This is a genomic window from Kitasatospora sp. NPDC127067, assembly GCF_042724755.1.
In the GTDB taxonomy this organism is placed as follows: Bacteria; Actinomycetota; Actinomycetes; order Streptomycetales; family Streptomycetaceae; genus Kitasatospora; species Kitasatospora lactacystinica.
The window spans coordinates 1-53,113 of sequence record NZ_JBHXEM010000057.1; the positions used below are offsets into that span (position 1 = coordinate 1).

48 protein-coding genes and 2 tRNA genes are annotated in these 53,113 nt (G+C 72.2%); 8 read left to right on the plus strand and 42 right to left on the minus strand.

What is annotated here, in order from left to right:
* Positions 1-38: 38 nt before the first annotated feature.
* From aroQ to ACFWJ4_RS22685, 11 genes are all read right to left on the minus strand, one after another.
* The gene (gene aroQ, locus ACFWJ4_RS22635; RefSeq protein WP_049653999.1) at positions 39-467 is read right to left on the minus strand and encodes a type II 3-dehydroquinate dehydratase; all 429 of its coding nucleotides are present in this window, start codon (positions 465-467) and stop codon (positions 39-41) included.
* An 8-nt stretch (positions 468-475) separates the two neighbouring features.
* Positions 476-1,567: a 3-dehydroquinate synthase gene (gene aroB, locus ACFWJ4_RS22640; RefSeq protein WP_359897446.1), complete on the minus strand. Its 1,092-nt coding sequence runs from the start codon at positions 1,565-1,567 to the stop codon at positions 476-478.
* Positions 1,560-2,081, minus strand: a complete 522-nt coding sequence (locus ACFWJ4_RS22645; RefSeq protein ID WP_380351178.1) for a shikimate kinase — start codon at positions 2,079-2,081, stop codon at positions 1,560-1,562. Before ACFWJ4_RS22645 ends, aroB begins: the two co-directional genes overlap by 8 nt.
* Positions 2,078-3,262, minus strand: coding sequence for a chorismate synthase (gene aroC / locus ACFWJ4_RS22650; RefSeq protein ID WP_380351179.1), 1,185 nt, complete (start codon positions 3,260-3,262; stop codon positions 2,078-2,080). The genes ACFWJ4_RS22645 and aroC overlap by 4 nt, the downstream gene beginning before the upstream one ends.
* A gap of 235 nt (positions 3,263-3,497) precedes the next feature.
* The gene (locus ACFWJ4_RS22655) at positions 3,498-4,328 is read right to left on the minus strand and encodes a shikimate dehydrogenase (RefSeq protein ID WP_380546456.1); all 831 of its coding nucleotides are present in this window, start codon (positions 4,326-4,328) and stop codon (positions 3,498-3,500) included.
* A gap of 42 nt (positions 4,329-4,370) precedes the next feature.
* Complete coding sequence (mltG, locus tag ACFWJ4_RS22660; RefSeq protein ID WP_380546458.1) at positions 4,371-6,311, minus strand: endolytic transglycosylase MltG; 1,941 nt, start codon at positions 6,309-6,311, stop codon at positions 4,371-4,373.
* Between the two features lie 208 nt (positions 6,312-6,519).
* Positions 6,520-7,788, minus strand: a complete 1,269-nt coding sequence (gene mltG / locus ACFWJ4_RS22665; RefSeq protein ID WP_380546460.1) for an endolytic transglycosylase MltG — start codon at positions 7,786-7,788, stop codon at positions 6,520-6,522.
* Between the two features lie 148 nt (positions 7,789-7,936).
* Complete coding sequence (gene ruvX / locus ACFWJ4_RS22670; RefSeq protein ID WP_359897454.1) at positions 7,937-8,416, minus strand: Holliday junction resolvase RuvX; 480 nt, start codon at positions 8,414-8,416, stop codon at positions 7,937-7,939.
* Positions 8,416-11,085, minus strand: a complete 2,670-nt coding sequence (gene alaS / locus ACFWJ4_RS22675) for an alanine--tRNA ligase (RefSeq protein WP_380351189.1) — start codon at positions 11,083-11,085, stop codon at positions 8,416-8,418. The genes ruvX and alaS overlap by 1 nt, the downstream gene beginning before the upstream one ends.
* Positions 11,085-11,537, minus strand: a complete 453-nt coding sequence (locus tag ACFWJ4_RS22680; protein ID WP_380546462.1) for a DUF6167 family protein — start codon at positions 11,535-11,537, stop codon at positions 11,085-11,087. The genes alaS and ACFWJ4_RS22680 overlap by 1 nt, the downstream gene beginning before the upstream one ends.
* 4 nt (positions 11,538-11,541) lie before the next feature.
* Entirely contained in the window at positions 11,542-12,021 is a 480-nt protein-coding gene (locus ACFWJ4_RS22685; RefSeq protein ID WP_359897457.1) for a DUF948 domain-containing protein, read from the minus strand.
* Positions 12,022-12,264: 243 nt separating this feature from the next.
* On the opposite strand from ACFWJ4_RS22685, the gene ACFWJ4_RS22690 reads away from it, so the two are divergent.
* Entirely contained in the window at positions 12,265-14,499 is a 2,235-nt protein-coding gene (locus ACFWJ4_RS22690; protein WP_380546463.1) for an ATP-binding protein, read from the plus strand.
* A gap of 48 nt (positions 14,500-14,547) precedes the next feature.
* Positions 14,548-14,874, plus strand: a complete 327-nt coding sequence (locus ACFWJ4_RS22695; RefSeq protein WP_359897459.1) for a tetratricopeptide repeat protein — start codon at positions 14,548-14,550, stop codon at positions 14,872-14,874.
* Positions 14,875-14,970: 96 nt separating this feature from the next.
* Here ACFWJ4_RS22695 and rpsD read toward each other — a convergent pair whose 3' ends face one another.
* From rpsD to ACFWJ4_RS22730, 7 genes are all read right to left on the minus strand, one after another.
* The gene (rpsD, locus tag ACFWJ4_RS22700; RefSeq protein WP_030240707.1) at positions 14,971-15,585 is read right to left on the minus strand and encodes a 30S ribosomal protein S4; all 615 of its coding nucleotides are present in this window, start codon (positions 15,583-15,585) and stop codon (positions 14,971-14,973) included.
* Positions 15,586-15,894: 309 nt separating this feature from the next.
* Positions 15,895-17,337 (minus strand): replication-associated recombination protein A, encoded by a 1,443-nt coding sequence (locus ACFWJ4_RS22705; RefSeq protein ID WP_380546465.1) that lies wholly within the window; start codon positions 17,335-17,337, stop codon positions 15,895-15,897.
* Between the two features lie 56 nt (positions 17,338-17,393).
* On the minus strand, positions 17,394-18,212 hold the full coding sequence (gene ppk2 / locus ACFWJ4_RS22710; protein ID WP_380546467.1) for a polyphosphate kinase 2: 819 nt from the start codon (positions 18,210-18,212) through the stop codon (positions 17,394-17,396).
* A gap of 170 nt (positions 18,213-18,382) precedes the next feature.
* Positions 18,383-18,889 carry a GNAT family N-acetyltransferase gene (locus ACFWJ4_RS22715; protein WP_380546469.1) on the minus strand — a complete coding sequence of 169 codons (507 nt, stop codon included), beginning with the start codon at positions 18,887-18,889 and terminating at the stop codon, positions 18,383-18,385.
* A 96-nt stretch (positions 18,890-18,985) separates the two neighbouring features.
* Positions 18,986-20,776, minus strand: coding sequence for an aspartate--tRNA ligase (gene aspS, locus ACFWJ4_RS22720; RefSeq protein WP_380546471.1), 1,791 nt, complete (start codon positions 20,774-20,776; stop codon positions 18,986-18,988).
* The gene (hisS, locus tag ACFWJ4_RS22725; protein WP_359897464.1) at positions 20,773-22,035 is read right to left on the minus strand and encodes a histidine--tRNA ligase; all 1,263 of its coding nucleotides are present in this window, start codon (positions 22,033-22,035) and stop codon (positions 20,773-20,775) included. The genes aspS and hisS overlap by 4 nt, the downstream gene beginning before the upstream one ends.
* A gap of 11 nt (positions 22,036-22,046) precedes the next feature.
* Complete coding sequence (locus tag ACFWJ4_RS22730; protein WP_380351198.1) at positions 22,047-22,754, minus strand: MBL fold metallo-hydrolase; 708 nt, start codon at positions 22,752-22,754, stop codon at positions 22,047-22,049.
* Between the two features lie 250 nt (positions 22,755-23,004).
* Between ACFWJ4_RS22730 and ACFWJ4_RS22735 the strand changes: the two genes are divergently transcribed.
* Entirely contained in the window at positions 23,005-23,850 is an 846-nt protein-coding gene (locus tag ACFWJ4_RS22735; RefSeq protein ID WP_380546473.1) for a peptidylprolyl isomerase, read from the plus strand.
* A 265-nt stretch (positions 23,851-24,115) separates the two neighbouring features.
* Complete coding sequence (locus ACFWJ4_RS22740) at positions 24,116-25,345, plus strand: DUF349 domain-containing protein (RefSeq protein WP_380546475.1); 1,230 nt, start codon at positions 24,116-24,118, stop codon at positions 25,343-25,345.
* A 67-nt stretch (positions 25,346-25,412) separates the two neighbouring features.
* On the opposite strand, the gene ACFWJ4_RS22745 is transcribed toward ACFWJ4_RS22740, so the two are convergent.
* The 16 genes from ACFWJ4_RS22745 to pgsA all read right to left on the minus strand — a co-directional run bounded on the left by ACFWJ4_RS22745 (position 25,413) and on the right by pgsA (position 41,275).
* The gene (locus ACFWJ4_RS22745; RefSeq protein ID WP_380351201.1) at positions 25,413-27,923 is read right to left on the minus strand and encodes a RelA/SpoT family protein; all 2,511 of its coding nucleotides are present in this window, start codon (positions 27,921-27,923) and stop codon (positions 25,413-25,415) included.
* Positions 27,924-28,019: 96 nt separating this feature from the next.
* Positions 28,020-28,571 carry an adenine phosphoribosyltransferase gene (locus tag ACFWJ4_RS22750; protein WP_049651822.1) on the minus strand — a complete coding sequence of 184 codons (552 nt, stop codon included), beginning with the start codon at positions 28,569-28,571 and terminating at the stop codon, positions 28,020-28,022.
* 47 nt (positions 28,572-28,618) lie between these two features.
* Positions 28,619-29,707, minus strand: coding sequence for a protein translocase subunit SecF (gene secF / locus ACFWJ4_RS22755; RefSeq protein ID WP_380546477.1), 1,089 nt, complete (start codon positions 29,705-29,707; stop codon positions 28,619-28,621).
* Positions 29,708-29,711: 4 nt separating this feature from the next.
* Positions 29,712-31,493 (minus strand): protein translocase subunit SecD, encoded by a 1,782-nt coding sequence (secD, locus tag ACFWJ4_RS22760; protein WP_380546479.1) that lies wholly within the window; start codon positions 31,491-31,493, stop codon positions 29,712-29,714.
* 147 nt (positions 31,494-31,640) lie between these two features.
* On the minus strand, positions 31,641-32,048 hold the full coding sequence (gene yajC, locus ACFWJ4_RS22765; RefSeq protein ID WP_359897472.1) for a preprotein translocase subunit YajC: 408 nt from the start codon (positions 32,046-32,048) through the stop codon (positions 31,641-31,643).
* A gap of 260 nt (positions 32,049-32,308) precedes the next feature.
* Entirely contained in the window at positions 32,309-33,379 is a 1,071-nt protein-coding gene (ruvB, locus tag ACFWJ4_RS22770; RefSeq protein ID WP_380546504.1) for a Holliday junction branch migration DNA helicase RuvB, read from the minus strand.
* Positions 33,380-33,432: 53 nt separating this feature from the next.
* Complete coding sequence (gene ruvA, locus ACFWJ4_RS22775) at positions 33,433-34,044, minus strand: Holliday junction branch migration protein RuvA (RefSeq protein WP_359897474.1); 612 nt, start codon at positions 34,042-34,044, stop codon at positions 33,433-33,435.
* Positions 34,041-34,592, minus strand: coding sequence for a crossover junction endodeoxyribonuclease RuvC (gene ruvC / locus ACFWJ4_RS22780; RefSeq protein ID WP_359897479.1), 552 nt, complete (start codon positions 34,590-34,592; stop codon positions 34,041-34,043). The genes ruvA and ruvC overlap by 4 nt, the downstream gene beginning before the upstream one ends.
* A gap of 152 nt (positions 34,593-34,744) precedes the next feature.
* Positions 34,745-35,503, minus strand: a complete 759-nt coding sequence (locus ACFWJ4_RS22785; protein WP_049651428.1) for a YebC/PmpR family DNA-binding transcriptional regulator — start codon at positions 35,501-35,503, stop codon at positions 34,745-34,747.
* 98 nt (positions 35,504-35,601) lie between these two features.
* Positions 35,602-36,225, minus strand: coding sequence for a pyridoxal 5'-phosphate synthase glutaminase subunit PdxT (gene pdxT, locus ACFWJ4_RS22790; protein ID WP_359897475.1), 624 nt, complete (start codon positions 36,223-36,225; stop codon positions 35,602-35,604).
* 96 nt (positions 36,226-36,321) lie between these two features.
* Entirely contained in the window at positions 36,322-37,233 is a 912-nt protein-coding gene (gene pdxS, locus ACFWJ4_RS22795; RefSeq protein ID WP_380546481.1) for a pyridoxal 5'-phosphate synthase lyase subunit PdxS, read from the minus strand.
* Positions 37,234-37,362: 129 nt separating this feature from the next.
* Complete coding sequence (locus ACFWJ4_RS22800; RefSeq protein WP_380546483.1) at positions 37,363-37,908, minus strand: hypothetical protein; 546 nt, start codon at positions 37,906-37,908, stop codon at positions 37,363-37,365.
* Between the two features lie 29 nt (positions 37,909-37,937).
* Positions 37,938-38,306 (minus strand): isomerase, encoded by a 369-nt coding sequence (locus tag ACFWJ4_RS22805; RefSeq protein WP_359914511.1) that lies wholly within the window; start codon positions 38,304-38,306, stop codon positions 37,938-37,940.
* A gap of 108 nt (positions 38,307-38,414) precedes the next feature.
* The gene (locus tag ACFWJ4_RS22810; protein ID WP_380546485.1) at positions 38,415-39,596 is read right to left on the minus strand and encodes a glycosyltransferase family 4 protein; all 1,182 of its coding nucleotides are present in this window, start codon (positions 39,594-39,596) and stop codon (positions 38,415-38,417) included.
* Between the two features lie 52 nt (positions 39,597-39,648).
* Complete coding sequence (locus ACFWJ4_RS22815) at positions 39,649-40,611, minus strand: phosphatidylinositol mannoside acyltransferase (RefSeq protein WP_359914505.1); 963 nt, start codon at positions 40,609-40,611, stop codon at positions 39,649-39,651.
* Positions 40,612-40,627: 16 nt separating this feature from the next.
* Entirely contained in the window at positions 40,628-41,275 is a 648-nt protein-coding gene (gene pgsA / locus ACFWJ4_RS22820) for a phosphatidylinositol phosphate synthase (protein ID WP_380546487.1), read from the minus strand.
* A gap of 253 nt (positions 41,276-41,528) precedes the next feature.
* Between pgsA and ACFWJ4_RS22825 the strand changes: the two genes are divergently transcribed.
* Positions 41,529-43,577: an elongation factor G-like protein EF-G2 gene (locus tag ACFWJ4_RS22825; RefSeq protein ID WP_380546489.1), complete on the plus strand. Its 2,049-nt coding sequence runs from the start codon at positions 41,529-41,531 to the stop codon at positions 43,575-43,577.
* 22 nt (positions 43,578-43,599) lie between these two features.
* Here the strand turns inward: ACFWJ4_RS22825 and ACFWJ4_RS22830 are convergent, their stop codons facing one another.
* Positions 43,600-44,025 (minus strand): thiol-disulfide oxidoreductase DCC family protein, encoded by a 426-nt coding sequence (locus tag ACFWJ4_RS22830; protein WP_380546491.1) that lies wholly within the window; start codon positions 44,023-44,025, stop codon positions 43,600-43,602.
* 195 nt (positions 44,026-44,220) lie between these two features.
* Between ACFWJ4_RS22830 and ACFWJ4_RS22835 the strand changes: the two genes are divergently transcribed.
* On the plus strand, positions 44,221-45,867 hold the full coding sequence (locus ACFWJ4_RS22835; protein ID WP_380546493.1) for a hypothetical protein: 1,647 nt from the start codon (positions 44,221-44,223) through the stop codon (positions 45,865-45,867).
* Between the two features lie 69 nt (positions 45,868-45,936).
* Here ACFWJ4_RS22835 and ACFWJ4_RS22840 read toward each other — a convergent pair whose 3' ends face one another.
* From ACFWJ4_RS22840 to ACFWJ4_RS22855, 4 genes are all read right to left on the minus strand, one after another.
* Positions 45,937-46,497, minus strand: a complete 561-nt coding sequence (locus tag ACFWJ4_RS22840; protein ID WP_380546494.1) for an HIT family protein — start codon at positions 46,495-46,497, stop codon at positions 45,937-45,939.
* Between the two features lie 86 nt (positions 46,498-46,583).
* Positions 46,584-48,563 carry a threonine--tRNA ligase gene (thrS, locus tag ACFWJ4_RS22845; protein ID WP_380546496.1) on the minus strand — a complete coding sequence of 660 codons (1,980 nt, stop codon included), beginning with the start codon at positions 48,561-48,563 and terminating at the stop codon, positions 46,584-46,586.
* A gap of 88 nt (positions 48,564-48,651) precedes the next feature.
* Positions 48,652-49,815 (minus strand): hypothetical protein, encoded by a 1,164-nt coding sequence (locus tag ACFWJ4_RS22850; RefSeq protein WP_380546498.1) that lies wholly within the window; start codon positions 49,813-49,815, stop codon positions 48,652-48,654.
* 32 nt (positions 49,816-49,847) lie between these two features.
* Positions 49,848-50,405, minus strand: a complete 558-nt coding sequence (locus tag ACFWJ4_RS22855; protein ID WP_359914486.1) for a DUF4365 domain-containing protein — start codon at positions 50,403-50,405, stop codon at positions 49,848-49,850.
* A 166-nt stretch (positions 50,406-50,571) separates the two neighbouring features.
* Between ACFWJ4_RS22855 and ACFWJ4_RS22860 the strand changes: the two genes are divergently transcribed.
* Positions 50,572-51,339, plus strand: coding sequence for an exonuclease domain-containing protein (locus tag ACFWJ4_RS22860; RefSeq protein ID WP_380546500.1), 768 nt, complete (start codon positions 50,572-50,574; stop codon positions 51,337-51,339).
* 79 nt (positions 51,340-51,418) lie between these two features.
* Here ACFWJ4_RS22860 and ACFWJ4_RS22865 read toward each other — a convergent pair.
* The 3 genes from ACFWJ4_RS22865 to ACFWJ4_RS22875 all read right to left on the minus strand — a co-directional run bounded on the left by ACFWJ4_RS22865 (position 51,419) and on the right by ACFWJ4_RS22875 (position 52,308).
* Positions 51,419-51,490 (minus strand) — tRNA-Val (locus tag ACFWJ4_RS22865).
* Between the two features lie 209 nt (positions 51,491-51,699).
* Positions 51,700-51,771, minus strand: a tRNA-Val gene (locus tag ACFWJ4_RS22870).
* 78 nt (positions 51,772-51,849) lie between these two features.
* Positions 51,850-52,308, minus strand: a complete 459-nt coding sequence (locus tag ACFWJ4_RS22875; RefSeq protein WP_380546502.1) for a TIGR02611 family protein — start codon at positions 52,306-52,308, stop codon at positions 51,850-51,852.
* A gap of 194 nt (positions 52,309-52,502) precedes the next feature.
* Here ACFWJ4_RS22875 and ACFWJ4_RS22880 point away from each other — a divergent pair, with 194 nt between their 5' ends.
* A complete protein-coding gene (locus ACFWJ4_RS22880; RefSeq protein ID WP_030056266.1) occupies positions 52,503-52,916 on the plus strand; it encodes an SsgA family sporulation/cell division regulator in 414 nt (137 codons plus the stop codon).
* Positions 52,917-53,113 lie beyond the last annotated feature (197 nt).

Here is a 53,113-nt window from a genome sequence, read left to right on the forward strand (position 1 = left end):
GGCGGGCACAGTCCGCCGCCGGGCCACCGCCCGTACCCTCAGCGGGTGGTGAGCCGCTCGGCCAGCGCGCGCAGCGCCAGCTCGTAGGAGCCGAGCCCGAAGCCGGCGATGGTGCCGGAGGCCACCGCGGCGATCACCGAGGTGTGCCGGAACGTCTCCCGGGCGTACGGGTTGGAGATGTGCACCTCGATCAGCGGCGCGGTGCGCTGCGCCGCGGCGTCCCGCATCGCGTACGAGTAGTGGGTGAACGCGCCGGGGTTGATCACCACCGGCACCTGCCCGTCGGCCGCCTCGTGCAGCCACTCCACCATCTGCTGCTCGGAGTTGGTCTCGTGCACCTCGACCTCGAAGCCGAACTCCTTGCCCAGCGCGGTGCAGCGCTCGACCAGTCCGGCGTACGAGGTGGCGCCGTAGACGTCCGGCTCCCGGCTGCCCAGCCGGCCCAGGTTGGGGCCGTTGAGCACCATCACCCTGGTCACGCCGAGACCTCCGCGTACGCGGCGACCAGCAGCGACGGGTCGGGGCCCTCCAGCACCGAGGTCTTGCCCAGGCCGTCCAGCACGATGAAGCGGATCAGGTCGCCGCGCGACTTCTTGTCGATCTTCATCGCGTCCAACAGCTTCGGCCAGGCGTCCGCCCGGTAGCTCAGCGGCAGGCCGACCGAGGCCAGCACGGTGCGGTGCCGGTCGGCCGTCTCGTCGTCCAACCGCCCGGCCAGGCGGCCGAGTTCGGCGGCGAAGACCATGCCGATGGAGATCGCGGCGCCGTGCCGCCACTTGTACCGCTCGTTGCGCTCGATGGCGTGGCCGAGGGTGTGGCCGTAGTTGAGGATCTCGCGGCGGCCGGACTCCTTGAGGTCCCCGGAGACCACGTCGGCCTTGACCTGGATGGCCCGGCGGATCAGCTCGACGGTGTGCGGCCCGGCCGGCGTCCTCGCGCCCTCCGGGTCGGCCTCGATCAGGTCGAGGATGGCCGGGTCGGCGATGAAGCCGCACTTGATGACCTCGGCCAGGCCGGAGACGTAGTCGTGCTTGGGCACGGTCTCCAGGGTGCCGAGGTCGGCCAGCACGCCCACCGGCGGGTGGAAGGCGCCGACCATGTTCTTGCCCTCGGCGATGTTGATGCCGGTCTTGCCGCCGACGGCCGCGTCGACCATGCCGAGCAGCGTGGTGGGCATGGAGATCCAGCGCACCCCGCGCAGCCAGGTGGCGGCGACGAAGCCGGCCAGGTCCGTGGTGGCGCCGCCGCCGAGGCCGACGACGACGTCGCTGCGGGTGAAGCCGGTCTGCCCGAGCACCGACCAGCAGTACGCGGCGACCTCGACGCTCTTGGCTTCCTCGGCGTTGGGCACCTGGAGCGCGATGGCCTCGTAGCCCTCGCCGACCAGGTCGTCGCGGATCGCGTCGGCGGTGGCGGCCAGCGCCTCCGGGTGGATGATCGCGACCCGCTTGGCCCGGGCACCGATCAGCGGCGCCAGCTCACCGAGCAGCTGGTGCCCGATCAGCACGTCGTACGGGTCGTGGCCGGCGCTGCCGCCGACGTGGATCCTGACGGTGGTGTCAGTCATGGGGGGTCTTCAGCTCCAGTGCTTCCAGTACGGCGTCCGCGACCTGCTCCGGGCTGCGCCCGGCGGTGTCGACCACGGCGGTGGCCACCTCCAGGTAGAGGGGGCGGCGGGCCTCCATCAGCTCGCGCCAGCGGGCCCGCGGATTGACGGCCAGCAGCGGGCGCGGGGCGTCCAGGCCGACCCGCTTGACGGCGTCGGCGAGCGGCACCTCCAGGAGGACCACCGGCAGCTCGTGCAGCAGCGCGCGGGTGGCCTCGGCCAGCACCGCGCCGCCGCCGAGCGCCAGGACCCCGTCGTGCCCCTCGGCGGCCGCGCGCACGGCCGCCGCCTCCAGCGCGCGGAAGTGCGGCTCGCCCTCGTCGACGAAGATGTCCGGGATGGGCTTTCCGACGGTCGCCTCGATGTCGGCGTCGGTGTCCCGGAAGCCCACGCCCAGGCGCTCGGCCAGGACCCGCCCGACGGTGGACTTGCCACTGCCGGGCGGGCCGACCAGCACCACAACGGGACTGGTCATCGGATGATCAGGTTGTCGAGGTAGCTCTGCACGTTGCGGCGGGTCTCGGAGACGTTGTCGCCGCCGAACTTCTCGTTCACCGCGTCCGCCAGCACCAGCGCGACCATCGCCTCGGCGACGATGCCCGCGGCCGGCACCGCGCAGACGTCCGAGCGCTGGTGGTGCGCCTTGGCCGGCTCGCCGGTGCGCACGTCCAGGGTCTGGAGCGCCCGCGGCACGGTGGCGATCGGCTTCATCGCGGCGCGCACCCGCAGCACCTCACCGGTGGACAGGCCGCCCTCGGTGCCGCCGGAGCGGCCGGAGGTGCGCTTGACGCCCTCGGCGGTCGGGACGATCTCGTCGTGCGCCTTGGAGCCCGGCACCCGGGCCAGCTCGAAGCCGTCGCCGACCTCGACGCCCTTGATCGCCTGGATGCCCATCAGCGCGGCAGCCAGCCGCGCGTCCAGCCGGCGGTCCCAGTGCACGTGCGAGCCGAGGCCCACCGGCACGCCGTACGCCAGCACCTCGACCACGCCGCCCAGGGTGTCGCCGTCCTTGTGGGCCTGGTCGATCTCGGCGACCATCGCCTTCGAGGCGTCGGCGTCCAGGCAGCGCACCGGGTCGGCGTCCAGTCGCGCCTCGTCCGAGGGCAGCGGCACCACACCGGCCGGCGCCTTGGCGGCGGCCAGCTCGACCACGTGGCTGACGATCTCGATGCCGGCCACCTCGCGGAGGTACGCGCGGGCGACGGCGCCCAGCGCGACCCGGGCGGCCGTCTCCCGGGCGCTGGCGCGCTCCAGGATCGGCCGGGCCTCGTCGATCGAGTACTTCTGCATGCCGGCCAGGTCGGCGTGGCCGGGCCGGGGGCGGGTGAGCGCCTCGTTGCGGGCCAGGCCCGCCAACACCTCGGGGTCGACCGGGTCGGCCGACATGACCTGCTCCCACTTCGGCCACTCGGTGTTGCCGACCATGACCGCGACCGGGCTGCCCATCGTCAGACCGTGCCGGACGCCGCCGAGGAAGGTCACCTCGTCCTGCTCGAACTTCATCCGCGCCCCGCGGCCGTAACCGAGCCGGCGGCGCGCCAGCGCGTCGGCCACCACAGCGGTGGTGACCGGTACACCGGCGGGCAGGCCTTCCAGCGTCGCGACGAGTGCGGGGCCGTGCGACTCCCCCGCCGTCAGCCAGCGCAACGTACCCAACGGAGCTCCTTCATCAGCGGACCGGACCTCGGCACCGCCGGGGCCCGCCCCGGGCGTGCCTTGTGCCTGAATCCTTTCATGCCCCAGCAGCACCTGGGGGCACAGTCCGCGTGCCGGACGGCAACCGGCCACCATCCGGCCGGGAACCGCCCGGGGAACCGGCCGCAGGACGGGCCCGGCACCCGGCCGGAGGACCGGGCCCGCGACCGGTGCCCCCGCCACTCGGCGCGGGGGCTCAGTGCCCGGCGAGCGCCTTCTCCCCCGCCTCGCGCATCGCCGCCAGCGGCCCGGGCGTCCGCCCGGTGAAGGCCTCGCTCTGCAGCACCGCCTGGTGCACCAGGAGGTCCAACCCGCCCAGGACGGTCGCCCCGCGCCTGGCGCAGGCGGCGGCCAGCGCCGTCGGCCACGGGTGGTACAGCACGTCGAACAGCGCGCCCGGCTCGGCGGGCAGCGCGTCGGCGAAGACGTCCGTCGCGCCCACCGGCGTGGTGGAGACGGTCAGCGGCCGGGCCAGCGCCTCGGCGCCGCGCTCCCAGTCGGCGGTGCGGACGGCCACGCCCAGCCGCTCGCCCAGCTCGGCCATCTCCCGGGCCCGCTCGGCACTGCGCACGTAGACCGTCACCTCGCCGGTGCAGATCTGGGCGAGCGCGGCCAGCGCCGAGGAGGCGGTGGCCCCGGCGCCCAGGACGGCCGCCTCGGGCACCTCGGTGATCCCGCGCTCGCGCAGCGCGTTGACCAGCCCCGGAACGTCGGTGTTGTGCCCGGTGCGCCGACCGTCGGCGGTGAACACCACGGTGTTCACCGCGTCCACCGAGCGGGCCGTCGCACTGACCTCGTCGAGCAGCGGGACGACCGCCCGCTTCAGCGGCATGGTGAGCGACAGACCGGCCCACTCGGCCTCGTCCAGCGCGGCGACGAACCCGGGCAGCCCGGCCTCGTCGACCTCGAAGCGGTCGTAGCGCCAGCCGTCCAGTCCGAGCGCCGCGAAGGCGGCCCGGTGCAGGTCCGGCGAGAGCGAGTGGGCGATCGGCGAACCGAGAACGGCCGCCCGGTGCTTGCTGGTCAACGCTGCCTCTCCGCGAACTGGCGGACTGTCGTCCGGCCGTGGCTACTTCTTGGTGGTGCAGTGACCGCGCGCCTCGTCGAAGCCCTGCCCGGCCGACTGGCAGTACTCCTTGACGTTGGCGTAGTGCTCCTTGCTCGTCTCGGCGAACCGGGTCTGGGTCGGGGACATCGCGATGAAGTACAGCCACTTTCCGTCCGCCGGGTGCAGCGTCGCGTTGAGCGCGTCGTCGCCGGGGTTGGAGATCGGACCGGGCGGCAGGCCCGGATTGATGTAGGTGTTGTACTTGTTGGACGCGTCGTCCATGTCCTTCTTGTCGAGGTCCTTGCGGTTCAGCGAGTACTGGAGCGTGGTGTCCATGCCCAGCCGGTGGTTGATCTCGCCGCCGGCCGCCAGCCGGTTCTGGATGGTCTTGGCCATCTTGGCGAAGTCTTCCGGGTTGTTGCCCTCGCGCTGGAGGATGCTCGCCTCGATGAGCACCTCGTAGCCGGTCTTCAGCCCCACCGAGGCGGCCTGGGCGTCCAGGCCGGCGTACTTCTCGGTGGCGTTCTTCACCATCTGCTTGAGCAGGTCCTCGGGCTTCATGCCCTCGGCGATGTTGTAGCGGGTCGGCCAGAGGAAGCCCTCGATGTTGCCGTTGGCGTACGGCGGCAGGCCGAGGTCGTTGACCTGGGCCTTGGCGACGCCCGCCGTGGTGCCCGCCTGCAGCTTCAGCTTGGTGTCGATGAGGGTGTAGATCTCGGTGGAGTTCTTGCCCTCGGGGACGACGATCGCCGCGCCGCCCGCCTGGGCGAGCAGCTCCTTGAGCGCGGCCGCGGCCGGCATCTCCTTCTTCAGCCCGTAGTAGCCGTACTGGATGGTGCCGCACTTGGGCTCGGCCTTGCAGGCCGCGGAGAACGCGTCGACGCTCTTGACGACACCGGCGTTCTTCAGCGCCAGACCGATCTGCCCACCGACCGCGCCCTTCTTGACCTCGACCTGGACGGAGCCGGTGCCCTCGCCGGTGAAGTCCTCCGGCGGGCCGAAGTGGCTCTGGTAGAAGCCGTAGCCCCACCAGCCGGCCCCGCCCACGGCGCCGAGCAGCACCAGCGCGACCAGCAGACAGGCGCCGCCGTTGCGGCGGCCCGACTTCTTGCCCTTCTCCTTGCGCTTCTTCTGGGCCTCGCGGGACTCGTCCTGCTCCCCGAGGAAGCCGGCGTCCCCGGCCTCGGCGTGCTCGTCGAGGTAGCCGTCGTCCTCGTGGCGGACGTCCTGGTGGCCGTCCCACTCGTCCGTCCCGGCCTCGCGCGGGGCACCGACCGGGTCGGCGCCGGCCTCCAGCGCGGCGGCCTCGGCCTCCCAGTCGATCCCGTCCGGGCCCGGGCCGGAGGCCGGCGCGGGCGCCGGGGCCGTCGGCTGCTGCCGCCGTCGCCGCGGCGTCTGCTGCTGCTGCTGGGGAGCCTGCTGGGACTGGTCCTGCTGGGGCTGGGCGTGCTGCTGGGGCAGGGGCACCTGCTGCTGGGGGGCCTGCTGCTGGGGGGCCTGCTGGCCGCCGGGGAAGCCCTGCTGGTAGCCCTGCTGCTGCATCGGCGCCTGCTGCTGGGGCATCTGCTGCTGCGGATAGCCCTGCTGCACCTGCTGCTGCACCTGCTGCTGCGCGTACCCCTGCTGGGGGTAGCCCTGCTGCGGCACCTGCTGCTGCGGCACCTGCTGGGGGTAGCCCTGCTGACCGCCCGGGTAACCCTGCTGCGGCATCTGCGCCTGCTGCTGCGGATAGCCCTGCTGCGCCATCATCTGCTGCTGCATCTGCGGCGTCATCTGCTGCTGGGCGTACCCCTGCTGCACGTCCCCGTACGGCTGCTGCTGGGCCGCCTGGCCCTGCTGCGGGTACTGCTGCTGCCACTGGCCGTCCTGCTGGCCGGGGACCGGCTGCCGGCCGTCGTACCCGGGATCACCGGGGTGCCACGGCTCGCCCTGGGGGCCGTAGCCCCCACCCAGATCGGTCATCGATCCCCTTAACCGACGGTGACGACCGGAGGATCAAACCGGCCGTCCGGGACGACGCCGTCCCGGCTGATTCTCGAACCGGCGTGCTAGCGCAGCGCCTGGAGGGAGACGTTACCGTACCGCAGCCTTACCCCCGCCCGGGCGGACGCACGGTCAGTGAGCGATCTCACCGAGGGCACACAACACCGTTACGGTGCCCCCGACACCGTCACGGCGTCCCCGCACCGGACCCGGACGGCGCCCCGGCCCCGCCCGCGCCCCCCGGGCCGGAGGACGCCGGGGAGGACGGGTCCGCGGCCGGGGCACTGGGCCTGGCCGCCGCCCGGTTGGCGTTGAACTCGACCACGTTGCGTTGCTGAACGTCGAAGCTGTCGGTGAAGCGGGTGTCCCCCGGTTTCACGGTGACGAAGTACAGCCAGTCCCCCGGCGTCGGGTCCAGCGCGGCCAGGATCGCCTGCCGCCCGGGGTTGGAGATCGGGCTCGGCGGCAGCCCGGGGTGCAGGTAGGTGTTGTACGGGGAGTCCAGCCTGGTGTCGGTCACCGAGGTGTTCAGGGTCGAGCGGCCGAGCGCGTAGTTGATGGTGGAGTCCAGCTGCAGGGGCATGCCCTTGGCCAGCCGGTTGTAGATCACCCGGGCCACCTTGCCCATGTCCTCGGTGTTGTCGGCCTCGCCCTGGACCATGCTGGCCACGGTGATCAGCCCGTACACGCTCTGCCCGAGGTTCTGCGCGACCACGGTGGCGTCGTCCCGGCCGAACTCCCTGCCGGCCCGGTCCACCATCTGCTTCAGCAGGTCGAAGGCGGTGGTGCCCTCGGTGACGCTGTACGTCGCCGGGAAGAGGTAGCCCTCCGGGCTGCCGTTGGTGAAGTCGGGCAGGCCGAGTTCGGCGCCCTGGTCCTGGGCGGTCTTCTGGGCGGTGCCCGCGGGCAGGTTCAGCTTCCGGTCGATGGCCGCGTAGATCTGGTAGCCGCGCCAGCCCTCGGGGATGGTCAGGCCGTTGGCGTTGGCCGGGTCGATCAGGATCGCCAGCGCCGCCGCGGCCGACATCTTCTGCTTCAGTGTGTACGTCCCGGGCTGGATCCGCCCGGCCGCCGCCGCGCTGCCCTTCGCGGCCCGGGTGAAGGCGAGCGAGCTGGCCACCACCCCGTTGCGGACCAGCGCGGAGGCGATCTGGGAGAGGCCGGCGCCCTCCGGGACGGAGACCTGCACGCTGCCGGTGCCCTGCCCGGCGAAGTCGGCGGCGGCCGGGGGTTTGCGCTGCGCCTGGAGCCAGGTGTACCCGGTCAGCCCGATCCCGCCGAACACCGCGATCAGCGCGAGCGCGGTGAGCCCGCAGGCCAGCCCGTTGCGCCGTCGGTGCGGATCCGGCGCATCGAAGCGCGGGCGGGGCGCGCCCGGCGGACGGCCCTCCGGTTCCAGCACCGGCGCGCCCAGATGCCCCGGCGTGAGCCCTGGGTGGAAGTCCTGGTCGGTCATGGCTCGCGCCCCCTTGGCGGTCCCGGATCGATCCGGATCAATATGAATCGATGTGAATCGATCCATAACGGACACGGAAGCGAACGAAAAAGGGTCCGTGCGGACGCGTCCGCACGGACCCCTCAAACGGGACGTTAGATCAGACCGGTCAGCCGACCGCCTCGACGCTCTCACCGGGCGGGCGTCCGCTCACCCGTTCGGACTCAAGGGCGGTCTGGAGGATCACCACCGCGGCGGCCTGGTCCACCACCGAGCGGCCCTTCTTCGCCTTGACCCCCGAGGCGCGCAGCCCGTGGGTCGCGGTGACGGTCGACATCCGCTCGTCCACCAGCCGCACCGGCACCGGGTAGAGCCGGGCGGCCAGCCGGGCCGCGTACGCCCGGACCTTCTCCGCCGCCGGCCCCTCCTTGCCGCTGAGCGAGCGCGGCAGCCCGACGATCACCTCCATCGCGCCGTACTCGTCGACGATGGCGGCGATCCTGGCCTGCGACTTCACCCCGGCCGGGACGGTCTCCACGGGCGTGGCGAGCACCCCGTCGGGGTCGCAGGACGCGACCCCGATCCGGGCGTCCCCGACGTCGACGGCGATCCGCCGCCCACGCCGGAAGGGCCTCTCCTCCTGCTCCATCAGCTGGCGCGCTCCGCGACCAGGCCGCGCACCGCGGCGATGGCCTCGCCGACCGCGGCCGGGTTGGAGCCGCCGCCCTGGGCGACGTCGTCCTTGCCGCCACCTCCGCCGCCGAGGGTCTTGGCGGCGGTCCGGACCAGCTCGCCGGCCTTGATGCCGCGGCCGCGGGCGTCCTCGTTGGTCGCGATGACGGTCAGCGGGCGGTCATTGGCCACCGTGAAGGCGGCGACCACGGCCGGGCGCGAGCCGAGGCGGCCGCGCACGTCCAGGACCAGCTTGCGCAGCTCGTCCGCGCCCACGCCGTCGGCGACCTGCGCGGCGACCACGGCGATGCCGTGCACGTCCTCGGCCGAGTCGGCCAGACCCGCCGCGGCGGCCAGCACCTTCTCGGCGCGGAAGCGCTCGATCTCCTTCTCGGCGTCCTTGAGCTTGGCGAGCATGCCCGAGATCTTCTCCGGCAGCTCCTCCGGGCGGCCCTTGACCAGCTCGGTGAGCTGGGCGACCACGGTGTGCTCACGGGCCAGGAAGCGGTACGCGTCGGTGCCGACCAGCGCCTCGACGCGGCGCACGCCGGAGCCGATCGAGGACTCGCCGAGCAGCTTCACCAGGCCCAGCTGGGCGGTGTTGCCGACGTGGGTGCCACCGCACAGCTCCTTGGAGAAGTCGCCGATGGTCACGACCCGGACCTCGTCGCCGTACTTCTCGCCGAACATCGCGATGGCGCCGGCCTTGCGGGCCTGGTCCATCGTCATGACCTCGGCGGTGACCTCCAGCTCGCGGCCCAGCACGTCGTTGATCTTCTGCTCGACGTCGACCAGCACGCTGCCCGGAACGGCGGCGGGCGAGCCGAAGTCGAAGCGGAAGCGGCCGGGGGCGTTCTCGGAGCCGGCCTGGGCGGCCGTCGGGCCGAGCGCGTCGCGCAGCGCCTGGTGGGTCAGGTGGGTGGCCGAGTGCGCACGGGCGATCGCCCGGCGGCGCTCGATGTCGATCGTGGCGTACGCCGAGGCGCCCAGCACGACCTCGCCGAACAGCACCCCGCCGGAGTGCACGACGACGCCCGGGACGGGCTGCTGCACGTCGCGGATCTCCACCACCGCGCCGGACTCCAGCCTGATCCGGCCCTGGTCGGCGAGCTGGCCGCCGCCCTCGGCGTAGAACGGGGTGCGGTCGAGGATGATCTCGACCTCGTCGCCCTCGGAGGCGGCCGGCGACGGGACGCCGTCCACCAGCAGGCCGACCACGGTGGCCTCGCCCTCGGTGAGGGCGTAGCCGGTGAAGACGCTGGCGCCGGACTTGTCGGCGACCTCGCGGTACGCGGCGACGTCGGCGTGGCCCATCTTCTTGGCCTTGGCGTCCGCCTTGGCCCGGTCCCGCTGCTCCTGCATCAGGCGGCGGAAGCCGGACTCGTCCACCTGGAGGCCCTGCTCCTCGGCCATCTCCAGGGTGAGGTCGATCGGGAAGCCGTAGGTGTCGTGCAGCTTGAACGCCTGCTCGCCGGAGAGCACCGCGCCGCCGGCCTGCTTGGTCTCGGTGACCGCGACGTCCAGCAGGTTGGTGCCGGCCTTCAGGGTCTGGAGGAAGGCGCCCTCCTCGCCGACGACGACCGTCTCGATGCGCTTGCGGTCGCTCTCCAGCTCGGGGTACTGCGGAGCCATCGCCTTGATCGCGACGTCGATGAGCTCCTTGGCCACCGGCTCGGTGGCGCCCAGCAGGCGCATGTTGCGGATGGCGCGGCGCAGGATGCGGCGCAGCACGTAGCCGCGGCCCTCGTTGCCGGGGGTGACGCCGTCGCCGACCAGCATCAGCGCGGTGCGGATGTGGTCGGTGACCACGCGCAGCGAGACGTCCGACTTGTGGTCGGCGCCGTAGGTGTGGCCGGTGAGCTCGGCGGCGCGGTCGAGGATCATCCGGCTGGTGTCGATCTCGAAGAGGTTGTCGACGTCCTGCAGGATGGCGGCGAGGCGCTCCAGGCCGAGGCCGGTGTCGATGTTCTTGCTCGGCAGGTCGCCGAGGATCTCGAAGCCGTCCTTGCCGTCGCCGTGGCCGCGCTCGTACTGCATGAAGACCAGGTTCCAGATCTCCAGGTAGCGCTCGCCGTTGACGGCCGGGCCGCCCTCCTCGCCGTACGCGGGGCCGCGGTCGTAGTTGATCTCCGAGCACGGGCCGCACGGGCCGGGGACGCCCATCGACCAGAAGTTGTCCTTCATGCCCAGGCGCTGGATGCGCTCCGAGGGCACGCCGATGACGTCACGCCAGATCTGCTCGGCCTCGTCGTCGTCCTTGTAGACGGTGATCCAGAGCTTCTCCTTCTCCAGGCCGTAGCCACCGTCCGCGACGGGGGTGGTGAGCAGGTCCCACGCGAACTTGATGGCTCCTTCCTTGAAGTAGTCGCCGAAGGAGAAGTTGCCGCACATCTGGAAGAAGGAGCCGTGCCGGGTGGTCTTCCCGACCTCCTCGATGTCCAGGGTGCGCACGCACTTCTGGACGCTGGTGGCGCGCGAGAACTGCGGCTTGACCTCGCCCAGGAAGTAGGGCTTGAACGGCACCATGCCGGCGTTGACGAGCAGCAGGGTGGGGTCGTCGGCGACCAGGGACGCCGACGGAACGACGGTGTGGCCGCGCTCCTCGAAGAAGCGCAGCCAGCGGCGGCGGATCTCAGCCGACTCCATTAGTGGTCCTTCCGGTTCGGGGTACCGCCCCGCGGCGGCAGGGCGCGGCGGGGCGTTTCTTCAGTGGTCCGGGGGGTGGTACGGGAGCTGCGGGACGGAGGCAGGGCGGCGGCCGGGCTACCGGGCGCCGCCGAGATAGCTCGGTACTGCGGCTCGCCGGAGGGGGGCAGCGCGGAACGCTTCCCCAGGAGGGACCGGCGGTCGCCGCGGGGCTCCACCACGGCGGTGCCGTGCAGCCCGAGGTCGTCCTTCAACTGCTCCTCGCGCTCGGCCATGCCGGCCTGCACGTCCCGGGCGAACTGCTTGGCCAGGTCGCCCAGGTGCAGCGCGCCGCGGGCGGCGGTGCCGGAGAGGCTGTCCGGGGTGAGCCGGTGCACGGCCTCGTTGGCCTTGTTCATGGCCCAGACGGTGGCGCCGGCGCCGACCGCCATCCAGAAGATGCGTCGCACCATGCCGTCAGCCCCTCACCGCGCGCCGGACCCGGGAGAACAGGCCGCTCCTGGGCGCGGTCGCGGCGCGCACCTCGGCCCGGATCAGCCGGGCCAGCTCCTCGCGCTCGCCGGCCTGCGCCGGCACCGGCGGCAGGCCGCCCTGCTGCCGGGCGACGGCCTTGCGCACGCCGTAGCTGAACGCCGCGACCTTCACCAGCGGTCCGCCCAGGGTGGCGGCCACGGTGGAGGAGAGCGCGTTGGCGTTGGCGGCGGCGTCCTGCACGTTGGCGGTGATCTCGTCGACCCGCTCCAGCTGCTCGTTGGCGCTGCGCACCGCGGCGCCCGCGTCGGTCAGCAGCGGAACGGCCTGTTCGGTGACCGCGGAGACCAGGACGGCGGCCTCCTTGAGCACCCGCGAGAGGCGGACCAGCACCACGGCGAGCAGGGTGACCAGGACCGCCCAGAACACGGCGACGAGCAATCCGGCCAGCTCTCCCACGGACACCTTTGCGCGCTCCCTCGCCTTGCAGTTCTCCTGGGCCTGTCAGACAGGCCCCAGCAGGAAACCCTATCGCGCCCGGGCCCGGTTTCCGGACCGGGTTGTTCGCCCGGCGATCCGGTCGGGTGTGCGATCCGCACGCGTAACCTACCGATCGGTCACCTCGTTCTGCCTGGCAGGCCGTCGCCCGTACGGCCCGACGCACGTCCGGACCCCGACCGGTCCGGCTTGGAGCACGGGGAGCAGCCTTTGGCCGGGGACTGGACAGCACCGCCCGGGGAGCCCGCGGCGGGGCCGCACGGGCCGGAGCCCGGCCGGCTGCCGGCCGAGGTGACCGGCTTCGTCGGGCGGCGGGGCGAACTGGCCGAGCTGGCCGGGCTGCTGGACTCGGCCCGGCTGGTGACCGTCACCGGGCCGGGCGGCGTGGGCAAGAGCCGACTGGCCCTGCGCGCGGCGGCCCGGGCGGCCGACGCCTTCCCGGACGGCACCTGGCTGGTGGACGTGGCCCCGGTGCAGGACCCGCTGCTGCTCGGCCACGCCGTCCTGGAGTCGCTGCGGCTCGCCGACGGCTCCGCCCGTCCGCCGCTGGACGTCCTGATCGAGCGGCTGGAGGGCCGGCGCCTGCTGCTGGTACTGGACGGCTGCGAGCACCTGGTGGAGGCCTGCGCCGAGTTGGCCGACGCGCTGCTGCGGGCGCTGCCCGGCCTGCGGCTGCTGACCACCAGCCGCACCACCCTGCGGGCCTCGGGCGAGCACCTGCTGGCCCTCACGCCGCTGCCGGTCGGCCCGGCGCCCTCCGGCCCGGTGCGGCCGGACGCGCTGCCGGACGCGGTACGGCTGTTCGTCGAGCGGGCCTGGGCGGTGCTGCCGTCCTTCGAGGTGACGGAGGCCAACGCGGAGGCGGTCGCGCTGCTCTGCCGCCGGCTGGACGGCATCCCGCTGGCCCTGGAGCTGGCCGCCGGCCGGCTGCGCGCGCTGTCGGTGGAGCAGGTCACCGCCCGGCTGGACGACCGTTTCCGGGTGCTCACCGGCGGCTCGCGGACGGCCCTGCCGCGGCACCGGACGCTGCGCACGACGGTCGGCTGGAGCCATGAACTGTGCACCGTGCAGGAACGTTTACTCTGGGCCCGCCTGTCGGTCTTCGCCGGCGGATTCGACCTGGAGGCCGCCGAGTACGTCTGCGCCGGCGAGGGCATCGAGGCCGAGGACGTCCTCGACCTGCTCGACGAGCTGGTCGCCCAGTCCGTGGTGCTGCGCGAGGACAGCGCCTTCGGCGTGCGCTTCCGGCTGCTGGACACCCTGCGCGAGTACGGCGGCCAGTGGCTGCGCGCCGCCGGCGAGGAGCAGCGGCTGCTGCGCCGCCACCGGGACTGGTACCTGGGCGTCGCCACCTGGGGCGAGGTCGAGTGGTTCGGCCCCCGGCAGGCGGAGACCGCCGAGCGCACCGGGCTCGCCCACGGCAACCTGCGCGCGGCGCTGGAGTTCTGCCTCGCCGAGCCGGGCGAGGAGCAGATCGCCCTGCTGCTGGCCGGCACGCTCTGGTTCTACTGGATCGGCTGCGGCCACCTCGGCGAGGGCCGGCACTGGCTGGACCGCGCGCTCGCGCTGGACCGCGAGCCCACCGAGGCCCGGGCCAAGGCCCTCTGGGTGACCGGCTACATGGCCACCCTCCAGGGCGACCTCGGCTTCGCCCGCCCGGCACTGGAGGAGTGCCGCCGCCAGGCGCTGGACACCGGCGACGACCGGGCGCTGGCCTACGCCGTCCACCGCCAGGGCTGCGTCGCCCTGGTCGGCGACGACCCCGACCGGGCCGCCGAACTGTTCGAGGAGGCGCTCTGGCACTACCGGACCATCGGCGAGCTCAACAGCAACGTGGTGATGGCCATGCTGGAGCTGGGCCTGGCCCACCTCTTCCAGGGCGATCCGGACAGCGGCGAGCTCTGGTTCGGCCAGGCCCGCGAGCTGTGCGAGGAGCACGGCGAGCAGTGGGCCTACGGGTACGTGCTCTACGCGATGGCGTACTCGCACTGGCTGGACGGCGCCGTGCAGCCCGCCCGGGCGCTGGCCCGGGAGTGCGTGCGGCTGAACCACCTCTTCCGCGACCTGCTCGGCATCGTGCTGGGCATCGACCTGCTGGCACTGCTGGAGACCGAGCCGAGCGGACCGGGCGAGCCGGGCGACCTGCGCGAGGCCCGGGTGCTGCAGGGGGCCGCGCACCGGATCTGGCGCACGGTCGGCAACCCGTTCCTGGGCTCGCGGAACTTCTTCGGCCCCCACCAGGAGTGCGCCGAGCGGGCCCGGGCCGGGCTGACCGCCCAGGAGTACGAGGAGTGCTACGAGGCCGGGACCCTGCTGGACCTGGACGCGGCGGTCGCCCGGGCGCTCGGCGGCGGGGCCGGGCGCAGGGCGCAGGGCCCGGAAACGGCGCGGGACCCCCGCTCGGCGCCGCCCGCGCCGGCGCCCTCGACGGCGCGGAATAGTTGAAACTTGCCGATTGCTTGAGGAGGCAAGGAACTGCCCGGAAGGAGCATCATGGCCGTCCACAACGCCGCCAACGAGTACCGCATGGCGAAGTTCTACTTCGATTCCAAGGCGTACACCGACGCGGCGCGCACGCTCGAAGGTGTCCTCGCCGAGGAGCCGACCAACCTCTCCGTCCGGATGCTGCTGGCCCGCAGCTACTTCCACTCGGCCCAGCTCCGCCGCGCCGAGGCCGAGCTGCTGCGGATCCTGGAGGCCGACCCGGCCGAGGACTACGCCCGGCTGATGCTCGGCCGCACCCTGGAGCGCCAGGGCCGGCCCGAGGAGGCCCGCCCGCACCTGCGGCTGGCCGCCGCGATGACCGGCGAGAGCATCTGACGGCAGCGGGAAGGACGGCACGGAAAAGGGGCGAGCCCCCGTCGCCTCGAAAGGCGGCGGGGGCTCGCTCGTGGTGTCGCGAAGAGCGGAACCGGGTCAGCGCGAGTAGTACTCGACGACCAGCTGCTCGTCACAGATCACCGGGACCTCCTTGCGCTGCGGCGCACGGTCCAGGCGGAAGGCCAGGGCCTTCAGGTTGACCTCGAGGTACTTCGGGGTCTGGCCCTCACCCGCGTAGCCACCCTCACGGGCGACCTGGAAGGGGACCTTCTCCTTGCTGCGCTCGCGGACGGTCACCACGAAGCCCGGCTTCATCTGGAACGACGGCTTGTTGACCTTGCCGCCGTTGACCTCGATGTGGCCGTGGACGACCATCTGGCGGGCCTGGTAGATGGTGCGGGCGATGCCCGAACGCAGCACCAGCGAGTCCAGACGGGTCTCCAGGTCGGCGACGAGCGCCTCACCGGTCTTGCCCTCGGCCTTCTTCGCGCGGTCGAACGCGCGCGCCATCTGCTTCTCGCTCAGGTCGTACTGGGCGCGCAGACGCTGCTTCTCGAGCAGACGGACCTTGTAGTCCGAGTTCTGCTTGCGGCCACGGCCGTGCTGGCCGGGCGGGTACGGGCGGGCCTCGAAGTACTTGACGGACTTCGGGGTCAGCGGCACGCCGAGCGCACGCGCGATCTTGACCTTGGGACGCTTCTGGTTCGCCATGAACCAAACCTTCCTTGCTTACGAATACGGCTTCACCAGGTGTTGACGGAGGTCGCATCTCGCGACCCGGAGACAACCCATCGCCGAGGCGATGCGGTCAGCCGCTCTCCGGAGCCGGGCACGAAAGTGCTGGTCACACGGACCGGCCCAGAATCTGGGCCGCCCGCGACACCGAAACGGTGCGCGACGCTCCTGGTGCGGGCCCCTCGGAGGGGGCCTACGGCCGGTGTCCCGCTGGTGCGGCCGGTCGGTGGGGTCTCCCCCGCCGCCGTCCCGGGACATGGCACTCCGACCGAGTATACCGGTGGATCACTCGCCCTTTTCCCCGGGCTGCTCCTCGGCCTTCTGCTCCGGCTTCGCGGGCGCCTTCCCGTCCTTCTTCCCGGCCTTGCCCTCCACCCTGCGCTCCCCCCGCAGCCGCCCGCGCGTCCACTCCACCACGTCCGCGTACCGGGCCTCGCCGCCGCGCCTGGTCGGCCGGTAGTACTCCTTGCCGTGCACCGCGTCCGGCGCGTACTGCTGGGCGGCGATGCCCTCCGGCAGGTCGTGCGGGTACCGGTAGCCCTGGCCGTGGCCGAGCTTGCCCGCGCCGCCGTAGTGCGCGTCCCGCAGGTGGGGCGGGACGGCGCCCGCCAGGCCCTGCCGGACGTCCGCCAGCGCCGCGTCGATCGCCAGGTAGGCGGCGTTGGACTTGGGCGCCAGGGCCAGCGCGATGGCCGCCTGGGAGAGGATGATCCGGGCCTCCGGGAAGCCGATCAGGGCCACCGCCTGGGCCGCCGCCACCGCCGTCTGCAGGGCCGTCGGGTCGGCCAGTCCAACGTCCTCGCCGGCCGAGATCATCAGCCGGCGGGCGATGAACCGCGGGTCCTCCCCCGCCTCGATCATCCGGGCCAGGTAGTGCAGGGTGGCGTCCACGTCGCTGCCGCGGATCGACTTGATCAGCGCGCTCGCCACGTCGTAGTGCTGGTCGCCGTCCTTGTCGTAGCGCACCGCCGCCTGGTTGACCGCCGTCTCGGTGGTGGCCAGCGTGATGCTCGACTCGCCCTTCTCCAGCGCCGCGCCGGCCGCCGCCTCCAGTGTGGTGAGCGCCCGCCGGGCGTCCCCGCCGGCCAGCCGCACCAGGTGGTCCTCGGCCTCCGCGGACAGCTCCAGCGCGCCCTCCAGGCCGCGCTCGTCGGCCACCGCACGGCGCAGCAGCGCCCGGATGTCCTCGTCGGTCAGCGACTCCAGGGTGAGCAGCAGCGAGCGGGACAGCAGCGGGGAGATCACCGAGAAGTACGGGTTCTCGGTCGTCGCCGCGATCAGGGTCACCCAGCGGTTCTCCACGGCCGGCAGCAACGAGTCCTGCTGGGCCTTGGAGAAGCGGTGGATCTCGTCCAGGAAGAGCACCGTCTCCCGGCCGGACATCCCGACCGCCCGCCGGGCGCCGTCGATCACCGCCCGGACCTCCTTGACCCCGGCGGTGATCGCGGACAGCTCCACGAAGCGGCCCTCGACCGCCTGGCTGATCACGTGCGCCAGCGTGGTCTTGCCGGTGCCGGGCGGCCCCCAGAGGATCACCGAACTGGTCGCCGCCGGGCCCCGCGAGCCCGCGACCAGCCGGCGCAGCGGCGAGCCGGGCTTCAGCAGCTGCCGCTGCCCCGCCACCTCGTCCAGGGTGCGCGGACGCATCCGTACGGCCAGCGGAGCCCGGCCGGGCTCCCTGGTCTGGCGTTCCTCGGCTGCGGCGGTGAAGAGGTCCGGTTCGTCCACACCGGAAGCCTATGCGAGGCCCCGGACAGCCCGGCAAGGCACGCGACGGGCCCGGCCTACTCCAGCCCGGCGGCGTGGTCCGGGACGTACTTCTGCAGGTCGCGCGGGGGCCGCTGGTAGCCGTGCGACGCGGGGCGGGGCGGCAGTTCGACCTGCCGGGCCTTGATCTCGCGGTACGGCACGGTGGACAGCAGGTGGGCGATCATGTTGATCCGGGCCCGGCGCTTGTCGTCGCTCTCCACCACGTGCCAGGGCGAGTCCGGGGTGTCGGTGTGGATGAACATCTCGTCCTTGGCCCGCGAGTAGTCCTCCCAGCGGGTGATCGACTCGACGTCCATCGGGGAGAGCTTCCAGCGCTTCATCGGGTCGCCCAGGCGGTCCCGGAAGCGCCGCTCCTGCTCGGTGTCGCTCACCGAGAACCAGTACTTGCGCAGCAGGATGCCCGACTCGGTCAGCATCCGCTCGAAGGTCGGGCACTGGTGCAGGAACTGCCAGTACTCCTCGTCGTTGCAGAAGCCCATCACGCGCTCGACGCCCGCGCGGTTGTACCAGCTGCGGTCGAACAGCACGATCTCCCCGGCGGCCGGCAGGTGCTCGACGTACCGCTGGAAGTACCACTGGGTCTTCTGCCGTTCGGTCGGCGTGGGCAGCGCCGCGACCCGGGCGATGCGCGGGTTCAGGTACTCCGTCACCCGCTTGATCGCTCCGCCCTTTCCGGCGGCGTCGCGTCCCTCGAAGACCACCACCAGCCGGGCGCCCTCGGCCCGCACCCACTCCTGGAGCTTCACCAGCTCCTCCTGGAGCCGCAGCAGCTCCCGCTCGTACGGCTTCCTGGCCAGTTTCTCCGGCTTCCCGGTCCGCCGCTGCTCGGCCACCCTCGGGTCCTCCGTTCGGTCGAATGCTGATGAGCATTCACCGTAGGCGCCGGCGGCCGGATCCGCAGGTCGGCGAGGCCGTGGCGACCGGGCCGGTCTCGTGGACCGGCCCCGGGAGAGGCGCCCGAGGGAGCGGCGCTCGGGGTGGGGCAAGAGCCTGGAGGCAGGCTCTATACGGCGACGAAGGGCTCGGGGTAGCGGCAGAGCCCGCGCGGGGCGCCGTCGTACGCCGCCAGCGGAAGCGCCTGGAAGTACGCCTCCGGCACCTCGAACGGGCCGGTGACCTCGTGCCGCCCGGCCGGCGCGAAGCCGAACCGCCCGTAGTACTCCGGATCGCCGAGGACGACCACGAGCTTCTCCCCCGCCTCCTCGGCCGCCGCCAGCACGGCCCGGACGACCAGCTCGCCGACGCCCCGGCGCTGCCACTCGGGCGCCACCGCGACCGGCGCGAGCGCCAGCGCCTTGCCGTCGCCGACCCGCAGCCGGGTCAGCAGCGCGTGTCCGATCACCAGCCCGGCACCGTCGACCGCCACCACGGACAGCCCGGGCAGCCAGGCGGGATCGCGGCGCAGCGCGTCCACCAGGTCCGCCTCGTCCGGCCCCGGGAACGCGGCCATGTGGACGCGTCTGGTCGCCGGGACGTCGTCCGGACATTCGACTCTCGTCGTGACCTGCATTGAGTCAACCCTCCCTGTGTCACACACCGTTGTGGACCGGCCCCGGACGACGGGCGAGCCGTCCGGGGCCGTTGCAGGTTAGCGGATGACGCGACGTCAGGACTTGGGCTGAGCCTCGCCCTTGGCGTCCTCGCGGACCTTCGGCTGGGCGTCCACGCCGGCCTCGCGACGCTGCGCCGGGGTGATCGGGGTCGGGGCGCCGGTCAGCGGGTCGCCGCCGGTGGACGTCTTCGGGAAGGCGATGACGTCCCGGATGGTGTCGTACCCGCCCAGCAGCGTGACGATGCGGTCCAGGCCGAAGGCGACGCCACCGTGCGGCGGCGGGCCGTAGTTGAAGGCGTCCAGCAGGAAGCCGAACTGCGAGGCCGCCTCCTCCTCGGAGAGGCCGATCGCGTCGAACGCCCGCTTCTGCACGTCGCGCTGGTGGATACGGATCGAACCGCCGCCCAGCTCCGAGCCGTTGAGGACCAGGTCGTAGGCGTTGGAGAGCGCCGAGCCCGGGTCGGTGTCGAAGGTGGCCAGCGACTCCGCGGTCGGGGCGGTGAACGGGTGGTGCACCGCGTGCCAGCCCTGGAACTGGCCCTTGTCGTCCTCGATCGGCTCGAACATCGGGAAGTCGACGACCCAGAGGAAGGCCCACTGGGACTCGTCGATCAGCTCGCAGCGGCGGCCGATCTCCAGACGGGCGGCGCCGAGCAGCTCCTGCGAGGCGCGCTCCTTGCCGGCCGCGAAGAAGATCGCGTCGCCGTTCTTGGCGCCCGCGGCGGCGGCGAGGCCGGCCAGGTGCTCCTCGGAGAGGTTCTTGGCGACCGGGCCGCGCAGCTCGCCGGTCTCGGCGTCGATGAGCACGTAGGCGAGGCCGCGGGCGCCGCGCGCCTTGGCCCAGTCCTGCCAGGCGTCCAGCTGCTTGCGCGGCTGCGAGGCACCGCCGGGCATGACCACGGCGCCGACGTACGGGGCCTGGAAGACGCGGAAGTCGGTGCCCTTGAAGTACGCGGTCAGGTCGGTGAGCTCCTGGCCGAAGCGGACGTCCGGCTTGTCCGAGCCGTAGCGGCCCATGGCGTCCGCGTAGGTCATCCGCGGCAGCGGGTTGGGGATCTCGTAGCCGTGGACCTCGCGCCAGACGGAGCCGATGATCTTCTCGCCGAGGGCCAGGATGTCCTCCTGGTCGACGAACGAGGCCTCGATGTCCAGCTGGGTGAACTCCGGCTGCCGGTCGGCGCGGAAGTCCTCGTCGCGGAAGCAGCGGGCGATCTGGTAGTAGCGCTCCATGCCGGCCACCATCAGCAGCTGCTTGAACAGCTGGGGCGACTGCGGCAGGGCGTACCAGTGGCCGGGCTGGAGGCGGACCGGGACCAGGAAGTCGCGGGCGCCCTCGGGGGTGGAGCGGGTGAGGTACGGCGTCTCGATGTCGAGGTAGTCGTTCTCCTCCATCACCCGGCGGATGATGTTGTTGACCTTGGAGCGCAGGCGCAGGCCCTTGGCCGGGCCCTCGCGGCGCAGGTCCAGGTAGCGGTAGCGCAGCCGGACCTCCTCGTTGACCGTGCCCGGCTCGTACTCGGCGACCGGGAAGGGCAGCGGGGCGGCCTCGGAGAGCACCTCGATCGCGCTGACGACGACCTCGACCGCGCCGGTCGGGATGTCCGGGTTCTCATTGCCCTCGGGGCGGACCCGGACGTCGCCGACGACCTTGACGCAGTACTCGGCGCGCAGGCCGTGCACCGAGTCGAGGTCGCGGACCACGATCTGCACGGTGCCGGAGGCGTCGCGCAGATCGATGAAGGCGACGCCGCCGTGGTCGCGGCGGCGGGCGACCCAGCCGGCCAGGGTGACGGTGGTGCCTGCGTGCTCCGGGCGGAGCGTGCCCGCGTCGTGCGTGCGGATCACAGCTGCTTCTCCTTCAGGGTGGTGACGAGTGCGTCGAGGGCGACGGGGGCCTGTTCGCCGGTGCTCAGGTCCTTGAGCTGGACGACGCCCTCGGCGAGGTCCCGGTCCCCGGCGATCAGGGCGAAGCGGGCGCCGGACCGGTCGGCGGACTTCATGGCGTTCTTGATGCTCTTGACGCCGAAGGCGAGGTCGGTGGCGACGCCGGCCCGGCGCAGCTCGACCACCTTGGCGAACAGGATGTTCTTGGCCTCCTCGCCGAGCGCGACGGCGTAGACGGAGGTGGCGGCCGGCAGGTCGAGGTCCACGCCCTCGGCCTCCAGGGCCAGGAAGGTGCGGTCCACGCCGAGGGCCCAGCCGACGGACGGCAGCGCGGGGCCGCCGATCATCTCGGACAGGCCGTCGTAGCGGCCGCCGCCGCCGATGGCGGACTGGGCGCCGAGGCCGTTGTGCACGAACTCGAAGGTGGTGCGGGTGTAGTAGTCCAGGCCGCGGACCAGCTTCGGGTCGTCGACGAAGGCGACGCCGTTGGCGGTGAGCAGCTCGCGGACCTTCTCGTCGTACGCCTTGCACTCCTCGCACAGGTAGTCGCGGAGCATCGGGGCGTCGGTGAGCTGGGCCTGCACCGACTCGCGCTTGTCGTCGAGGACGCGCAGCGGGTTGATCTCGGCGCGGCGGCGGGTCTCCTCGTCCAGGTCCAGGCCCGAGAGGAACTCGATCAGGGCGGCGCGGTAGACCGGGCGGCACTGCTTGTCGCCGAGGCTGTTGAGCAGCAGCGAGTAGTTGCCCAGGCCCAGCGAGCGGAAGGCGTCGTCGGCCAGGATGATCAGCTCGGCGTCCAGCGCCGGGTCCTCGGCGCCGATCGCCTCGGCACCGACCTGGGAGAACTGGCGGTAGCGGCCCTTCTGGGCGCGCTCGTAGCGGTAGTACGAGCCGGAGTACCAGAGCTTGACCGGCAGGTTGCCCTGCTTGTGCAGGTTGGCCTGGAGGGCGGCGCGCAGCACCGAGGCGGTGCCCTCCGGGCGCAGCGCCAGCTCGTCGCCGCCCTTGGTGGTGAGGGTGTACATCTCCTTGGAGACGATGTCGGTGGACTCGCCGACACCGCGGGAGAACAGCTTCACGTCCTCGAAGACCGGGGTCTCGACGTAGCCGTAGCCGGCCCGGCGGGCGGGCGCGGCGATGCGCTCGCGGATCGCCAGGAACGTCGCGGAGCTGGGGGGCAGCAGGTCGTAGGTGCCCTTGGGGGCGGTGAAGGTGCTCAACTTCTCTTCCGTCACATTCCTCGTCGCGGGAAAGCCGGGGCGCCGGCCGCCCCCGCTGCCTGTCGGAGGTAGGGGTTGGTGGCGCGCTCGCGGCCGATGGTGGTCTGACCGCCGTGACCGGAGAGGACCACGGTGGAATCGTCGAGGGGCAGGCACACCCGGGCCAGCGAGTTCATGATCGCCGCGCTGTCCCCGCCCGGGAGGTCGGTACGCCCGATGGAGCCGGCGAACAGCAGGTCGCCCGAGAACAGCACCGGGGGGAGGTCCTCGGCACCGGGCGTCCGGAAGGTCACCGACCCCCCGGTATGGCCCGGGGCGTGGTCCACGGTGAGCTTCAGGCCGGCCAGCTCCAGCACGCTGCCGTCGGTGAGCTCGCGCACGTCGTCGGGCTCGCCGACGGTGAGCTCGCCCATCAGCTGGGTACCCAGGGAGCGGCCGAGCGCCTTCTCCGGGTCGGACATCATGTACCGGTCCTCGGGGTGGATCCAGGCCGGGACGCCGCGGGCGCCGCAGACCGGGACCACCGAGGCCACGTGGTCGATGTGGCCGTGGGTGAGCAGCACGGCGACGGGCTTCAGCCGGTGCTCGCGGACCATGTCCTCGACGCCGCGGGCCGCCTGGTGGCCGGGATCGACGATGACGCACTCCTCGCCCGCCGCCGGAGCGACCAGGTAGCAGTTGGTGCCCCAGGCTCCAGCGGGGAATCCGGCGATGAACACGCGCGTCCTTCGGGTGTGCGGCGGTCGGCTGCGGCGGCTACCAGTGGTGATCGCTGCCAGTGGTGATGTAGGTGCAGCCTACCGGCGCCGCGGGTCCGGTTGCGAACCAGATAGCGGTGACGGGGCGCCGCGGCCCGGCAGGTTCACCGGGTTCTTACAGGCCCGGTCCCTACACTTGGCCGCCGAGGGATGCGATGATCCGCTCCGGAATCCATCCACTTTTCCCGCACATCCGTAGGAGACACGGCCGGTGGTCAGCAGCGAACAACGGCGGCGGCAGCTCGCCCGAGACAAGTACGAGCGCCAGTTGGAGCGCCGGGTCGCGGCCGCGGCCGCACGCAGGCGGCGCAACACGATCCTGGGCGCCTCGCTCGCCGTCGTGGTGCTGGCCGGCGGTGGCACCCTGATCGCCACCGGCGCGTTCAGCTCGGACGACAAGGGCGACAAGAAGGCCTCGGCGAACAGCGCCCAGGCGGCGCCGACCAGCACCGACGAGCCGACCACCCCGACCCGCAAGCCGGTCGAGGGCTGCGCCGCCCCGGCGCCGGGCGCGCCCAACGGCAAGCAGTGGCAGGCCGAGCCGCCCATGACGATCGACCCGAGCGGCTCGTACGCCATGACGCTGGACAGCAACTGCGGCAAGGTGACGATCGCGCTGGAGGCCGCGAAGGCCCCGCACACGGTGAACTCCTTCGCCTTCCTGGCCGGCGAGCAGTACTTCGACCACACCAAGTGCCACCGGCTCACCACCGACGGCATCTTCGTGCTCCAGTGCGGCGACCCGACCGCCAGCGCGACCGTCCCGGGCGGCACCGGCGGCCCCGGCTACAAGTTCGCGGACGAGAACCTGACCGGCGCGACCTACCCGGCCGGCACCGTGGCGATGGCCAACTCCGGCCCGGGCACCAACGGCAGCCAGTTCTTCCTGGTCTACAAGGACACCAAGCTGCCGCCGAACTACACCCCCTTCGGCAAGATCACCGGGGGCCTGGACGTGGTGCAGAAGATCGCCGCCGCGGGCACCCTGGAGGGCTCGCCGGACGGCCACCCGATGGCCGACGTCACCTTCAACTCCGTTACGGTGGCGAAGGGTTGACCTACTCCGGGGCCCTGCGGGGGCGGCCTGCGCGCCGTCCCCGCAGGGCCCCGGACCGAAATCGCCCGGCCCGGATGCGGACAGCACCGGTCCCGGTCGCCTATGTTGGCGTTGTATAGGGTGCCCGCACCCGCCTGGCCGTCACCCTCGGCAGCAAGGCACGGCGGACGGGGACGGCGGACTCTTTCGGTCCGTCGCACATCAACTGTGGACGACGGACGCGCGCCGCCCCGGCGCGGGCGCGACGTCATGTGGAGGACGCGCTATGAGCAGCGACCCGTGGGGCCGTGTGGACGAGCAGGGCACGGTCTACGTCAGGACGGCCGACGGTGAACGCGTCGTCGGTTCCTGGCAGGCCGGCTCGCCCGAGGAGGCCCTCGCCTACTTCGAGCGCAAGTACCAGGGCATCGAGGTGGAGATCGGCCTGCTGGAGAAGCGGGTGCGCACCACCGACCTGGCCGCCAAGGACGCCCAGACCGCGCTGGAGCACCTGCGCGCCCAGGTGGTCGAGGGACACGCGGTCGGCGACCTGGAGGGCCTGGCCAAGCGGCTGGACACGCTCGCCGGCGAGATCGAGAGCCGGCGCGAGGAGCGCAAGGCCGCTCGCGCCAAGGCCCAGGACGAGGCCCGTACGGCCAAGGAAGCCCTGGTCACCGAGGCCGAGCAGCTCGCCGAGTCGACCCAGTGGCGGGAGGCCGGGGACCGGCTGCGCGCCCTGGTGGACACCTGGAAGGGCCTGCCGCGACTGGACCGCAAGAGCGACGACGAGCTGTGGCACCGCTTCTCGCACGCCCGCTCGGTCTTCTCCAAGCACCGCAAGGCGCACTTCGCCACCCTGGACGCCGAGCGCGAGAGGGCCCGGCAGACCAAGGAGGCGCTGGTCACCGAGGCCGAGGCACTGTCCTCGTCCACGGAGTGGGGCAGCACCGCGGCCGCCTACCGCGACCTGATGGCGCGCTGGAAGTCCGCCGGCCGGGCCCAGCGGGACATCGAGGACGAGCTGTGGGCGCGGTTCCGCGGCGCCCAGGACGTCTTCTTCCAGGCCCGCTCCTCGGTGTTCAGCGAGCGGGACGCCGAGCAGGTGGAGAACCAGAAGCTCAAGGAGGCGCTGGCCGCCGAGGCCGAGGCGATCCTGCCGATCACCGACCTCAAGACCGCCAAGGCCGCGCTGCGCGAGGTCAACGAGCGCTGGGAGGCCATCGGCCACGTGCCGCGCGAGGTCCGTCCGAAGCTGGACGGCCGGCTGAACACGGTCGAGCGGGCCATCCGCGAGGCCGAGGACGCCGAGTGGAAGCGCTCCAACCCGGAGGCCAAGGCCCGCGCGGCCGGCATGGTGGGCCTGTTCCAGGCCAAGGCCGACAAGATCCAGGCCGACCTGGACAAGGCCCGCGCGGCCGGCAACGCGTCCAGGACCGCCAAGCTGGAGTCCGAGCTGGCCGGCGTGCAGACCCTGCTGGAGCAGGCGCACCGGAGCCAGGAGGAGTTCAGCGGCTGACCGCCCCGAGCGCTGAACGGCGAAGGCCCCCGGGAACGCTCCCGGGGGCCTTCCGCGTACCCGCGCGCTACTTGCGGGCGGAGGTGACGCGGTAGACGTCGTACACGCCCTCGACGCCGCGCACCGCCTTGAGCACGTGGCCCAGGTGCTTCGGGTCGCCCATCTCGAAGGTGAAGCGGCTCATCGCCACCCGGTCCCGGGAGGTCTGCACCGCCGCCGACAGGATGTTGACGTGCTGGTCGGAGAGCACCCGGGTGACGTCCGAGAGCAGCCGGGAGCGGTCCAGCGCCTCGACCTGGATGGCCACCAGGAAGACCGAGGACTGGGTGGCCGCCCACTCGACGTCGATCATGCGCTCCGGCTGCTGGCTCAGCGCCTCCACGTTGACGCAGTCGGCGCGGTGCACCGAGACGCCGTTGCCGCGGGTCACGAAGCCGACGATCGGGTCGCCGGGCACCGGGGTGCAGCAGCGGGAGAGCTTGACCCAGACGTCCTCGACGCCCTTGACGATCACGCCCGGGTCGCCCTTGGCCCGGCGGCGCACCGCGCGGCGGTTGTCGTGGGTCGGGGTGGCGGTCTCCGCCAGGTCCTCGGTCGCCCCCTCCTCGCCGCCGAGCGCCTGCACGAGCTTCTGCACGATGTTCGGCGCGGCGACGTGGCCCTCGCCGATCGCGGCGTAGAGCGAGGAGATGTCGGGGTAGCGCATCTCGTGGGCCAGGGTGACCAGCGAGTCCCCGGTCAGGATCCGCTGGATCGGCAGGCCCTGCTTGCGCATCGCCCGGACGATCGCCTCCTTGCCGTGCTCGATCGCCTCCTCGCGGCGCTCCTTGGAGAACCAGGCGCGGATCTTGTTGCGGGCGCGCGGGGACTTGACGAAGCCCAGCCAGTCCCGGGAGGGTCCGGCGTTCTCCGCCTTGGAGGTGAAGACCTCGACGGTGTCGCCGTTCTCCAGGGTCGACTCCAGCGGCACCAGCCGCCCGTTGACCCGGGCGCCTATCGTCCGGTAGCCGACCTCGGTGTGCACCGCGAAGGCGAAGTCGACCGGGGTGGCCCCGGCCGGCAGGGCTATCACGTCACCCTTGGGGGTGAAGACGAAGACCTCGTTGCTGGCCAGGTCGAAGCGGAGCGACTCCAGGAACTCGCCCGGGTCGGCGGTCTCCTTCTGCCAGTCCAGCAGCTGCCGCAGCCAGGCCATCTCGTTGACGGCGCCGGCCTTGTCCTCCTTGCGGACCTGGGTCGGGGTGTCGGTGCGGACCTTGGACGCCCCGGCCACCGCGCGCTGCTTGTACTTCCAGTGCGCGGCGATGCCGTACTCGGCCCGCCGGTGCATGTCGAAGGTGCGGATCTGCAGCTCGACCGGCTTGCCCCCGGGACCGATCACCGTGGTGTGCAGCGACTGGTACATGTTGAACTTGGGCATCGCGATGTAGTCCTTGAACCGCCCCGGCACCGGGTTCCACCGCGCGTGGATGGTGCCCAGCGCCGCGTAGCAGTCGCGGACGGTGTCGACCAGGACCCGGATGCCCACCAGGTCGTAGATCTCGGCGAAGTCCCGGCCCCGGACGATCATCTTCTGGTAGACCGAGTAGTAGTGCTTCGGCCGGCCGGTGACGGAGGCGGTGATCCGGGCGCCGCGCAGGTCCGCCTGGACCTGGTCGATGACGGTCGCCAGGTACTCGTCCCGCTTGGGGGCGCGCTCGGCGACCAGCCGGACGATCTCGTCGTACATCTTGGGGTAGAGGATCGCGAAGGCGAGGTCCTCCAGCTCCCACTTGATGGTGTTCATGCCCAGCCGGTGCGCCAGCGGGGCGTAGATCTCCAGCGTCTCGCGGGCCTTCTTCTCCTGCTTCTCCCGCTTGAGGTAGCGCATCGTGCGCATGTTGTGCAGGCGGTCGGCGAGCTTGATCACCAGGACCCGCGGGTCCTTGGCCATCGCCACGACCATCTTGCGGACGGTCTCGGCCTGCGCGGCCTCGCCGAACTTGACCCGGTCCAGCTTGGTGACGCCGTCCACCAGCAGGGCCACCGAGTCGCCGAAGTCCTTGCGCAGGGTCTCCAGGCCGTAGTCGGTGTCCTCGACGGTGTCGTGCAGCAGCCCGGCCATCAGGGTCGGGGCGTCCATGCCGAGCTCGGCCAGGATCGTCGCGACGGCCAGCGGGTGGGTGATGTACGGATCGCCGCTCTTGCGCTTCTGTCCGCGGTGCCACTTCTCGGCCACCGCGTACGCCTTCTCGATGTCGCGCAGCAGCGCCGGGTCGGCCTTGGGGTCGTTCGCCCGGATCGAGCGGAACAGCGGCTCCAGGACGGGGTTCAGCACGCTGGAGCGCTGGCCGCCGAGGCGGGCCAGGCGGGCGCGCATGCCGCCGGTGGAACCGCGGCCGGACGGGCCGAGCGAACGCGAGGAGGTCGGCGCCGGGCGTGCCGGGGTGGCCCCCGAGGGCGTGGGACGGTCTTCGGGGGCGGCCGCTGCGGCCGTGGGCACAACCTCGTCGGGCAAGGACAACTCCTCGGGGCACCGGGGCCGACCCCTGCCGGGGCCCGGACGTTCGGGGACAACCGGGAGGGGATGAATCTTCATGGTACCGAGCCGGGCGCCGGGGTGTTCATCCGGCCGGGCCAGGAAACGGAAGGACGGCGGTCGGATGTTCCGACCGCCGTCCTCCCGACGGATCCGTCAGACCGTGACCAGCGTCTCCAGCGGAGCGCCGCCCAGGTGCCCGGCCAGCCGCTCGCGGCCGTCCAGGAAGCCCAGCTCCATCAGCACCACGACGCCCGCCAGCTCGGCCCCGGCCTCCTTCACCAGGTCCAGCGAGGCGCCGATGGTGCCACCGGTGGCCAGCACGTCGTCCACCACCAGCACCCGCTCACCGGGCGTGAAGGCGTCGCACTGCACCTCCAGCGTCGCCGAGCCGTACTCCAGCTCGTACGAGCGCCGGAACACCTCGCCGGGCAGCTTGCCCTGCTTGCGGATCGGCACGAAGCCGAGCCCGGCCGCGAAGGCCGCCGGGGCCGCCAGCACGAAGCCGCGCGCCTCCAGGCCCACCACCTTGGTCGCACCGAGCTCCGCGGCCCGGTCCGCCAGCGCCCGGGTGAGGGCGCCGAAGGCCTCGGCGTCGGCGAGCAGCGGCGCGATGTCCTTGAACAGCACACCCGGCTTCGGGTAGTCCGGGACGTCCCGGATCCGGCTGTTCAGCAGCTCGGCCAGTGCGGTGTCGGCGGTGGTCACGGTGGTGTCCTTCACGGTCTGGTGGGGCCCCGGGGTCGTGGCCGGGGTCAGCGCTTGGTGGACGGACGGCCCTTGGCACGGGAGGTGCCGGCCGAGCGGCCACGCTGTCCGACCATACCCGCAGGCTGCTCCTCGCCCGTCGGCTCCTCGTCCGCGGCCTCGGCCTTGGCGGCCGCGGCGGCGCGGTGCTGGAGGACCCGCTTGCGCAGCGCCTTCATCTCCGGCTGCTCCTCCTTGAGCTGCGCCAGCAGCGGGGTGGCGACGCAGATCGAGGAGTAGGCACCGGCGGCGAGGCCGATGAACAGCGCGAGCGAGATGTCGTTCAGGGTGCCGGCGCCCAGGAGGCCGCCACCGATGAACAGCAGTGCGGCGACCGGAAGCAGTGCCACCACGGTGGTGTTGAGCGAGCGCACCAGGGTCTGGTTGAGGCCCGCGTTCGCGGCCTCGCTGTAGGTGAGCTTGTTCTGCTTGGTGAGCCCCTTGGTGTTCTCCTTCACGGTGTCGAAGACGACGACCGTGTCGTAGAGCGAGTACCCGAGGATGGTCAGGAAGCCGATCACCGTACCCGGGGTGACCTCGAAGCCCACCAGGGCGTACACGCCGATGGTGATCAGGAGGTCGTGGATGAGGGCGACCAGGGCGGACACAGCCATCCGCCACTCGAAGGCGATCGCCAGGTAGACCGTCACCAGGACCATGAAGACGATCAGACCGGTGAGTGCCTTCTGGGAGATCTGCTTGCCCCAGCTGGGGCCGATCACCTGGGCCTCGACGGTGTCCAGCGGCACGCCGAGCTTCTGCGAGAGCTCGGCGCGGATCTGGTCGGAGCTCTTCGGCTCCTCGGTGCTGACCTGGATGCGGATCTTGCCGTTGTCGGTCGACTGCACCAGCGGGTGCGAGGAGACGACGCCGTCCGCGGTTTCCTGTGCCTGGGAGACCGTCAGGCCGGGCTTGGCCACGGTGTAGACCGAGCCGCCCTTGAACTCGATGCCCAGGTGCAGGCCCATGGCCAGGCCGATCGCCGCGACCAGCACGATCACGCCGGAGATGGAGTACCAGAGCTTGCGGCGTCCGACGAAGTCGAAGCTGACTTCACCCTGGTAGAGCCGGTGGCCCAGGTTGGAGAAGCGTGACACGGTGTCAGGCCTCCTTCACGGCGGCAGAGGAGGGGTTACGGCGACGGCTGCTGCGCAGCGGCGGGCGGGCGCCCAGCCGCTTCGGGTCCAGGCCGGACCACGGGTGGCCGTTCAGGAAGAACTTGCGGCGGGCCAGCAGCGTGATCAGCGGCTTGGTGAAGAGGAAGATCACCACGACGTCGAGAGCCGTGGTCAGACCCAGGGTGAACGCGAAGCCCTGGACCTTGCCGACCGAGACCACGTAGAGCACGGCGGCACAGAGGAAGGACACGAAGTCCGAGACCAGGATGGTGCGCCGGGCGCGCGGCCAGGCCCGCTGGACCGCCGGGCGCAGCGGGGCGCCCTCGCGGACCTCGTCGCGGATGCGCTCGAAGTACACGATGAAGGAGTCCGCCGTGATGCCGATCGCGACGATCGCACCGCAGACCGCCGGCAGGTTCAGCGCGAAGCCGATCGCGTTGCCGAGCAGGCTCATGATCGAGTAGGTCAGGGCCGCCGAGACGAGCAGACCGGCGATCGAGACCAGGCCGAGGCCGCGGTAGTAGACCAGCGAGTAGGCGACCACCAGCAGCATGCCGATCGCGCCGGCCACCAGGCCGGCCTTGAGCTGGTCGCTGCCGAGCGCCGGGGAGACGGTGGTGATGTCGCTCTTGACGAACTCCAGCGGCAGGGCGCCGTAGCCGAGCACGTTGGACAGGTCCTGCGCCTCGGTCTGGGTGAAGCGGCCGGTGATCACGGCGCTGCCGCCGGGAATCGCGTTCTTGACCTCGGGGTGCGAGACGACCTGGTTGTCCAGCACGATCGCGAACTGGTTGTTCGGCGGGGCCTGGGTGGCGAGCTGGCCGGTGATCTTGGTGAAGTCGTCGGTGCCGGTGCCGTTGAACTGCAGCTGGACCTGCCAGCCGGCGCCCGACTGGGTGTCGAGGCTCGGCTGGGCCTTGGAGACGTCCGAGCCCTTCACGGCGACGGGGCCGAGGGCGAGCTTCTCGTAGTAGCCGTTCTCGGGCTTCTGCGAGCAGGCGACGACGGCCTTGTCATCGGCGCCGGTCTGGGCGGTGCGGACCTCGGGCTTGGAGCAGTCCAGGGCGGCGAACGCGGCGGTCAGCTCCGGCGGCACGGTGCCCTGGGTCATCGCGGCGGTGAGGTCGGCGGCGCTCGGCGGGGTGGCCGCGGCACTCGGGGCGCCGGTGGCGGCGGCGGAGGGCGCGGTGCTCGCGCCGGTGGCGGCGGCGGTCGGGCTGGCGCCCTCGGCGGCCAGGGCCTCGCTCGCGGGGCGGCCCTGCTTGGTGGCGCTCGCGGACGGGCTGCCGGTCGCGGCGGCGGACGGGGTCGCCCCCGGGGTGCCGGTGGCGCCCGCGGACGGGGTGCCGGTCGGCACCGGAGCGGTGACGCCGCTGGGCGCCACGGCCAGGACCGGACGGAAGAACAGCTTGGCGGTGGTGCCCACCTGGTCCGCCGCGTTCTGCTGGTTGCCGCCCTTGGGGATGTTCACGATGATCGTGTTGTCGCCCTGGGTCTGGACCTCCGCCTCGGAGACACCCATGCCGTTGACGCGGCGCTCGATGATCCCGGTGGCGATGTCCATGTTGGACTTGCTGATCGCCTTGGGATCGGTCGACTTCGCGGTCAGCGTGATGCTGGTGCCACCGGCGAGATCGATCCCGAGCCTGGGCTTGGTGGTGCCCGTCCCGAACATGAGGGCGACCAGTCCGACGGTGACGACCAGGATGAGGGCCAGCGCCCGCCCTGGGTAGCCGTCGCGCGGGCGCGACTTGGGTGTTGCCACCTTGCTCGTTTCTCCCTGTCCATGCCACTTCCCCGACCGGACCCCCGTCCGGCTCGTGGCGGGACAGGGGTCCGGCGGTTCTGCGGCCCTGAGGTCCTGTGGGCTCGCGGCACTGTGCCGCGCGGCCGGGCGGGTTGCCCGTCCGTACTACTTGCTCGCGGGAGCCCCGCCCTCGACGTCGCCCTTCTCGGCACTGTCCTTGCTGAGCGACAGCGGCTTGTCCTCGACCGGCTCGGCGTCGGCGTCCTCGGCCTCCGGCTCGGGCAGCTCGTCATCGGCGGGGCGGCCGTTGATGATCGCGTCGTACTCCTGGGGGTCCAGGACGGCCGCGATGGCGCTCTTGGTGAAGTGGGTGACCACGCCGGGCGCGATCTCCAGCTCGACGGTCTCGTCGTTGACCGCCTTCACCTGGGCGTAAAGACCGCCGATGGTGCGCACACCGGCCCCCGGCTCCAGCGCGGTCTGCATCTGCTGCATCTGCGACTGGCGCTTCTTCTGCGACCGGAACATGAGCACGATCGCGATGATCGGGAGGAGAAGGATGATGAGGTTCACTGCAGCCAGGGTCCTTTACGGGCCGCCGGCCGGCGGCCTGTGTGGTATTGGTCGGCCCGTCAGGTGAGAGGGGCGGTCCGGCGGAGTCTAGGCGACCCCGAATCGATCGGACAACGCCAAGCATCGCATCCTGCCACCGAAAGTGGCGAGCCTCCGCCTGCACAGTTTCCCCGGACCTCACTCCCGGCTCCTCCGTGTGCCACCACGGAAGCACCGGGTGGGAACCGACCGGACCGACTCACCCGTTCAGCCGATGGCGGTCAACTTTCATCGGCGGGGAACAGCTCCGATTGCGCCGGAACACGTCCGCGAATGGTCTGGACCGGTGGGGTCAGACCGAGGTGCTGCCAGGCCGCGGCGGTGGCGATCCGGCCGCGCGGGGTGCGGGCGAGCAGGCCCTCGCGGACCAGGAACGGCTCGGCGACCTCCTCGACCGTCTCGGACTCCTCCCCCACGGCGACCGCCAGTGTCGACAAGCCGACCGGACCGCCGCCGAACAGCCGCAGCAGCGCGTCCAGCACCGCGCGGTCCAGCCGGTCCAGGCCGCGCGCGTCCACCTCGTAGACGTCCAGCGCCTGGGCGGCGATCTCGACGGTGACCTGCCCGTCGTGCCGGACCTGGGCGTAGTCGCGGACCCGGCGCAGCAGCCGGTTGGCGATGCGCGGGGTGCCGCGCGAGCGCCCGGCGATCTCGGCCGCGCCGGCCGGGTCTATCTCCACGTCCAGCAGCGCGGCCGAGCGGTGCACCACCCGCTGGAGCTCGGCCGGGGCGTAGAACTCCATGTGCCCGGTGAAGCCGAAGCGGTCGCGCAGCGGCGGCGGCAGCAGGCCGGCCCGGGTGGTGGCGCCGACCAGGGTGAACGGCGGCAGCTCCAGCGGGATGGCGGTGGCGCCCGGACCCTTGCCGACGATCACGTCGACCCGGAAGTCCTCCATCGCCATGTAGAGCATCTCCTCGGCCGGCCGGGACATCCGGTGGATCTCGTCGAGGAAGAGCACCTCGCCCTCGGTGAGCGAGGAGAGGATCGCCGCGAGGTCCCCGGCGTGCTGGATGGCCGGGCCGGAGGTGATCCGGATCGGCGCGCCCAACTCGGCGGCGATGATCATGGACAGGGTGGTCTTGCCGAGCCCGGGCGGCCCGCTCAGCAGCACGTGGTCGGGCGCGCTGCCGCGCTTGCGGGCGGCCTGGAGCACCAGCGACAGCTGCTCGCGCACCCGCTCCTGGCCGATGAACTCGTCCAGCAGCTTGGGGCGCAGCGCCGCCTCCACCGCCTGGTCCTCACCGTCGGCGGCGGCCGTGACCAGCCGGTCGGCGGGTTCCGGGTCGTACATCGTCGCGGGCTCCAGAGTCTCCAGTATCGACAAATGGACAGATCGTCAGGTGGTCAGCGGGCCCGGTTGAGGCCGCGCAGGGCGAGCCGGAGCAGGGCGCCGACGTCCGGCGTCGCCTGCGCCTCGGCCTCCGGGGTGACGGCCGCGACCGCCTCGTCCGCCTCGCGCGGGGCGTACCCGAGGCCGGTCAGCGCGGAGTGCAGCTGATCGCTCCACGGCGCCGGGCCGGTGGCGATCGGCTTCTGCGCCGGGACGGCGCCGTGCGGGGCGCCGAGCTTGTCCTTGTACTCCAGCAACAGCTTGGCCGCCTTGGCCTTGCCGATGCCCGGCACCGCGACCAGCGCCTTCTCGTCGCCGCCCGCGACCGCGGCGCGCAGCGCGTCGGGGCTGTGCACCCCGAGGATCGCCTGCGCCAGCTTGGGACCGACGCCGGGCGCGGCCTGGAGGATCTCGAACACGCCGCGCTCGTCGTCGTCCGCGAAGCCGAACAGGGTCAGCGAGTCCTCCCGGACCACCAGCGAGGTGGCCAGCCGGGCCGGCTCGCCCAGCCGCAGCCCGGCCAGCGTGTTCGGGGTGCACTGCACGGCCATGCCCACCCCGCCGACCTCGACCACCGCGGTCCCGGAGGAGATGGCCGCCACGGGCCCTTGCACGAAGGCGATCATCGGACGGTGCCTTTCGGAGGAGTGGAGCGGGGGGTGGCCCGGGCGGCCCGGACGGCGGCCTCCAGCCGGTTGGTCGCCCCGCCGCGCCAGATGTGGCAGATGGCCAGCGCCAGCGCGTCGGCGGCGTCGGCCGGCTTGGGCGGCGCGTCCAGCCGCAGCAGGCGCTGCACCATGGCCGTGACCTGCGCCTTGTCGGCCCGGCCGGAGCCGGTGACGGCGGCCTTGACCTCGCTGGGGGTGTGCAGGGTGACGGGGATGCCGCGCCGGGTGGCGCAGAGCATCGCGACGGCGCTGGCCTGGGCGGTGCCCATCACGGTGCGGACGTTGTGCTGGGCGAAGACCCGCTCGACGGCGACCAGGTCGGGCCGGTGCTCGTCCAGCCAGGCCTCGATGCCCTGCTCGACCTGGAGCAGCCGCTCCCCGATCTCGGCCTCGGCGGGGGTGCGCACCACGCCGACCCCGGCCATCCGCAGCGGCCGGCCCGGCGCACCCTCGACCACGCCGACCCCGCACCTGGTCAGCCCCGGGTCCACGCCCAGTACCCGCACCACTCGCCCGTCTCCCTGTCACTCGCCACGAAGGACCTCCGCAGGCTACCGCCCGGGTCCGACAACCCGACCGACGACACCGGCCCGGTGGTCCAGGGACCACCGGGCCGGGCAGTGAGAACGGTCACTCACCGACGATCACTGGGCAGTGATCACTCGGCGTCGAGCTGCGCGCCGACCTCGTCGGAGATGTCGAAGTTGGCGAAGACGTTCTGCACGTCGTCGCTGTCCTCCAGGGCGTCGATCAGCTTGAGGATCTTGCGGGCGCCGTCGACGTCCAGCTCGACCTGCATGCTGGGGAGGAAGTTGGCCTCGGCCGAGTCGTAGTCGACGCCGGCGTCGACCAGCGCGGTGCGCACGGCGACCATCTTCGAGGCCTCGGAGACGATCTCGAACGAGTCGCCGAGGTCGTTGATCTCCTCCGGCTCCTGGTCGAGGACGACCTCGAACAGCTTGTCCTCGTCCACGCCGTCGGCCTTGGGGACGATGACGACACCCTTGCGGGTGAACAGGTACGACACCGAGCCCGGGTCGGCCATCGAGCCGCCGTTGCGGGTCATCGCGACGCGCACGTCGGAGGCCGCGCGGTTGCGGTTGTCGGTGAGGCACTCGATCAGGACCGCGACGCCGTTCGGGCCGTAGCCCTCGTACATGATGGTCTGGTAGTCGGCGCCGCCGGCCTCCAGGCCGCCACCGCGCTTGACGGCGCGGTTGATGTTGTCGATCGGGACCGAGCTCTTCTTGGCCTTCTGGATGGCGTCGTAGAGGGTCGGGTTGCCCGCCGGGTCGGGACCGCCCGTGCGCGCCGCCACCTCGATGTTCTTGATCATCTTGGCGAAGAGCTTGCCGCGCTTGGCGTCGATCACGGCCTTCTTGTGCTTGGTGGTAGCCCACTTAGAGTGGCCGGACATCGCCAGCTCCTTTACGTCGCCAAAGGGAAATGAACAGATGAGATCTTACCGGTGTCGTCACCGGTGAAGCGCACACGGTCAGCGCGTGGTCGACGCCATCAGCGCGCGTCCCCGGCGAGGTGCTCCTCGACCATCCGCACGAAGTACGCGTGCACCCGGTGGTCGCCGGTCAGCTCCGGGTGGAAGGAGGTGGCGAGCAGGTTGCCCTGGCGCACCGCCACGATCCGGCTCTCCGGGCCGTCCGCGGCGGGCAGCTCGGCCAGCACCTCGACACCCGCGCCGACCGACTCGACCCAGGGGGCGCGGATGAAGACGCCGTGCACCGGCGCGTCGGCCAGGCCCGTGAAGTCGATCCCGGACTCGAAGGACTCGTTCTGGCGCCCGAAGGCGTTGCGGCGCACCGTCATGTCGATGCCGCCGACGGTCTCCTGGTCCTCGCGGCCGTCCAGGATCTTGTCCGCCAGCATGATCATGCCCGCGCAGGTGCCGTAGACCGGCATCCCGGCGGCGACCCGCTCGCGCAGCGGGTCCATCACGCCGAACAGCAGCGCCAGCTTGGACATGGTGGTGGACTCCCCGCCGGGGATCACCAGCGCGTCGACCTCGGCCAGCTCCTCGGCGCGGCGCACCGGACGGGCGAGCGCGTCGGCCTCGGCCAGCGCCACCAGGTGCTCGCGGACGTCGCCCTGGAGGGCGAGGACGCCGATGACAGGAGTGCTCACGGTCTTCAACCTCTATCGATCGTTACGACGGACTACGTGGCGCGGCCCGCCGCGCGCCGAGGCGCTGCGGCGGGCCGGCCCAGGACTACCGGGCGACTACCAGCCGCGCTTGGCGTAGCGCTCGGTCTCCGGCAGGGTGTCGCAGTTGATGCCGACCATGGCCTCGCCCAGGTTGCGGGACGCGTCCGCGATGATCTTCGGGTCGTCGAAGAAGGTGGTGGCCTTCACGATGGCGGCGGCGCGCTTGGCCGGGTCGCCCGACTTGAAGATGCCGGAGCCGACGAAGACGCCCTCGGCGCCCAGCTGGCGCATCAGCGCGGCGTCGGCCGGGGTGGCGACGCCACCGGCGGAGAACAGCACGACCGGCAGCTTGCCGAGCTCGGCGACCTCCTTGACCAGCTCGTACGGGGCGCGCAGCTCCTTGGCGGCGGCGTACAGCTCGTTGTTGTCCAGGGCGCGCAGCTGGCCGATCTCGTTCTTGATCTGGCGCAGGTGGCGGACGGCCTCGACGACGTTGCCGGTGCCGGCCTCGCCCTTCGAGCGGATCATGGCCGCGCCCTCGGCGATGCGGCGCAGGGCCTCGCCCAGGTTGGTGGCACCGCAGACGAAGGGGGTGGTGAAGGCGAACTTGTCCGAGTGGTTGACCTCGTCGGCCGGGGTCAGCACCTCGGACTCGTCGATGTAGTCGACGCCCAGCGACTGGAGCACCTGGGCCTCGACGAAGTGGCCGATGCGGGACTTGGCCATCACCGGGATGGAGACCGCGGCGATGATCTCCTCGATCATGTTCGGGTCGGACATGCGGGCCACGCCGCCGTCCTTGCGGATGTCCGCGGGGACCCGCTCCAGGGCCATGACGGCGACCGCGCCGGCGTCCTCGGCGATCTTGGCCTGCTCGGCGTTGACCACGTCCATGATCACACCGCCCTTGAGCTGCTCGGCCATGCCGCGCTTGACCCGGGCGGTGCCGATCTGCGGCTGGTCTGCGGTGGTGGGGGTGGTGGACACGTGAGACCTCACTCGAAGATGAATCAGTGCTATCGCCCTATGGTAGGCAGAACGGGTGACCCAACCATGCGCCACCAAGTCCAGCCAGGACGACGGGACACGACAAACGGGCCGTATCCGGGGGACACCTTAAGCAGGTGCCCCTTCGGGCGTGAGAGCGGGCGGCGGGGCATCGTCCATTTCGAACGCCAGCGGGAAGGGTGCCTTCCCCGCCAGCCGGAAGTACCGCACCAGCCGGTGCTCGCGCACCGCCCGGGCCGCCCGCACCGCGTCGTTGTGGAACCGGCGGGCCATCGGCACCCGCCGCACGGCGGCCGTCAGATCACGAACCGCGTCCTCGCCACCCGGCTCGGCCACCAGCGCCGCCATCTGCTCCGGCTCCTCGAACACCGCCCGCAGCGCCAGGCTCAGCTGGCTCTCCGCCACCTCGCGCTGCTCGTCCTCGGCCTGACGGGCCGCGTGCGCCGCGTCCAGCAGCAGCAGCGAGGCCGCCGGATCCAGCAACGAGGACGTCGCCAACTCCAACGCCACCGAGGCCCGGCGGACCAGCTGCGCGTCCAGCGCCGCCCGCGCGGCGTCGATCCGGGCGTGCAGCCGGTCCAGACGACCGGCCGTCCAACTCAGGTACATGCCGAACAGCACCACGGCCACGCCGGCCCAGATCCAGGTAGTCACGGGCCGCTACGTTACCGGGTGTCACCGGTTCAGCCCTGGGCGGTCGCGTTCCGGTAGCTCTCCCGGTCGATGTCCGCGATGTTCACCGCCGTGAACAGCCGGGTACCCGGCCGCGGCCGGACGTACTGCGCCAGCAGCGCCAGCACGCCCTCGCTCAGCGCCGCCTTCGCCTCCGGCGAACGGCCCGGAAAGATCTGGAACTCCACGAACACCTGGGCGTCCGCGGCCGCCCCGCTGGTACCGACCACCAGCACCTCGCTCTGCCGGAACACCGTCTTGCAGGACTCCGGCTTCGCGTCGATCGTCGCCTCCGCCAGCCGGTTGATCGCCAGGCCGAGGCCCCGGCGGTCGAAGGTTCCGGCCAGGCCGGCCGAGTAGTCGACGGAGATCTGCGGCATCGTTGCCCCCGTGGATCGCAGTGGTACGGACGCCCGACCCTAACGCCACCGGCACCCCGGCCCGCCGCCCGGGACCGGTCCCGGACCGGCCCGAACCGCTGCGGCGGATCAGTCCCGGGCCAGCCCGAACCGGCGCCGCCCGCCGCGCACGTCCTCCTCGACCACCGCCGCCTCGCCGGCCGTCACCGTCTCGTACACCGCCAGGATGTCCGCGCCCACCGTCGACCAGTCGAACCGCCGCACATGCCGCGAGGCCGCCTCCCGCAGCTCCTCCAGCCGCGCCGGATCACCCAGCAGCCGCAGCGCCGTACGGGCCAGCGCGTCCGCGTCCTCCACCGGGAACAGCTCGCCCGCGTCCCCGCCGTCCAGCACCTGCTTGAACGCGTCCAGATCGCTCGCCAGCACCGGCGCGCCCGCCGACATCGCCTCGACCAGGATGATCCCGAAGCTCTCGCCCCCGGTGTTCGGCGCCACGTACAGGTCCACGCTGCGCAGCAGCCGGGCCTTGTCCCGGTCGCTCACCATGCCGAGGAACTCCACCTGCCGGCGCACCTCGGGCGCCAGGCCCGCGACGGCCTCCTCCTCGTCGCCCTTGCCCGCCACCAGCAGCCGCACCCCCGGCCGCTCCGCCAGGATCCCCGGCAGCGCCGCCAGCAGCGTCGGCAGGCCCTTGCGCGGCTCGTTGATCCGGCCGATGAAGCCGATCGTGCCCGGCTCCCCCTTCGCCGCGCCGCCGGTCCACCGCTCGTCCGGCTCGGCCGACGCGAAGAACCCCACGTCCACGCCGTTCGGGATCACCACCGCATCCCCGCCCAGGTGCTCCACCAGGGTGCGCCGGGCGTACTCCGACACCGCGATCCGGGCCCGCATCTTCTCCAGCCCCGGCTGGAGGATCGGCGAGGCCGCGATCATCACCCGCGAACGCGGATTGGAGGTGTGGAAGGTCCCCACCATCGGCCCGGTCGCCGACCAGGCGGCCAGCATCGACAGGCTCGGCGCGGCCGGCTCGTGCACGTGCAGGATGTCGAAGCGCCCGTCGTGCAGCCAGCGCCGCACCCGGGCCGCCGACAGGATCCCGAAACTCAGCCGCGCCACCGACCCGTTGTACGGCACCGCCACCGACCGCCCGGCCGGGACCACGTACGGCGGCAGCGCCTCCTCGTCCTCGGCCGGCGCCAGCACCGACACCTCGTGCCCCAGACCGATCAGGTGCTCGGCCAGGTCCCGGATGTGGAACTGCACCCCACCGGGGACGTCCCAGTCGTACGGGCAGACGATGCCGATCTTCACAGGTTCCTCAAGCTCCTTCGGACAGTGGTGCGGGCGGGCAGGACGGAACGGCTCAGGACCCGGAGGCCTCGGCCGCGGGCTCCGGGACCGCCTCCGCGCGCTCCGCGGGCGCCGCCTTCACCGTCTCACGGACCGGCAGGTCGGCCAGCCAGAACTTCTGCAGCATGTGCCAGTCCTGCGGGTGCTCGCGGATGCTCCGCTCCCACACCTGCGCCATCGCCTGGGTCATCGCCCGGGTGCGCTCCTTGCGGTCGCCCTCCTCGGGCACCGGCACCTCGGGATGGATCCGCGCCCGCAGCACCGGGCCGTCGTACCAGAGCGTCACCGGCAGCAGCGCCGCCCCGGTGCGCTGGCACAGCGCCGCCGGACCGGCCGGCATCCGGGTCGGCTCACCGAAGAACGACACCCCGATGCCCGCCTCCGACAGGTCCCGGTCCCCCACCAGGCAGACCAGCCGGCCCTCGCGCAACCGCCGCGCCAGCGTGCCGATCACGTTCACCGAACCGCCGGTCAGCGCCAGGACCTCCATGCCCAGGCCCTCCCGGAACGCCACGAACCGGTCGAACAGCCGCTCCGGCTTCAACCGCTCCGCGACCGTGGTGAACGGGTAGCCCTGCTGCGCCACCCAGGCCCCCGCGAGGTCCCAGTTGCCCATGTGCGGCAGCGCTATCACCGCGCCCCGCCCCGCCTCCAACGACTCCCGCAGGTGCTCGAACCCCTCCACCTGGACGTCCCGGGCCACCCGCTCCCGGCTCCACACCGGCAGCCGGAACGACTCCATCCAGTACCGCAGGTACGAGCGCATCCCGGCCCGGGACAGCTCCCGCACCGCGGCCTCGTCCAGGCCCGGACGGACCCGGCGCAGATTCGCCTCCAGCTGGAGCACCCGCTTGCCGCGCTTGCGCCACGCGTAGTCCGCCAGCCGGTCGAACAGCCCCCGGGCCACCCGCTCCGGCAGGTGCTTCAGCAGCCCCCACCCCAGCGCGTACGCCCAGTACACCAGTCGGTCCGTCACCGCAGGACGCCCCCCATCAGCTCCCGGCCGCCGCTCGGTCGGCCTCGAACGCCTCCCGGCGCACGGTCAGCATCCGCTGGAACACCGTCACCAGGCTGCCCACCGCCACCAGCCACAGCGCCACCGGCAGCAGCCACTCCACGTACGGCACACCGAATTTGTGCAGACCCGCGACCCCGGCCGCCACCAGGCTGGCCACCAGCCGCTCGGCCCGCTCCACCAGCCCCGACACGTCGCACGGCAGGCCCTGGCTCTCCGCCCGCGCCTTCGTGTACGACACCACCAGACCGCTCGCCAGGCAGAAGATCGCCACCGCACAGAGCAGGTTGTTGTCACCCTTGCCCGCGTACCACATCGCCAGACCGCCGAAGATCGCCGCATCGGCGACCCGGTCCAGGGTGGAGTCGAGGAACGCCCCCCACTTCGTGCTCCGGCCCAGCTGGCGGGCCATGTTCCCGTCCACCAGGTCCGAGAAGATGAACAGCGTGATCGTGATGGTGCCCCAGAAGAACTCCCCGCGCGGGAAGAACACCAGCGCACCGGCCACCGAGCCGGCGGTACCGATCAGCGTCACGGCGTCCGGGCTCACGCCCAGCCGGATCAGGAACGCGGCGAACGGGGTCAGGACACGTGTGAAGAAGGCACGCGCGTATTTGTTGAGCATGGCCTTCCCAGCCGCTCCGATCTCCCAGATACCCGCCTGGCGCAGAACGCGCGGCAGACGGCCGGGCGGATCAGCCCGTCCGGCCCACCCATCGTAGCCAGGCCGAGGACACGCTCCGGCGCACGCACCGCCGGGCGCCGCCCCCGCCACGCCGTGCACACGCACGATCACCGATCGGCCGTACGACACGCGCCCCGCAGGACCCGACCCTAGACTGCCAAAGACAGCCTCGGCGCCACGGGAGGAGACCCCGATGCCCGACCGCAGCACGGCACGAGCCGGCCAGGCACCCGCCGTCACCGGCCCGAAGGACCTGCGCAACGTCGTCCTCATCGGCCCCAGCGGTGTGGGCAAGACCACCCTCGCCGAATCCCTCGCCCTCGCCGCCGGCGCCACCGGCCGGGCCGGCCGCGTCACCGACGGCACCACCGTCTCCGACCACGAGGACATCGAGCACCAGCAGCAGCGCTCCGTCCAGCTCTCGCTCCTCCCGCTCGAATGGAAGGGCGTCAAGATCAACCTGATCGACCCGCCCGGCCACCCCGACTTCGCCGCCGACCTGCGCGCCGCCCTGCACGCCGCCGACGCCGCCGTCTTCGTCGTCTCCGCCACCGACCCGGTCACCGCCCCCACCCGCGCCCTGTGGCGCGAATGCGCCGCCGAGGGCATCCCCCGCGCCATCGCCGTCGCCAAACTCGACCTCGCCCACACCGGCTTCGACGACATCCTCACCGCCTGCCACGACGCCTTCGGACTCGGCCCGGACACCCTGCGCCCGCTCTTCCTGCCCGTCCACCACGACGGACACCCCGACGGCAGCGTCGACCTCCTCACCGGCGACACCTACGGCGACGCCGACCCCCTGCCCGACACCGCCCCCGCCCACGACAGCCTCGTCGAAGCCATCTCCGGCCAGGACGACACCCTCATGGAGCGCTACCTCTCCGGCGACACCCTCGACACCGACTCCCTCGAAGCCGGCCTGCGCCGCGAGGTCCTCTCCTGCGCCCTCCACCCCGCCGTCCCCACCAGCGAGAACGGCCTCGGCGCCGCCGAACTCCTCGACCTCGTCGCGCACACCTTCCCCGACCCCACCGAACGCACCCGTCCCGCCCCCGAGTGCGACCCCGACGCCCCGCTCGCCGCCCAGGTCGTCCGCGTCACCGGCGACGCCTACGTCGGACGGATCAGCCTGCTGCGCCTGTACGCCGGCACCCTGCGCCCCGATACCAAGATCCACCTCGTCGGCCCCGCCCACACCGCCGACCAGAACGGCGACGAACGCGTCACCGCCCTCTCCAGCCCCTTCGGCAAGGCCCAGCGCCCCGTCCCGCACGCCGTCGCCGGCGACCTCGTCTGTGCCGCCAAACTCACCACCGCGCGCGCCGGCGACACCGTCCACGACCCCGGCCACCCCGTCGCCCTCGAAGGCTGGACCCTCCCCGAACCGCTCCTCCCGATCGCCGTCGAGGCCCACAGCAAGGCCGACGACGACAAGCTCTCCCAGGCCCTCGCCCGCCTCACCGCCGAGGACCCGGCGCTACGCCTGGAACAGAACCCCGACACCCACCAGCTCGTCCTCTGGTGCACCGGCGAAGCCCACGCCGACGTCGTCCTCGACCGCCTCCGCACCCGCCACGGCGTCCACGTCGACACCGTCGAACCCAAGGTCGCCCTGCGCGAGACCTTCGGCACCGCCGCCGCCGGCCACGGCCGCCTGGTCAAGCAGTCCGGCGGCCACGGCCAGTACGCCATCTGCGACCTGGAGGTCGAACCGCTCCCCGCCGGCTCCGGCTTCCAGTTCCAGGAGCACGTCGTCGGCGGCTCCGTCCCCAAGCACTTCATCCCCTCCGTCGAGAAGGGCGTCCGCGCCCAGCTCGCCAAGGGCGTCACCACCGGCTACCCGCTCGTCGACGTCCGGGTCACCCTCACCGACGGCAAGGCGCACTCCGTCGACTCCTCCGACGCGTCCTTCCAGAACGCCGCCGCCCTCGCCCTGCGCGACGCCGCCGAGCACGCCGTCATCCGCCTGCTCGAACCCGTCGCCGCCGTCAGCGTCCTGCTCCCCGACGACTACCTCGGCGCCGTCCTCGGCGACCTCTCCGCCCGCCGCGGCCGCGTCCTCGGCAGCGAGACCGGCGGCACCGGCCTCACCCTGCTGCGCGCCGAGGTCCCCGAGCTCGAACTCGTCCGCTACCCGATCGACCTGCGCTCGCTCACCCACGGCACCGCCGAGTTCTCCCGCGCCTACCTGCGCCACGAACCCATGCCCCCCGCCCTCGCCCAGCGCTACACCGACTGAGCGGCCCCACGGCCGGGCGGCCTCACGGCCGGACGGGCTTCCGGGCCGGCAGCTCGCACGCCGCCGTCCCCCCCGGCATCCGGTGCCGGTTGCGCGCCACCCAGCGGTAGGCCAGCCCCGCGAGCGGCCGCACCGGCGCCGCCGTCAACACAGCGCCCAGGTACGCCCACACCCCGCCGGAGCGCATCAGAAGCCGCGCAACCGCCTGCGCGCCCCCGTACACCCGGCCGCCCGGCGTCACCCAGAGCACCTCGCGCTCCGCCCGCTCCGCCGACACCTCGCCCCGGCCGCCCGCGTACCCGTCCAGGCCCGGCAGATCCGCGAACTGGAACGGCACCGCCTCCCAGCCCCCCGAGGCCAGCGTCTGCCGCAGGTACCGCTCCGACCAGCGCACGCAGGACGAACAGAACGAACAGTCCCCGTCGTAGACCAGCACCGGATCCTTCACGGCCGCTCCCCTTTCCTCGCTCCCACCGTCCATCCTGCCCCACCTCCCCCATCCTCCTCGCGACGGGTATCGACCCGCCCGAAGCTGGGCATCATGCCCCTCAGGCCTCCGGTGACGGTACTTCAGACGATCATCCGCGCGGGGGTGCCACGGCACGGTAACCTGCCGCTGACAAGGGGAGGAGGGGACGCCACCGTGACCACACTCGACATGACCCCGGGTGCGCAGATACCCCGGACCGACGCCGGCCCGCAGACCGCCATCACCCAGGGACTCTCCTCGACCGCGTACCGCGACGGCGAGATCAAGGGCTTCGTCGGCGCCGTCACCGACGCCACCGAGAAGAAGGGCCGCTTCGCGCTCTTCCGCCCCAACCTCGGCGAGGCCTTCAGCAAGGCGCTGATCTCCCGTGCCCTGGGCGGCGGCCGCAAGCCCATCGTCCCGGCCTTCGGAGTCGACACCCGCCAGGTCGTCGAACACTGCCTGGCCGCCGAGGAACTGCGCAACACCCGCGACCGGCAACTCAGCACCGTCTCCATCGCCACCGGTGTGCTCTTCCTCCCCGGCACCCTGATCTGGCTCGGCGCCTTCCAGCTCCGCGCCTGGCTCAAGCGGGACAACCCGAAGAACGCGGCCGTCTACGGCGGCATCGTGCTCGCCGCGACCGCCGCCCTCGCCGTCCTGCTCGCGCTGCGCCCGCCGGCCAGCGGCTTCATCGGCGTCTACCTGCGCGTGACCATGCTCGCCCCGGTCGTCGGCTGGTACCTCGCCCGCCGGATCGTCGAGCGCTCCGCCAAGGACCTGCGCTCCCGCTGGCAGGCGCTGGTCGAGGGCAGCGTGGTGGCCGCCTCCGTCGCCAAGGCCGTCCCCCGGGACGACCTCGACAAGAAGGCCGCCGACCTGCGCGACAAGCTCGGCCGCCTGGACGCCGAGCAGGAGACCAACATCCACCACTACGCCGGCCCCAAGGGCATCCTCGGTGCCGGCCGCCGCTGGGGCGAATGGCGCCTCGCCGACACCCTCCACCCCGCGGAGGGCCACGCCGACTTCCGCGCCTTCCACCCCTGGGACCTGATCCGCCGGATCTCCTCCCACCTCAAGGGCCTCGGCGTCAGCCACGTCGCCAACAGCGGCATGCCCAACGTCGCCATCAAGCAGTGGGTGGTCTTCGACATCGGCGAGGGCGCCGACGAGATCAGCCGCCCCGGCAACGCCGACATGGACGGCGACCGGATGCGCGACTTCGCCGTGCAGAGCGTCGCCGACAAGCAGACCTTCTCCGGCGGCCCCCGGCACTACCTCGCCACCCAGTTCATCACCCACGACGGCAAGCTGGTCCTCACCTTCACCGTCACCGTCACCCTGCTCGCCAACGTCCTGAACATCACCGTGTCCGGCTACGCGCTCGGCCCGGTCAAGGGCGTCTTCTTCGACAAGCCCAAGGACAAGGAGAAGTCGGTCGCCAAGACCGTGCGGTTCTGGGAGGAGCGCACCGTCAAGCTCCCCCTGATCGACAACGACGAGGTCGTCCGCCAGGCCGTCCGCGCCCCCTTCTACCGGATGCCCGGCCTGCTCGGCTGGCTCGGCGGCGGACTCGGCCTGCCCGAGCCCTTCGGGCTGCGGCACATCTGGGCCGGCCGTGCCTGGGAGAACCGCTCCATGGTCGACAACGCCCAGAACGCCGCCGTCCCGGTGCTCGCGGCGGTCCACGCCGCCACGCTGGAGTTCCTGGAGGAGCACGACCTGGACGCCGACCGCTTCTTCAAGAACCGCACCTCGATCATCAAGTCCGAGGCGCAGAGCCCCCGCCCCTACGACGTCGACACCTTCAACGCCGGCTGACCCGGCGCAGCACATGCGGGAGGGCCCCACCGTGGATCTCGGTGGGGCCCTCCCGCGTTGTTCCTCGGATCAGCCCTGCGGCCAGGCCTCGGCCAGCATCTTCCGGGTGTCCGCCAGCAGCTGCGGCAGCACCTTGGTGTGGCCGACCACCGGCATGAAGTTGGTGTCCCCGCCCCAGCGCGGCACCACGTGCTGGTGCAGGTGCGCCGCGATCCCGGCCCCGGCCGCCGCACCCTGGTTCATCCCGATGTTGAACCCGTGCGCCCCGGAGGCCGCCCGCAGCGCCGTCATCGCCTTCTTGGTGAAGTCCGCCAGCTCGGCCGTCTCGGCCTCGTCCAGGTCGGTGTAGTCGGCGACGTGCCGGTACGGGACCACCATCAGGTGCCCGCCGTTGTACGGGTACAGGTTCAGCACCGCGAACACGGCACTCCCCCGGGCGATGATCAGCCCGTCCTCGTCGCTCAGGGACGGGATCGAGCAGAACGGACAACCGTCGTCCGGAGCCGGGCCGGTGGGCTTGTTCTCACCCTGGATGTACGCCATCCGATGAGGCGTCCACAGGCGGCGGAAGCCGTCCGGCTCACCGACGCCCCGCTGAAGTTCCGGCTCAGTCGTCATGCTGATCAGCATATTCGCCCGACGGTGCTTGCAAAGCCGCGCGGGGCAGACTCGTCGAGAGCCTGCCCCGCGCCATCCCCGCGAACGCGGGGCCTACGTCACACCTGGATGCGACTCTTCACCGCATCCACGATCTCCTGAACCGCGTCCGCCAGCGGAACGCCGTTCTTCTGCTCGCCGTTGCGGTAGCGGAAGGACACCGCACCCGCCTCGACGTCGTCGTTGCCGGCGATCAGCATGAACGGCACCTTGGTCTTCTGTGCGTTCCTGATCTTCTTCTGCATGCGGTCGTCCGAGGTGTCGACCTCGACCCGGATCCCGTGCTTCTTCAGCTCGGCCGCGACCTCCAGCAGGTACGGCACGTGCTCGTCGGTGATCGGGATGCCGGTGACGGTGACCGGGGCCAGCCACGGCGGCATGGCGCCGGCGTAGTGCTCCAGCAGCACCGCGAAGAAGCGCTCGATGCTGCCGAACAGCGCCCGGTGGATCATGACCGGCCGCTGGCGCGAGCCGTCCGCGGCGGTGTACTCCAGGTCGAAGCGCTCGGGCAGGTTGAAGTCCAGCTGGATGGTGCTCATCTGCCAGGTGCGGCCGATGGCGTCCTTCGCCTGCACCGAGATCTTCGGGCCGTAGAAGGCCGCGCCGCCCGGGTCCGGGACCAGCGGCAGGCCCTGCTTCTCGGCCACGCTCGCCAGGACGCGGGTGGCCTCCTCCCAGGTCTCGTCGCTGCCGACGTACTTGACCGGGTCCTTGGTCGACAGCTCCAGGTAGAAGTCGGTCAGACCGTAGTCGCGGAGCAGGTTGAGCACGAAGGTCAGCGTGGAGTCGAGCTCCTCCGCCATCTGCTCGCGGGTGCAGTAGATGTGCGCGTCGTCCTGCGTGAAGCCGCGGGCACGGGTCAGGCCGTGCACGACGCCGGACTTCTCGTAGCGGTACACCGTCCCGAACTCGAAGAGGCGCAGCGGAAGTTCACGGTACGAGCGGCCGCGCGCATCGAAGATCAGGTTGTGCATCGGGCAGTTCATCGGCTTGAGGTAGTAGTCCACGCCCTCGTCGAGCTGCATGGGCGGGTACATACCGTCCGCGTACCAGTCGAGGTGGCCGCTCTTCTCGAAGAGCTTCCCCTTGGTGGCGTGCGGGGTGTAGACGAACTCGTAGCCCTCCTCCTCGTGCCGCTTGCGCGAGTAGTCCTCCATGGCCCGGCGGATGATGCCGCCCTTGGGGTGGAAGACGGCGAGGCCGGAGCCGATCTCCTCGGGGATGGAGAAGAGGTCGAGCTCGTTGCCGAGCTTGCGGTGGTCGCGCTTCTCGGCCTCGACGAGGAAGTCGAGGTGGGCCTTGAGCTCGTCCTTGGTCGGCCAGGCGGTGCCGTAGATGCGCTGCAGCATGGGGTTCCGCTCGCTGCCGCGCCAGTAGGCGGCCGCGTTGCGCATCAGCTTGAACGCCGGGATGTTCCGGGTGCTGGGCAGGTGCGGGCCGCGGCAGAGGTCGCCCCAGCACTGCTCGCCGGTCTTGGCGTCCAGGTTGTCGTAGATGGTGAGCTCGCCGGCGCCGACCTCGACGTCGGCGCCCTCGCCGGCGGTGGCGGCGGAACCCTTGAGGCCGATCAGTTCGAGCTTGTACGGCTCGGCGGCCAGCTCCTCGCGGGCGGACTCGTCGGTGACCACGCGGCGGGAGAACTTCTGCCCGCGCTTGATGATCTCCTGCATGCGCTTCTCGATGGCCTTGAGGTCATCGGGGTGGAAGGGCTTCTCGACGTCGAAGTCGTAGTAGAAACCGTCCTTGACCGGCGGGCCGATGCCCAGCTTGGCCTCGGGGTAGAGCTGCTGCACGGCCTGGGCCATGACGTGCGCGGTGGAGTGGCGCAGGATGTCGAGGCCGTCCTTGCTGCCGATCTCGACCGGCTCGACCTCGTCGCCGTCCTGGACGGCGTAGGCGAGGTCCTTGAGCTGGCCCCCGACGCGGGCGGCGATGATCGAGCGGTCGTCGGCGAAGAGCTCGGCGGCCGTGGTGCCCGTCGTCACCACGCGCTCTTCCCGATCGGGTTCGCGGCTGATGATTACCCGGACGTCCGTCACCGGTCTCTCCTGACGTGCTGGATTTCAGAGGACGCAACACTGCGCTGCGCGTGACGATGGTACCGAGAGCGCCGCCCCCGCCGTCCACCTACGCCCCTTCCCCCTCTCGCTCCGCCTTCTCCCCGAGCGCCTTCAGCAGCCGCTCGCGGTCCCCTTCCTCCCAGCGGCGGAGTTCCAGTCCGTGCGGGCGGGTCAGCCGGCGGAAGCCGCCGTGCCGGTCCAGCCGGCCGGAGACCCGGACCGGCAGGCCCGCGAGGTGGGCCTCGGCGGCGAGCCGGTAGTCGGGGTCGGGCAGCCGGAGCTTGAGCTCGCGGACCTCGGCACCGGTGAGCACCCGCAGTCGTACCGAGCCGGGACCGGCCGGGTCGGCGCGCTTGAGCCGGGTGACCACGCCGACCACGGTGACGTCGACGGCGGGCTCGATCCGTTCCAGCAGCTCGGCGGCCTCCGCCAGGGCGGGCAGGTCACCGGGCGAGAAGTCGAGGTCGATCCGGCGGTCCCCGAAGCCGCCCGGGGTCCCGGCGGCGGGTGACCAGGCGACGCTGAGCCGGGCGGCCGTCGCGTCGCGCACCAGTTCCTCGACGGACCGGACGAGCTCCCGGCTGACCCCGGCCCGGACGGCGTTCCCGAAGGCCTCGGGCCCGCCGCTGACCCGGCGGTAGTCGACGGCGTCGCGCAGTGCCTCCAGGGCGCGGACCAGGGTGGTGACGGCGGCGCGGCCCTCGGGGGCGGGGGTGTGGGCGGTGAGCACGGCGCCCTGTTCGACCAGCAGGACGCGGTCCAGGAAGTCCCCGGCGAGGGCGTCCAGCCGGGCACCGAAGTAGCCGGCCCTGGTGCGGGCGGCCTTGGCGCCGGCGGCGAGCATCCCGCGGGCGGCCCGCCGGAGCCGCTCGGCCTCGTCCCAGGGGGTGGCCCCGGCGGGGCCGGACGGTTCGCGGTGCCAGCGCAGTTCGTCGCCGGGGACGGTGAGGGCGAGCAGGATCGAGCGGGCGGAGGGGGTGCGGGAGCGGGAGAGCGCGGTGACCGCGTCGGCGAGGAGTTCGACGGCGTCGTCGAAGCCGTCCCCGGCCGGGACGAGCAGGCTGGTGCCGGGCTCGTCGTCGGGCGGGGTCCAGCGTCCGTACCGGGCGGCCGGTCCGCCGCGGCGGACCCAGCCGTGCCGGGCGAGCAGGGTGGCCAGGACCGTCGGGTCGACGGTGGCCGGGTCGGGCAGGGGCCGGGCCGGTTCGCCCGGTGCGTGCGGCGGTGTCATGGGTCCGGTTCCTCCCTGCCGGGCCCGGGCCGTCACGGGCTGCCGCCCGCGCCGACCCGGGCCATGATGTCGCAGAGCGCGCGGTCGTCGAAGACCTTGGCGGTGGGCACCCGGACGTTGGTGCGCCGCTGCCCGGTGACCGGGTGGCCGGCCAGGTTGACCCAGTAGCAGCAGTGCCGCAGTTCCAGGGCGTCCGGGCGGGCCCGCAGCCACTGGTCGACCCGGCGCGGCAGCAGCAGCACGACCAGGATCCGCGGCACCGCGACCCGGGGCCGGGCGAGCTTGCGCAGGTGGTCGTTGTCCAGGGTGAAGCTGAAGAACGGCCCGGCCGGGTCGGGCGCGACCTGCTGGGTGGCCTTGAGCTGGATCTTGACGGTGACCTCGTCGTCCACCTCGTGCGCCCGGGAGCCGTGGCTGACGTGCCAGTCGATGCCGTTGTCCGGGAACGGCTGGGAGAGCGAGCAGCCGGCCGCGGCGGCGACCGCGTGCAGGTAGCCGACCTGCAGGGTCTCCATGCAGGCGGTGACCGCGAGGTTCCCGCGCAGTACGGCCGCCGCTGCCTCCTCGGGCTGCGGCTGGGTCAGTGCCATCGCCCCGTGCCCTCCCCCGGTTCCGGGCCCGTCCCGTTCCGGACGGGCCGGTCGATTCGAACGGGACAGTCATGGGCAGGATCCCCGGCCGGGCTTGGGCCAAACGGGTTGAAGGGGCGTCAGAACCGGGTATCAACCGGGCGCAACGCTCGTCTGAGGGGCAGTCATGCAGCAGCACTGGTACACCGGCCCGCTCGCCTCCTTCGACACCGAGACGACCGGTGTGGACGTGGAGAACGACCGGATCGTCTCCGCCGCCCTGGTCGTCCAGCTCGCGCCGGGCGAGCCGGCCCGGACCACGACCTGGCTCGCCGATCCGGGGGTTCCGATCCCGGACGGCGCCCGCGCGGTGCACGGCATCACCGACGAGCAGGTGCGCGCCCACGGCCGCCCGGCCCGCACGGTGGTGGCGGAGGTCACCCGGGCGCTGGCGGCCGAGGCGCGGGCCGGGCGTCCGGTGGTGGTGATGAACGCGCCCTACGACCTGACGCTGCTGGACCGGGAGCTGCGCCGCCATCACGGGCTGACGCTGACCGCGGGGCTGGCGGCGTCCGGGCTGGTGGTGCTGGATCCCCGGGTGCTGGACAAGCACGTGGACCGCTACCGCAAGGGCCGCCGGACACTGACCGACCTGTGCGCCCACTACGGCGTCGTCCTGGCCGGGGCGCACGACGCGGCGGCGGACGCGGCGGCGGCACTGGCGCTGACCCGGCGGATCGGCTCCCGCTACCCGGCGGCGCTCGGCGGGCTGTCGGCGGCGGAGCTGCACCTGCGGCAGGCGGTCTGGCACGCGGCGCAGGCACGCGGGCTGCAGAACTGGTTCGACCGCTCGGGGACGCCGGAGCGGGTGGACCTGTCCTGGCCGCTGCGGCCGGCCCGGTGCGGATGCGGGCGCCGGTTGGAGCCGGAGCACCGTTGCGAGGCGGCGGCGTAAGGCGCGGCCCGGCGTTCCGGGCCCGAAACGCGCCGCAGGCCCTGACCGGTTTCCTGGTCAGGGCCTGCGTGCTGTCCGGTGGGCGATACTGGGATCGAACCAGTGACCCCTTCGGTGTGAACGAAGTGCTCTCCCGCTGAGCTAATCGCCCGGGCAACGAGAAGAACTCTAGCACCATTCGGGGCCGGTCGTACAACTCGCCCGTTCCGGGTACCGCCGACGCCTCCGCAGAACTCGCACCCCGCAGGGAAGGTGACTGTCCCTCAGTCGATTACCGGCGGCCCTTCAGGCGGATTCCGGAAATACACGTGAGGCCCAGCCGATAATCGGCTGGGCCTCACGTATCACAATGCATTCCGGTGGGCGATACTGGGATCGAACCAGTGACCCCTTCGGTGTGAACGAAGTGCTCTCCCGCTGAGCTAATCGCCCGGGTGCAGAGAAAACATTACCGCATCCCGGAGGGTGCTCCGAACACGCTCCTCGCCCGCGGCCCCGCGTCCGGGCGGGTCAGCTCCCGTCCAGTTGCCAGGGGACGGCCAGGCCGTAGCGGGCGAAGTACCAGCCGCCCACCCCGACGAGGGCGGCCAGCCCGATCGCGGTGAGCGTCAGGTTGCGGCGCCGTACCCGCGGGTCCATGGCCCGCTGGGCGGCCTCGGCGACCTTGCGGCGGGTCCAGCGCAGGGCCAGCTGGGCCCAGACGAACTCGGTCGCCCAGATCCCCATGCCCAGGAAGATCACCAGCCAGCCGGGGCCGGGCAGCGGCAGCATGATCAGCCCGAGCACCACCACGGCGAGGCCCGCCAGGAAGATCGCCACCTGCCAGACCCGGTGCAGCGCAGGCGAGCGGCGGACGAAGGCCGGGGCCCGCGATCCGACCGCCCGTCCGCCGTCGCCGGCCGCGTCAACCGCCACAGCCGCTTCACCCGTTCCCGTGTTCCCGGCCGTCTTGTCGTTTCGCACAGTCATGCCAGGAAACTAACCAAGAAGCGCCGGGTAATGCCCGGCCCGGCCGCTGCGGGGCGATTCCGCAATGCGCCGTAAGGGGTACGACTCGCGCCCGAATCGGGACAGAGGGGTTTACATCGGTCTTGGGGGTGGGATGGTCCGTTCGCCGACGTGCGATTCCCCGAGCGCACACTGAGCGAAAGGCCATGGCGCTTATGAACACCACGGTCAGCTGCGAGCTGCACCTGCGCCTCATCGTGTCCAGCGAGTCATCACTGCCCGTCCCCGCGGGCCTGCGCTACGACACCGCCGACCCCTATGCCGTGCACGCCACGTTCCACACAGGCGCCGACGAGACCGTGGAGTGGGTGTTCGCCCGAGATCTCCTCGCGGAGGGGCTGCACCGACCCACTGGTACCGGCGACGTCCGGGTGTGGCCGTCGCGCAGCCACGGGCAAGGGGTGGTCTGCATCGCACTGAGCTCTCCGGAAGGAGAAGCCCTGCTGGAGGCCCCGGCCCGAGCGCTTGAGTCGTTCCTCAAGCGGACGGACGCCGCGGTGCCCCCCGGCACCGAACACCGTCACTTCGACCTCGACCGGGAGCTGTCCCACATCCTCGCCGAAAGCTGACCCCATCCGGAGGCGGTCACGCCCCGCCGTCGGCGGGGCCCTACCCCCTGCCTCATCGCAGCCGTCCTACTCGGGGGCACGGCAGCGGACTCAGCCGCGCACATCGCGGCCTCGGGGCCGGTGAGCGGGTCCGCTCCCACCGGAGCGGGTCCACAGCACCGCAGGCGCCCGGCACCGAGGCCGGCCACCCTCACGGG

What these genes read in the sequence shown, in the direction of transcription:
- ACFWJ4_RS22860 (WP_380546500.1), top strand. Translation starts at nt 50,572, where the DNA reads ATGCAGCAGCACTGGTACACCGGCCCGCTCGCCTCCTTCGACACCGAG.
- ACFWJ4_RS22785 (WP_049651428.1), bottom strand. Translation starts at nt 35,503, where the DNA reads ATGTCCGGCCACTCTAAGTGGGCTACCACCAAGCACAAGAAGGCCGTG.
- rpsD (WP_030240707.1), bottom strand. Translation starts at nt 15,585, where the DNA reads ATGGCGAACCAGAAGCGTCCCAAGGTCAAGATCGCGCGTGCGCTCGGC.
- ACFWJ4_RS22850 (WP_380546498.1), bottom strand. Translation starts at nt 49,815, where the DNA reads ATGACACCGCCGCACGCACCGGGCGAACCGGCCCGGCCCCTGCCCGAC.
- ruvA (WP_359897474.1), bottom strand. Translation starts at nt 34,044, where the DNA reads ATGATCGCCTTCGTGCAAGGGCCCGTGGCGGCCATCTCCTCCGGGACC.
- pgsA (WP_380546487.1), bottom strand. Translation starts at nt 41,275, where the DNA reads ATGCTCAACAAATACGCGCGTGCCTTCTTCACACGTGTCCTGACCCCG.
- ruvX (WP_359897454.1), bottom strand. Translation starts at nt 8,416, where the DNA reads ATGGAGCAGGAGGAGAGGCCCTTCCGGCGTGGGCGGCGGATCGCCGTC.
- ACFWJ4_RS22875 (WP_380546502.1), bottom strand. Translation starts at nt 52,308, where the DNA reads ATGACTGTGCGAAACGACAAGACGGCCGGGAACACGGGAACGGGTGAA.
- ACFWJ4_RS22825 (WP_380546489.1), top strand. Translation starts at nt 41,529, where the DNA reads ATGCCCGACCGCAGCACGGCACGAGCCGGCCAGGCACCCGCCGTCACC.
- ACFWJ4_RS22855 (WP_359914486.1), bottom strand. Translation starts at nt 50,405, where the DNA reads ATGGCACTGACCCAGCCGCAGCCCGAGGAGGCAGCGGCGGCCGTACTG.
- ACFWJ4_RS22745 (WP_380351201.1), bottom strand. Translation starts at nt 27,923, where the DNA reads ATGAAGATTCATCCCCTCCCGGTTGTCCCCGAACGTCCGGGCCCCGGC.
- ACFWJ4_RS22645 (WP_380351178.1), bottom strand. Translation starts at nt 2,081, where the DNA reads ATGACCAGTCCCGTTGTGGTGCTGGTCGGCCCGCCCGGCAGTGGCAAG.
- ACFWJ4_RS22840 (WP_380546494.1), bottom strand. Translation starts at nt 46,497, where the DNA reads ATGCTGATCAGCATGACGACTGAGCCGGAACTTCAGCGGGGCGTCGGT.
- aroQ (WP_049653999.1), bottom strand. Translation starts at nt 467, where the DNA reads ATGGTGCTCAACGGCCCCAACCTGGGCCGGCTGGGCAGCCGGGAGCCG.
- mltG (WP_380546460.1), bottom strand. Translation starts at nt 7,788, where the DNA reads ATGACCGACCAGGACTTCCACCCAGGGCTCACGCCGGGGCATCTGGGC.
- ACFWJ4_RS22695 (WP_359897459.1), top strand. Translation starts at nt 14,548, where the DNA reads ATGGCCGTCCACAACGCCGCCAACGAGTACCGCATGGCGAAGTTCTAC.
- alaS (WP_380351189.1), bottom strand. Translation starts at nt 11,085, where the DNA reads ATGGAGTCGGCTGAGATCCGCCGCCGCTGGCTGCGCTTCTTCGAGGAG.
- ruvB (WP_380546504.1), bottom strand. Translation starts at nt 33,379, where the DNA reads ATGTACGACCCGGAACCCGCCGACCGGCTGGTCACGGCCGCCGCCGAC.
- ACFWJ4_RS22680 (WP_380546462.1), bottom strand. Translation starts at nt 11,537, where the DNA reads ATGGTGCGACGCATCTTCTGGATGGCGGTCGGCGCCGGCGCCACCGTC.
- aroB (WP_359897446.1), bottom strand. Translation starts at nt 1,567, where the DNA reads ATGACTGACACCACCGTCAGGATCCACGTCGGCGGCAGCGCCGGCCAC.
- ACFWJ4_RS22740 (WP_380546475.1), top strand. Translation starts at nt 24,116, where the DNA reads ATGAGCAGCGACCCGTGGGGCCGTGTGGACGAGCAGGGCACGGTCTAC.
- ACFWJ4_RS22880 (WP_030056266.1), top strand. Translation starts at nt 52,503, where the DNA reads ATGAACACCACGGTCAGCTGCGAGCTGCACCTGCGCCTCATCGTGTCC.
- ACFWJ4_RS22715 (WP_380546469.1), bottom strand. Translation starts at nt 18,889, where the DNA reads ATGCAGGTCACGACGAGAGTCGAATGTCCGGACGACGTCCCGGCGACC.
- ACFWJ4_RS22805 (WP_359914511.1), bottom strand. Translation starts at nt 38,306, where the DNA reads ATGCCGCAGATCTCCGTCGACTACTCGGCCGGCCTGGCCGGAACCTTC.
- mltG (WP_380546458.1), bottom strand. Translation starts at nt 6,311, where the DNA reads ATGACCGATCTGGGTGGGGGCTACGGCCCCCAGGGCGAGCCGTGGCAC.